General features: G+C 46.6%; 58 protein-coding genes and 2 pseudogenes (2 of these 60 cut by a window edge). 31 read left to right on the forward strand and 29 right to left on the reverse strand.

Going from position 1 to position 55,826, the window contains the following annotated elements; all coding sequences use genetic code 11:
• Positions 1-120 carry the final stretch of a DUF4823 domain-containing protein gene (locus AR383_RS13250; RefSeq protein WP_055733564.1) on the forward strand. It extends 405 nt beyond the left edge of the window, so only the last 120 of its 525 coding nucleotides appear in the window; its start codon lies off the left edge, out of view; it ends in the stop codon at positions 118-120.
• A 260-nt stretch (positions 121-380) separates the two neighbouring features.
• Here the strand turns inward: AR383_RS13250 and AR383_RS13255 are convergent, their stop codons facing one another.
• Genes AR383_RS13255 through AR383_RS13275 form a run of 5 tightly spaced genes read right to left on the reverse strand, consistent with a single transcriptional unit; the run spans position 381 to position 5,541 of the window.
• A complete protein-coding gene (locus AR383_RS13255) occupies positions 381-2,219 on the reverse strand; it encodes an ECF transporter S component family protein (protein ID WP_055733565.1) in 1,839 nt (612 codons plus the stop codon).
• 9 nt (positions 2,220-2,228) lie between these two features.
• Positions 2,229-3,152 (reverse strand): hypothetical protein, encoded by a 924-nt coding sequence (locus AR383_RS13260; RefSeq protein WP_055733566.1) that lies wholly within the window; start codon positions 3,150-3,152, stop codon positions 2,229-2,231.
• Positions 3,153-3,155: 3 nt separating this feature from the next.
• Positions 3,156-3,560, reverse strand: coding sequence for a TerB family tellurite resistance protein (locus AR383_RS13265; protein ID WP_055733567.1), 405 nt, complete (start codon positions 3,558-3,560; stop codon positions 3,156-3,158).
• A 15-nt stretch (positions 3,561-3,575) separates the two neighbouring features.
• Positions 3,576-4,550 carry a coiled-coil domain-containing protein gene (locus AR383_RS13270; protein ID WP_055733568.1) on the reverse strand — a complete coding sequence of 325 codons (975 nt, stop codon included), beginning with the start codon at positions 4,548-4,550 and terminating at the stop codon, positions 3,576-3,578.
• A 28-nt stretch (positions 4,551-4,578) separates the two neighbouring features.
• Positions 4,579-5,541, reverse strand: coding sequence for a helix-turn-helix transcriptional regulator (locus tag AR383_RS13275; protein ID WP_055733569.1), 963 nt, complete (start codon positions 5,539-5,541; stop codon positions 4,579-4,581).
• Between the two features lie 497 nt (positions 5,542-6,038).
• Between AR383_RS13275 and AR383_RS13280 the strand changes: the two genes are divergently transcribed.
• The 3 genes from AR383_RS13280 to AR383_RS13290 all read left to right on the forward strand — a co-directional run bounded on the left by AR383_RS13280 (position 6,039) and on the right by AR383_RS13290 (position 8,062).
• The gene (locus AR383_RS13280; protein ID WP_055733570.1) at positions 6,039-6,440 is read left to right on the forward strand and encodes a DUF1294 domain-containing protein; all 402 of its coding nucleotides are present in this window, start codon (positions 6,039-6,041) and stop codon (positions 6,438-6,440) included.
• The gene (locus tag AR383_RS13285) at positions 6,440-6,904 is read left to right on the forward strand and encodes a GNAT family N-acetyltransferase (RefSeq protein ID WP_055733571.1); all 465 of its coding nucleotides are present in this window, start codon (positions 6,440-6,442) and stop codon (positions 6,902-6,904) included. The genes AR383_RS13280 and AR383_RS13285 overlap by 1 nt, the downstream gene beginning before the upstream one ends.
• A 99-nt stretch (positions 6,905-7,003) precedes the next feature.
• Positions 7,004-8,062, forward strand: a complete 1,059-nt coding sequence (locus AR383_RS13290; protein WP_055733572.1) for a LacI family DNA-binding transcriptional regulator — start codon at positions 7,004-7,006, stop codon at positions 8,060-8,062.
• 10 nt (positions 8,063-8,072) lie between these two features.
• On the opposite strand, the gene AR383_RS13295 is transcribed toward AR383_RS13290, so the two are convergent.
• Positions 8,073-10,976 carry a glycoside hydrolase family 13 protein gene (locus AR383_RS13295; protein ID WP_055733573.1) on the reverse strand — a complete coding sequence of 968 codons (2,904 nt, stop codon included), beginning with the start codon at positions 10,974-10,976 and terminating at the stop codon, positions 8,073-8,075.
• 210 nt (positions 10,977-11,186) lie between these two features.
• A complete protein-coding gene (gene ohr / locus AR383_RS13300; RefSeq protein ID WP_055733574.1) occupies positions 11,187-11,609 on the reverse strand; it encodes an organic hydroperoxide reductase Ohr in 423 nt (140 codons plus the stop codon).
• A 112-nt stretch (positions 11,610-11,721) separates the two neighbouring features.
• On the opposite strand from ohr, the gene ohrR reads away from it, so the two are divergent.
• The 4 genes from ohrR (at position 11,722) to AR383_RS13320 (ending at position 15,977) form a co-directional block, all read left to right on the forward strand.
• The gene (gene ohrR / locus AR383_RS13305; protein WP_055735047.1) at positions 11,722-12,168 is read left to right on the forward strand and encodes a transcriptional regulator OhrR; all 447 of its coding nucleotides are present in this window, start codon (positions 11,722-11,724) and stop codon (positions 12,166-12,168) included.
• 129 nt (positions 12,169-12,297) lie between these two features.
• Positions 12,298-13,635 (forward strand): MATE family efflux transporter, encoded by a 1,338-nt coding sequence (locus AR383_RS13310; RefSeq protein ID WP_055733575.1) that lies wholly within the window; start codon positions 12,298-12,300, stop codon positions 13,633-13,635.
• Positions 13,636-13,806: 171 nt separating this feature from the next.
• A complete protein-coding gene (locus tag AR383_RS13315) occupies positions 13,807-15,078 on the forward strand; it encodes an O-acetylhomoserine aminocarboxypropyltransferase/cysteine synthase family protein (protein ID WP_055733576.1) in 1,272 nt (423 codons plus the stop codon).
• Positions 15,079-15,275: 197 nt separating this feature from the next.
• Positions 15,276-15,977, forward strand: a complete 702-nt coding sequence (locus AR383_RS13320) for a substrate-binding periplasmic protein (RefSeq protein WP_055733577.1) — start codon at positions 15,276-15,278, stop codon at positions 15,975-15,977.
• Here the strand turns inward: AR383_RS13320 and AR383_RS13325 are convergent.
• The 4 genes from AR383_RS13325 to AR383_RS13340 are packed head-to-tail and all read right to left on the reverse strand — an operon-like array spanning position 15,961 to position 20,702.
• A complete protein-coding gene (locus AR383_RS13325; RefSeq protein ID WP_055733578.1) occupies positions 15,961-17,130 on the reverse strand; it encodes an ABC transporter permease in 1,170 nt (389 codons plus the stop codon). The two genes, AR383_RS13320 and AR383_RS13325, sit on opposite strands and share 17 nt — an antisense overlap.
• Entirely contained in the window at positions 17,127-18,308 is a 1,182-nt protein-coding gene (locus tag AR383_RS13330) for an ABC transporter permease (protein WP_055733579.1), read from the reverse strand. The genes AR383_RS13325 and AR383_RS13330 overlap by 4 nt, the downstream gene beginning before the upstream one ends.
• Before the next feature lie 6 nt (positions 18,309-18,314).
• Positions 18,315-19,295: an HlyD family secretion protein gene (locus AR383_RS13335; RefSeq protein WP_055733580.1), complete on the reverse strand. Its 981-nt coding sequence runs from the start codon at positions 19,293-19,295 to the stop codon at positions 18,315-18,317.
• Positions 19,296-19,304: 9 nt separating this feature from the next.
• Entirely contained in the window at positions 19,305-20,702 is a 1,398-nt protein-coding gene (locus AR383_RS13340; protein WP_229711147.1) for a TolC family protein, read from the reverse strand.
• A gap of 390 nt (positions 20,703-21,092) precedes the next feature.
• Here AR383_RS13340 and AR383_RS13350 point away from each other — a divergent pair, with 390 nt between their 5' ends.
• The 6 genes from AR383_RS13350 to AR383_RS22475 all read left to right on the forward strand — a co-directional run bounded on the left by AR383_RS13350 (position 21,093) and on the right by AR383_RS22475 (position 24,102).
• Positions 21,093-21,563 (forward strand): hypothetical protein, encoded by a 471-nt coding sequence (locus tag AR383_RS13350; protein ID WP_055733582.1) that lies wholly within the window; start codon positions 21,093-21,095, stop codon positions 21,561-21,563.
• A gap of 420 nt (positions 21,564-21,983) precedes the next feature.
• Positions 21,984-22,640: a Bax inhibitor-1 family protein gene (locus AR383_RS13355; RefSeq protein ID WP_055733583.1), complete on the forward strand. Its 657-nt coding sequence runs from the start codon at positions 21,984-21,986 to the stop codon at positions 22,638-22,640.
• Positions 22,641-22,714: 74 nt separating this feature from the next.
• Complete coding sequence (locus AR383_RS13360; RefSeq protein WP_055733584.1) at positions 22,715-23,341, forward strand: Yip1 family protein; 627 nt, start codon at positions 22,715-22,717, stop codon at positions 23,339-23,341.
• A gap of 108 nt (positions 23,342-23,449) precedes the next feature.
• Positions 23,450-23,593: an RDD family protein gene (locus AR383_RS22700; protein ID WP_157051741.1), complete on the forward strand. Its 144-nt coding sequence runs from the start codon at positions 23,450-23,452 to the stop codon at positions 23,591-23,593.
• Positions 23,594-23,611: 18 nt separating this feature from the next.
• Entirely contained in the window at positions 23,612-23,899 is a 288-nt protein-coding gene (locus AR383_RS22705) for an RDD family protein (protein ID WP_083481602.1), read from the forward strand.
• 71 nt (positions 23,900-23,970) lie between these two features.
• Positions 23,971-24,102, forward strand: a complete 132-nt coding sequence (locus AR383_RS22475; RefSeq protein ID WP_257720924.1) for a hypothetical protein — start codon at positions 23,971-23,973, stop codon at positions 24,100-24,102.
• A 297-nt stretch (positions 24,103-24,399) separates the two neighbouring features.
• Here the strand turns inward: AR383_RS22475 and AR383_RS13365 are convergent, their stop codons facing one another.
• Complete coding sequence (locus tag AR383_RS13365) at positions 24,400-25,260, reverse strand: YicC/YloC family endoribonuclease (protein WP_055733585.1); 861 nt, start codon at positions 25,258-25,260, stop codon at positions 24,400-24,402.
• A 127-nt stretch (positions 25,261-25,387) separates the two neighbouring features.
• On the opposite strand from AR383_RS13365, the gene rph reads away from it, so the two are divergent.
• Both rph and pyrE read left to right on the forward strand, forming a co-directional pair.
• On the forward strand, positions 25,388-26,101 hold the full coding sequence (gene rph, locus AR383_RS13370) for a ribonuclease PH (RefSeq protein ID WP_055733586.1): 714 nt from the start codon (positions 25,388-25,390) through the stop codon (positions 26,099-26,101).
• A gap of 16 nt (positions 26,102-26,117) precedes the next feature.
• Positions 26,118-26,762, forward strand: a complete 645-nt coding sequence (pyrE, locus tag AR383_RS13375) for an orotate phosphoribosyltransferase (protein WP_055733587.1) — start codon at positions 26,118-26,120, stop codon at positions 26,760-26,762.
• A gap of 65 nt (positions 26,763-26,827) precedes the next feature.
• On the opposite strand, the gene AR383_RS13380 is transcribed toward pyrE, so the two are convergent.
• Entirely contained in the window at positions 26,828-27,496 is a 669-nt protein-coding gene (locus tag AR383_RS13380) for a potassium channel family protein (protein ID WP_055733588.1), read from the reverse strand.
• A 217-nt stretch (positions 27,497-27,713) separates the two neighbouring features.
• Between AR383_RS13380 and AR383_RS13385 the strand changes: the two genes are divergently transcribed.
• Positions 27,714-28,169 carry a hypothetical protein gene (locus AR383_RS13385; RefSeq protein WP_055733589.1) on the forward strand — a complete coding sequence of 152 codons (456 nt, stop codon included), beginning with the start codon at positions 27,714-27,716 and terminating at the stop codon, positions 28,167-28,169.
• Between the two features lie 62 nt (positions 28,170-28,231).
• Here the strand turns inward: AR383_RS13385 and mscS are convergent, their stop codons facing one another.
• The 4 genes from mscS to coaBC all read right to left on the reverse strand — a co-directional run bounded on the left by mscS (position 28,232) and on the right by coaBC (position 31,515).
• Positions 28,232-29,062 carry a small-conductance mechanosensitive channel MscS gene (mscS, locus tag AR383_RS13390; RefSeq protein ID WP_055733590.1) on the reverse strand — a complete coding sequence of 277 codons (831 nt, stop codon included), beginning with the start codon at positions 29,060-29,062 and terminating at the stop codon, positions 28,232-28,234.
• Between the two features lie 137 nt (positions 29,063-29,199).
• Positions 29,200-29,793: a nucleoid occlusion factor SlmA gene (slmA, locus tag AR383_RS13395; RefSeq protein WP_055733591.1), complete on the reverse strand. Its 594-nt coding sequence runs from the start codon at positions 29,791-29,793 to the stop codon at positions 29,200-29,202.
• 50 nt (positions 29,794-29,843) lie between these two features.
• On the reverse strand, positions 29,844-30,299 hold the full coding sequence (dut, locus tag AR383_RS13400) for a dUTP diphosphatase (RefSeq protein ID WP_055733592.1): 456 nt from the start codon (positions 30,297-30,299) through the stop codon (positions 29,844-29,846).
• Between the two features lie 10 nt (positions 30,300-30,309).
• A complete protein-coding gene (coaBC, locus tag AR383_RS13405; RefSeq protein WP_055733593.1) occupies positions 30,310-31,515 on the reverse strand; it encodes a bifunctional phosphopantothenoylcysteine decarboxylase/phosphopantothenate--cysteine ligase CoaBC in 1,206 nt (401 codons plus the stop codon).
• A 128-nt stretch (positions 31,516-31,643) separates the two neighbouring features.
• Between coaBC and radC the strand changes: the two genes are divergently transcribed.
• The 5 genes from radC to mutM all read left to right on the forward strand — a co-directional run bounded on the left by radC (position 31,644) and on the right by mutM (position 34,277).
• On the forward strand, positions 31,644-32,318 hold the full coding sequence (radC, locus tag AR383_RS13410; protein ID WP_055733594.1) for a RadC family protein: 675 nt from the start codon (positions 31,644-31,646) through the stop codon (positions 32,316-32,318).
• Positions 32,319-32,451: 133 nt separating this feature from the next.
• Positions 32,452-32,688: a 50S ribosomal protein L28 gene (gene rpmB / locus AR383_RS13415; RefSeq protein WP_055733595.1), complete on the forward strand. Its 237-nt coding sequence runs from the start codon at positions 32,452-32,454 to the stop codon at positions 32,686-32,688.
• A 23-nt stretch (positions 32,689-32,711) separates the two neighbouring features.
• Positions 32,712-32,867: a 50S ribosomal protein L33 gene (rpmG, locus tag AR383_RS13420; RefSeq protein ID WP_373869468.1), complete on the forward strand. Its 156-nt coding sequence runs from the start codon at positions 32,712-32,714 to the stop codon at positions 32,865-32,867.
• 139 nt (positions 32,868-33,006) lie between these two features.
• Entirely contained in the window at positions 33,007-33,465 is a 459-nt protein-coding gene (locus AR383_RS13425) for a hypothetical protein (protein WP_055733597.1), read from the forward strand.
• Complete coding sequence (gene mutM, locus AR383_RS13430) at positions 33,465-34,277, forward strand: bifunctional DNA-formamidopyrimidine glycosylase/DNA-(apurinic or apyrimidinic site) lyase (protein WP_055733598.1); 813 nt, start codon at positions 33,465-33,467, stop codon at positions 34,275-34,277. The genes AR383_RS13425 and mutM overlap by 1 nt, the downstream gene beginning before the upstream one ends.
• On the opposite strand, the gene coaD is transcribed toward mutM, so the two are convergent.
• The gene (gene coaD, locus AR383_RS13435; RefSeq protein ID WP_055733599.1) at positions 34,274-34,756 is read right to left on the reverse strand and encodes a pantetheine-phosphate adenylyltransferase; all 483 of its coding nucleotides are present in this window, start codon (positions 34,754-34,756) and stop codon (positions 34,274-34,276) included. The two genes, mutM and coaD, sit on opposite strands and share 4 nt — an antisense overlap.
• Positions 34,757-34,876: 120 nt before the next feature.
• On the opposite strand from coaD, the gene AR383_RS13440 reads away from it, so the two are divergent.
• Positions 34,877-35,905: a glycosyltransferase family 9 protein gene (locus AR383_RS13440; protein ID WP_055733600.1), complete on the forward strand. Its 1,029-nt coding sequence runs from the start codon at positions 34,877-34,879 to the stop codon at positions 35,903-35,905.
• Between the two features lie 52 nt (positions 35,906-35,957).
• On the opposite strand, the gene AR383_RS13445 is transcribed toward AR383_RS13440, so the two are convergent.
• The gene (locus tag AR383_RS13445; protein WP_055733601.1) at positions 35,958-36,737 is read right to left on the reverse strand and encodes a glycosyltransferase family 2 protein; all 780 of its coding nucleotides are present in this window, start codon (positions 36,735-36,737) and stop codon (positions 35,958-35,960) included.
• On the reverse strand, positions 36,734-37,783 hold the full coding sequence (locus tag AR383_RS13450) for a glycosyltransferase family 9 protein (protein ID WP_055733602.1): 1,050 nt from the start codon (positions 37,781-37,783) through the stop codon (positions 36,734-36,736). Before AR383_RS13450 ends, AR383_RS13445 begins: the two co-directional genes overlap by 4 nt.
• A gap of 89 nt (positions 37,784-37,872) precedes the next feature.
• On the opposite strand from AR383_RS13450, the gene AR383_RS13455 reads away from it, so the two are divergent.
• Positions 37,873-38,592, forward strand: coding sequence for a 3-deoxy-D-manno-octulosonic acid kinase (locus tag AR383_RS13455; RefSeq protein WP_055733603.1), 720 nt, complete (start codon positions 37,873-37,875; stop codon positions 38,590-38,592).
• On the opposite strand, the pseudogene waaA reads toward AR383_RS13455, so the two are convergent.
• From waaA to rfaD, 7 genes and pseudogenes are all read right to left on the reverse strand, one after another.
• Positions 38,589-39,838, reverse strand: a pseudogene (gene waaA, locus AR383_RS13460) (lipid IV(A) 3-deoxy-D-manno-octulosonic acid transferase). The gene AR383_RS13455 and the pseudogene waaA overlap by 4 nt on opposite strands.
• 12 nt (positions 39,839-39,850) lie before the next feature.
• Positions 39,851-40,903, reverse strand: coding sequence for a 3-deoxy-D-manno-octulosonic acid transferase (locus AR383_RS13465; RefSeq protein WP_198150151.1), 1,053 nt, complete (start codon positions 40,901-40,903; stop codon positions 39,851-39,853).
• A 295-nt stretch (positions 40,904-41,198) separates the two neighbouring features.
• A complete protein-coding gene (locus AR383_RS13470; RefSeq protein WP_055733604.1) occupies positions 41,199-41,594 on the reverse strand; it encodes a GtrA family protein in 396 nt (131 codons plus the stop codon).
• 3 nt (positions 41,595-41,597) lie between these two features.
• The gene (locus tag AR383_RS22135; RefSeq protein ID WP_232304741.1) at positions 41,598-42,170 is read right to left on the reverse strand and encodes a hypothetical protein; all 573 of its coding nucleotides are present in this window, start codon (positions 42,168-42,170) and stop codon (positions 41,598-41,600) included.
• A gap of 41 nt (positions 42,171-42,211) precedes the next feature.
• On the reverse strand, positions 42,212-42,529 hold the full coding sequence (locus AR383_RS22140; protein WP_232304742.1) for a glycosyltransferase: 318 nt from the start codon (positions 42,527-42,529) through the stop codon (positions 42,212-42,214).
• 33 nt (positions 42,530-42,562) lie between these two features.
• Positions 42,563-43,594 (reverse strand): lipopolysaccharide heptosyltransferase II, encoded by a 1,032-nt coding sequence (waaF, locus tag AR383_RS13480; protein ID WP_055733605.1) that lies wholly within the window; start codon positions 43,592-43,594, stop codon positions 42,563-42,565.
• Between the two features lie 46 nt (positions 43,595-43,640).
• Positions 43,641-44,597 carry an ADP-glyceromanno-heptose 6-epimerase gene (rfaD, locus tag AR383_RS13485; protein WP_055733606.1) on the reverse strand — a complete coding sequence of 319 codons (957 nt, stop codon included), beginning with the start codon at positions 44,595-44,597 and terminating at the stop codon, positions 43,641-43,643.
• A 156-nt stretch (positions 44,598-44,753) separates the two neighbouring features.
• Here rfaD and AR383_RS13490 point away from each other — a divergent pair, with 156 nt between their 5' ends.
• The 5 genes and pseudogenes from AR383_RS13490 (at position 44,754) to AR383_RS13510 (ending at position 49,959) form a co-directional block, all read left to right on the forward strand.
• Positions 44,754-45,398, forward strand: coding sequence for a TetR/AcrR family transcriptional regulator (locus AR383_RS13490; RefSeq protein ID WP_055733607.1), 645 nt, complete (start codon positions 44,754-44,756; stop codon positions 45,396-45,398).
• A gap of 82 nt (positions 45,399-45,480) precedes the next feature.
• Positions 45,481-46,671, forward strand: a complete 1,191-nt coding sequence (locus AR383_RS13495; protein WP_055733608.1) for a glycine C-acetyltransferase — start codon at positions 45,481-45,483, stop codon at positions 46,669-46,671.
• A gap of 5 nt (positions 46,672-46,676) precedes the next feature.
• A pseudogene (tdh, locus tag AR383_RS13500) lies at positions 46,677-47,701 on the forward strand (L-threonine 3-dehydrogenase).
• A gap of 83 nt (positions 47,702-47,784) precedes the next feature.
• A complete protein-coding gene (locus AR383_RS13505; protein WP_055733609.1) occupies positions 47,785-48,837 on the forward strand; it encodes a polysaccharide pyruvyl transferase family protein in 1,053 nt (350 codons plus the stop codon).
• A gap of 12 nt (positions 48,838-48,849) precedes the next feature.
• Positions 48,850-49,959: a glycosyltransferase family 9 protein gene (locus AR383_RS13510; protein ID WP_055733610.1), complete on the forward strand. Its 1,110-nt coding sequence runs from the start codon at positions 48,850-48,852 to the stop codon at positions 49,957-49,959.
• 45 nt (positions 49,960-50,004) lie between these two features.
• Here AR383_RS13510 and AR383_RS22145 read toward each other — a convergent pair whose 3' ends face one another.
• The gene (locus AR383_RS22145; protein WP_232304805.1) at positions 50,005-50,460 is read right to left on the reverse strand and encodes a polysaccharide deacetylase family protein; all 456 of its coding nucleotides are present in this window, start codon (positions 50,458-50,460) and stop codon (positions 50,005-50,007) included.
• Entirely contained in the window at positions 50,418-51,779 is a 1,362-nt protein-coding gene (locus tag AR383_RS13515) for a glycosyltransferase (protein ID WP_232304743.1), read from the reverse strand. Before AR383_RS13515 ends, AR383_RS22145 begins: the two co-directional genes overlap by 43 nt.
• 129 nt (positions 51,780-51,908) lie before the next feature.
• On the opposite strand from AR383_RS13515, the gene AR383_RS13520 reads away from it, so the two are divergent.
• Entirely contained in the window at positions 51,909-55,070 is a 3,162-nt protein-coding gene (locus AR383_RS13520; protein ID WP_198150152.1) for an ABC transporter substrate binding protein, read from the forward strand.
• A gap of 47 nt (positions 55,071-55,117) precedes the next feature.
• On the forward strand, positions 55,118-55,826 hold the 5' portion of the coding sequence (locus tag AR383_RS13525; RefSeq protein ID WP_373869467.1) for a class I SAM-dependent methyltransferase. 50 nt of this gene lie beyond the right edge of the window; the window shows 709 of its 759 coding nt (coding positions 1-709); the start codon lies at positions 55,118-55,120; its stop codon lies off the right edge, out of view.

The following is a 55,826-nucleotide window of genomic DNA, read 5'->3' on the forward strand; positions in this document are numbered from 1 at the left end:
GGTTCTATAGTTAAATCAGGAATTATCGAAGGTAAGAGTGGTTTAGCTACTTTTGGTGGGGATAAGCCGCAAGATTTACTACCTGAACCGACGAAAGAGTTCCTGTCTAGCATGCTTTAACAGCATGGGCATAACCAAACATTTAAGAATGATTCCTAACGCTTGGCACTTTCAGTCCAAGGTTGGTTTCGTTTTTACGGTGCAATGGTTTAGGTTAGGTGGTTGTGTTGCTCAGACTTTAATGCAGCGTTGCTAAATATTAGCGGATAAGCTCGCTCTAACATCCACAGCCAAACGAGCGATCAGTCCTCCTGACGTTGATTGTTGATCTCAGCCTTAGTCGAGCAGGGTAAGCTCAACTAAGGCTTTATTACTCGCTACTAAATAGTGACGACTTTTGATGTTTCCAGCATGGCTAGGAAGTCATCGTTGTTCTTGATGTCTAGTTCAATCTTAAAGAAGGAAGCTAAGTCGTATACGTTGCTGTTAACGTCTTGATTGCTGGCTATGCCTTTCACTAGATTTTCGTTTAGCTGCCTAAACTGCAGTTTTTGCTCAGCCAAGCTTTTGATGCTGGCGCTTTCAAAGGCGTCGGTATTACGCTTAATTTGCTCGATACGAAAATCAAACACTTCAGCGACGCGTTGGCTGCGTAACTCCGCCTTGACTGAAAACAAATCAGCTTTGTCGAGCAGGTAAACCACTATGGTAGAAGCCACACCACTGAGCAGCGCTAGGGCGATGTCCTTAATAAACCCGTCATCGGGTAGCAAGCTTAAAATGGAGGTTTCAAAGTAAAACACCACAAAGGTTACTACCGTAGAGGCAAACAGCTTCAAGATGGCATCTGCTTTTTGCGCGGCCGTCATTTGCTCGGCGGGGGTGGTGAGGATTTTAAAGGCACCAATCATTGCCGAAAAACCTTCCGAGATGATGCGCATCACCGACTTAAATAAACCCGTCACTAAGCCTAGAATGCCTTCAATTAACACCTTAAATAGGTTGCTAATAAAGTCTTTTACTACCTTGCCAAGAGTGGGAAGTACCTGTTGTTTAAGGTACTGGCTAATTCTAGCAAACCTTAGTTTAAGCCCTTCGGCAATGGAGCTGGCATCCACCCCCTCAGCAAGGCCATGTTTGATTGCATCATTTAGCTCATAAAATAGCGGCTTAATTAAGGCGATGAAGGCGTGACCTAAGGCTTGATGAGCACTTTGTTCTCCGGCTTGTTTGCCTGCTTTGCTGGCGATTTTAGCCTTGCTAGATTTTAGGTTATCCCACGCCGTCTGTTGGGCTTTGCTAAGCGCTTTATCGGCGGCGTTTTGCTCAGCTTCGATACCATTGTCTAGGGTTTGGTCGTTCACCTTTAATAGGCGCTGCTCTTTGGAACTTAAGGTTTCGCCCTTGGCTTGCTTTTGCTGGGCTTGGGCTTTTAGTTGTTTAAGCTCGGCATAACTACTATCTGATTTAAGGTTGTTTAGCTCACCACTGATTTGCGAGAGGTTGTCATCGGAGTCGACGATTCGGCTTAAATCACTGACTTTCATTGGCTTTCCGTCTTTGCCTAGACGCACCTCTCCATTCTTCTTGAGCCTATCTTGTTCCACTAAGAAGGCATTTTTGCCGTATTGGTCGGCTAGTTGCTTCACCGGCACAATGTGATCAGTTTGGGCGGCGCTGGCCCAATCGGCTCCGTCTTGCTCTTGGCTGCGATAAATCTTGACTCGCTGACCTCGCTGATTCACTTCAATGTCGGCTTTGGCTGTATCTTTATCGGCGAAAAACGTGTCTTTGGTGGCACCAAGGTCGCGTTTGGCTACCTTTTCTCGTTCAAATTTATCCGGCTTGCGCATGGCGTCGAGCTGTTGTTTGGCGCTAAGTACCTCGCCATTGGCTGCTACCGAGGAATAGCTAAAATTATTAATCTCTGTCCATACTCGCGAAGCGGTGATGCCAGTGCGGTTTAGCTTGAGTTTTTTGTGGCTAATAATGCTATCAAGCACATTTAAGCCAATGGGCGTGACCAGCTGTTCAATGATGTTGGCACCCGAGTCAAACTCAGCGTAGACCGTATTTAATACTTCAAGAGAACTGCGTTGGTCAAACAGCTCTATATCGATCAAGGTTTTGCTGGCCGCTAAGGGAGAGCAGCCAGCTAAACGTTGGGTAAGCTCTTCGCAGCTGAGTTCAGGAATACGATAATCGGTTTTTTCAGTCATAACGATTCCTTAAGCTGTATGCTGCTGGGCTCTTACTTGCTCAATCATGGCTGAGGCTTGCTGACAGTCGGCGTCGATAAACTCTCCAGATTCAGATAAGTAGCCTAAGTTAGCCATTTGTTTTAAGACAATGGATAAGTTGAATAGGGCCCTAAATTCTTCCAAGTGCGCCACTGGTAATAATTTAAAGTCGAGCTTATGGGCAAATACATCGCTGTTGTTGGCGAGCTGTTGCATGCGCTGAGTTTGAATGCCATATTCAAAGCGGTCTAACAGCTGACTGTAAGAGTTAACCAGCTCCGAGAAATAGTCACAAACATTGTCGATAGACTCGGCGACCACCTGTAATTGGCGTGGTTGAGCCTGCATTTTGCTTATCTCTTCGTTGACGCGTCGCTGCTCGTCTTTGGCTCGCTGTAAGGATTCTTTAGCTTTCTTACGTGAGAAAATCCCCAGAGTGAGTACCATGCCTAAGGTGTCTAACAAGCCCATTTGATTAAAATCGATGAGCATGATTTCTGATTTAGCGCGCACGCCGGTTTGAGTTTTTATTTCTAATATCTTGTCATCAAATAGCTCTTCGAAAGGTTGTCCGGCAACCACCACATTATGTAAGCGGCGCGACAGTTTCATAAATCGAGCAAAGTGTTGCTGATAGATATTGAGTTTAAATTGGTTAATTTGACTGACTTTTTGCTCGATATCGGCGGAAATTCGCCTGACTTCGCTCTCGTAAGTTTGCTTGGCCTTATCGTAACGCAGTTGAGTTTCGGCAATAATGGCTTCGGCTTCGTCGGCGTAGTGTTTACCTGTGAAGGCGTTCCATACTTTGGAACAGGCTGATTTTACCTTGTCTACAGCGCTGGATACGGCGTCTTTCACTCGGCTACATACGCTAGAAGCCCAGCTTTTAGCTCTACTAAACCATCCCATAGCTTAATCCTTATTAATCATGGCGTGACCTTCAGCCACCAAGTCATTCATTGCTAATACCCAGCGCTTTATCCGCTGAACTTGATAATTATCTAAAGCAAAAGCAGTCGCTAGTTGATCGAGAAAGCTTTGCTCGTTGCTACAAATTTCGTCGTCTGCTAACAAAATGCCAAACAACTCCAGTAATACAATGCGTTGATGTTTCGCCTTCGATTTAGCCAAGACTTTGATCACCGATTCAATATTGTCTTGCTTGCTTAAACGGTACTCATTTAGACCGCACTCATTAACAAAAGACATAAATACTTCTTGTTCTTCGGCTTTTTGTTCACCGTTTAAGCCCATAGCGTATTTGGCTAATTCTAAAAAATTCTTTTTCTCGCCAGCGTTGAGTTCTGATAAATACATTTGCGATCCTTACTGTTAATACGCTACGGCCACTTGTTCTACTTGTTTACCGTTTTCATCAAAACGATTTTCTATACGCTGTTCAATTTCACCGGCAGCATTATAGTGATATTCAAAAATGCAATTACCTTGCCCATCAAATTCAAGGCCTTGCTGAGCTTTGCCTGTTTCATCAAAATGCATTTGGTATTTAAGCTGCTCTCCAGCATAGGTATCACTGCGTTGTTTGAGTCCATTTTGATAGTGGATGTGGCTTATTTGTCCGCTGTGTTTGTCTTTAATTTTGGTGACCTTGCAGTCGCCTAATTGTTTTACAAAGTCATCGTTTTCAATAGTTAAGTCTTGATGCTTGGCCAGTTCGTTGGTCAGGCTAACTAAGTTGTCTGCGCGCAGGCTTTGTATTTGTGAGGTGAGCTGTTCTAACAAGCTAAGTTTGGCTTGCTGCTGATTGAAGTCCGCGCTTTGGTTTAAGTTTTGTAAGTTCTGCAAGTGCTGATTTAGCTCGGCTTGAGCCGCACTTTGTTGTTGCTGTAACTGTTTGCTGTGAGCGCTAAGTGCATCTTGTAGATTTAAGGCATGCTGTTGCGTTGAGGTGTTTAAGTTTTCGCTAGTTTGCTTAAGTTGTTCACTGTATTCAGTTTGTTGCTCATTCTGTTGCTCGCTCAATTGCTGGAGCCTTGCGTGTAATTTCTGGCTAACTTCAGCTAGGCTTTGCTCGCCCTGATGTTGTAAATCTTTAAGCACCGAAAAATAGTCTGTCACTTGTTCGCTTAGTTGTTTAAGCGCTTGGTCTTGCAGCTGTTTATTATTAGTTAATTGCTGCTCTAAGTCGGCTTTGGCCTCGGCTTGCTGTTGCGCGTTGATTTGTTGATTAAGCAGCAAGCTTTGCTGAATACGCTGTTTTTGCTTAATAGCATACAGCTGTAAAAGCACCACTAAACTGGCACTGCCGAGCAGTGACCAAAAAAGCATTTCTAGAGTTATTTCCATTATATTTCCTTATTACTACTCAAGGTGTTTAAAGTTCTACTATTTCCGTTTTTATATTCGAAATCTCATCACCAAAGCCCTTGAGCCAGCGATGTAAAAATAACGAATCCGTTACTGTCGCGCTTACCGATAACTGTTCAGCCTGTTCTTCAATCACTTGATCTTTGGACAGGGGGGTCTCGTAAAGAAAGTAACCTTGGGCTTTGTTGATGCAAAACTGTAAGCGACATTGTTTTCCTTCACCAAAGCCGAAACGACCGTCATTATCGTATTTGGCTAAGTCAAATTCGGCGGGGGGCTCAAAGGAAAAGCTCGATACATGAGCTTGCTGGATGCGATGAATAGCGATGCTTCGTTCGTTGTTATGGCCTTCAAAACGACATACCAAATAGAGACGGTTGCCTTGTTGAGCGATCCCTAAGGGCATTACGTTTGCCCGTTTTTGCTCACCCTTGCGGTTGTTAAACTGTAGGTTCAACCAACGGTTTTCAAACAGCCCTTTACTCACCGCTTGCATTACTGTTAGGTCTATCTCTGGGGCTAACAAGGGCTGAGTTTCACTCACTACCCTGACTTTTTTTAGCCAAGCCTTAGCATTTGCGGGGGATTCATCGCTATGCAGATTGTATTGGGCTTGTTGGAAAAAACCACTTAATGAGGCGCTCACATTGGCCGGTAACAAGTGGCTTAAATACTGTTGCGATAGCCCTAGCAGTAGCGATTCATGCTCGGAGAGATTGGGTAAGGCAAAGCCTAAATTGGTGTTCTTCAATTTATAACCGTAGGGTTTGCTGCGGGTATCTCGCTCAAGGTTTAGGGTTTCGCTTAGGCTTTGCAGAATGCGTTGTAGGCTACGAATGTTTCGTTCTATGCCTGCTTCAGCTAGCTGCGCTTGCAACTCTTTGGCACTAATAAAGCGTGAACGAGGGATCCGTTTTAAGATTTCAAACGCTAAGCTAAGTGACTCATTAAGTGATGATTTTTGCTTCATATACCACCTACAACTTCGATTGCTAGCCTATCACAGCCAGTTTGTTTTTATGAAGCAAATCATCACTCATTAATACTGACAAAAGGCTCATAAACTGTTAATTTTCATAGTAAATTATGCTGCGTCATTTTGTGTCGCATGGCGTGCTATAGCAGTAAGAATTAAGCCTAATTTGATAGGCCAAGCCACTGATGGCGCGGAGATTCTATTAGGCTAAGGCTTTGATAATGTGTTTAGTTGAAGGTGGGCTTACTGTTTCCAGTTCTTTCAACACAGCTGATTACCGCTTTTAGTGGAGGATTTTTGCTCAGTCCCTCAGCTGTGGTTTTGTGTTAATTATGTGAAGGATTACGCATTTCTTGCTGCGGTATTGTTTAGCTAGCCGCGTATGCGCTGCGGTGTTTTAGTTTGCTTGAATTGATTTGCAAGCATGCGCTGCTTTCATGGCAAAATGCTAAGTCTGTTGTGGAATTGCATTCATCACTTAGGGAGAAGCTTTGGCTAAAAATTTGGCGGGGCGCTCGGGTTTATTGATGGCGGCCTTTTTTGCTGTTTTGGCGGTGTTGGTTATAGCCGGTTATTTACCGCTGTGGGTATTGCTACTGTATTTGGTGATGAGTGTACTCACCTTTGGTTTTTATGCCTTGGATAAGTCTGCGGCGCGAGCGGGTCGCTGGCGGATCTCTGAATTGAAGCTACATTATTTAGCCTTGTTCGGTGGTTGGCCGGGGGCGATGTGCGCGCAAAGCCTGCTGCGCCATAAAACTCAAAAACGAAGCTTTCGCCTAGGCTACTATTTGACGCTAACCTTCAACCTTGCGCTGTTAGGTTATTTACTTAGCCCTAGCGGGAGGGCCTATGCTCAGGCTATTGAGCAAGTGTTTACAGGTTTATTTTAATGTTATCTATTCAAGCTTACTCGCCAGAGTATAGCCATGCCGTGGCCGAATTATTCACTGCTACGGTACATGCGATTGACGAACAGCTATATAGCGCTGAGCAAAAACTAGCTTGGGCACCGTTGCCAATAAACTATGAACTTTGGCGACAACGCTTACGCCCCGAACGCTGTTATTTGGCCCTGTTGAATCAGCAGCTGGCTGGATTTATCGAGTTGGAAGGCGATTATATAGATTGCTTTTATGTGGCGCCGCACTATCAAGGCCAGCAAGTGGGCTTACAGCTATATCAACATATTGAGGCAGTGGCTAGGCAGCGCCAGTTACCTAGTTTACGGGTGGATGCGTCTTTGGTAGCCAAGGCTTTTTTCCTCAAACAAGGCTATGAGTTAGTGAGCCGCAATCAAGTAGAGCGTAATGGGCAGGTATTAAGTAATTTTACGTTGCAAAAACACCTGTTTTAGCCGCTTTGCTCCACGCTTTTTACCAGCCAAAACTGATTATCTGGGTTTGTCCGTTACATTTGGTTATTATGGGCGCGGTTCAGAGGAGGTAAAAAGGAAATGGCTCGGACTACAATTAAAGATGTTGCCAAGGCGGCGGGGGTCTCCATTGCCACCGTATCTAATGTCATTAATGGCCGCAGCGGTAAGGTTAACTCGAATACCGCGCAGCGAATTTTGGCCATAGCCGAAGAGCTTTCCTACCATCGCAATCTTAATGCCGCCTCTTTAAAAACCGGCAATAGTCACATGATTTGGGTGATTATGCCCAAGCATACCATTCACCCGCATAATCAATTAGAAGACAGTCCCTTCTTTAACGACTTATTAATGGGCATTGAAAAAGGTGCCTCGCGCAGCGAATTATATTTTTGCTTTATGCGCATCGCCGATGTTGATGAGTTAAAACGTTTAAGTATTGGTGCAGCCCCTAGAGGGGTGATAGTGGTAGGTATTTTCCCTCCATCAATTGAGCAGTTTATTGCCAACTGGTCATTTAATACCCTGATTATTGATAATCGGCAGATGCTACTCGATAACCCCGAGGCTCAGCACTTGCGTCATTTTGGAGTAGACGATTACCAAATGGGCCGCATGGCGGCTGAGTATTTGTTGTCTTTGGGTCATCGTCATTTGGTATTGCTGTTTGCCCCAGTTGAGTTGTCAGTAGTGCATCGGGATCGTTATCGCGGGGTATGTGACGCCTTGGCCGAGGTGGCGCAAACCAGTCATTATTTAGTTGAATGTGAGTGTAGCTTGTCGGCGGCGGATCAGTGTTTTAGCCAAATTCAGCAGCAGTTAAACTATCGAGCAAGTGCGGTCTTGACGATGGCCGATGTGCTGGCCTTGGGTTGCCATAGGGCCGCGATAAGACGAGGCCTAAGGATACCCGAAGATTTCTCTTTAATTGGTATGGATAACTTATCTTTGCTTAGTTACTTGCCTTATCGCCTCACCACGATTAGTCAGCAGGTCAGTCAGCGCGGTTACCAAGCGGTATTAACTTTACTGAATGGGGATTCGGAGGCAAGTGCTATGGAAGGCTTGTTACCCAGGCTGATCGAGGGTGATACCTGCGCTCCGAAAAATAAAGGCAGTGCCGAAGCACTGCCTGTTTAGCCCTTTAATGCTATTGGCTAAGCATTACCGTGCCGTAAAGCGCGGGTACGTTGAGGCTTAGACTTCCATCTTCGGCTACTGTAACAGTACTGTTGTTGATTAGATCTTGCAGTTGGCTGTTAGCCAACTGCGCCACACTCAAGTTAAGTGTTTTGGCTTCGGTCGCGTTGTTAAAGGCCGTTAAGGCATACGCACCATTGTATTCACGTAGTAATACAATGCAGTTCTCATCCACATATACTGGCGCGTCAATGCTGCCGCGGCGAAGTATTGGGTTGTTGTTACGTAATGCAATTAAGGCTTTAAAGTCGGCTAATAGTTGATCATCTGGATTCCCACCTTGGTCAGCCCAAGGGTAAGGTGCGCGGTTGTATGGGTCTTCGCCACCGGTTACACCCACTTCATCACCATAGAAAATCGCCGGTGCGCCAGGGAAGCTCATTTGAAACAATACCGCTAACTTCAAGCGTTGTTTGGCTTGCTCGATTACCGCTGCGTCTTGGTCGGCAGAGTTATAACCAAATTGGTAAAGCGCCCGTGAAGCATCGTGGGTTGATAGTAAGTTCATCAATCCATAGAAGGCTTCAGGTGGGTAGTTCTCGCGCATTAGCTCAAAGTTGTGGTAAAGCTCATTGGCTGGCTCACCTGCTGCGTAATCCAAGATGGCATCACGGAAGATGTAGTTCATGGTGGAATCGAACATATCGCCTAGCAAGTGTTTAGAAGCATCAAACCAAGTTTCGGCAACGGTTAGCGCTTGTGGATCATGGGCTTTCACATGAGTACGCCAGTCACGCCAGAACTCGTTGGTTACCCAAGGAGCCACGTCCATACGCCAGCCGGAAGCACCACGGTCAAGCCACTGATTCATCACAGAGTCTTCGTTGCGGTAAGCAAAGGCTTTCCATCCTTCACTTTCTACAATTTCAGGTAAGGTGGCATAGCCTACCCAACCGGTAAATTGCTTTTCGATTTCAGTTTCTTCTGGGAAGAATTCGAACCAAGTGTAGAAAGGAGAGTCGCTGCGGACCTGTTCATTCTCAAAGGCACCTACGCCGTCAAAGCGGCCGTAGCGGTCGAAGTAAACCGAGTCATCACCACTGTGGTTAAGTGAGGTATCTAGGATTACCCGAATACCACGCGCGTCGGCTTCGGCACACAGTCTTACGAAGTCTTCATTGCTACCGAAGTTATCATCAATATTTTCGTAGTCTGAAGTATCGTATTTGTGGTTACTTGGCGCTTCAAAAATAGGGTTGATGTATAGCGTATTGGCACCCAGAGACTTGATGTAGTCGAGCTTCTCGATGATCCCTGCTAAGTCACCACCGAAGAAATCGTTAGAGTAGATTTCGTCGGAGCCATCACCCGGTACCCAAGGTGTGTCCATCCAGTTACTGTGGAACTCGATGTTATCGCCATGGTAGCTGTCTACACCCGGTGTTGGGTCATTGCTAGTATCACCATTACGGAAACGCTCTGGGAAGATGTAGTAGTAAACCGCATCTTTGGCCCAATCGGGAATGGTGAAGTCTGGCACGTAGCTACTGTGACGGTAACGGCGAATGGCTTTGCTATCTTCAGGTAGATAGGCCACTGTTGCCTCGCCGCCGGCACCGCGTTCTGCAGTTTCATAGACAGCTAAGTTGTTGTTTTGTAGAACGTAGCTTTCGCCTGCAACGTGGAACACAAAGTAGTAACCGTACACTTGAACATTCTCAAAGCTATAGCTGGCTTGCCAACGTTGTTGTTCGCCTGCTTCGCTAGCGACCATTGGAATGCGCGTTATTTCGGTGTACTCAAGGATGTCCTGATTGCCTTCTAGCTTACGGCTTTCTATCACTAGCTCGGCGCTCTCAATACCGCTGTCAGCGGTGAAGCTGAAATCAACGTTATCGCCAGCAGGGACTGCACCAAAAGGTGTTTTGTTGGCTAATTGACGTGAGTCATAGTGAGCACTTAAGGCAATAGGGTTGGTGACTTCTAGTACGCCAGTTTGCACCCAAGTTTGTGGGCCAATGTTGAGTACTGGCATGCTGCCATCGTCAGCAAACGTCAGTTTTACAGTATAGGCACCGTCGAAATCGTAGTTAAGGTTCTCGGTGCTGGCCGCAGCATTACTATCGCTGAGTAAAGAGTAATCTTGTTGCTCTGTTAACACCGCTTCACTGGCAGGGTCGCCACCAAAACTACTGGTTTCTGCCCAGCCTTCATCGGCAATTTTAAAGCCATAGCTGTCGGCTAGGTCAACGTTCAGGTAGTAACCATCGCAGTAGTAGCTGAAGGCATACTCAGATGAAGCTGCCCAGCTGTTCATGTCGCCGCGCAGATAAAGTGTTTGCTCAAACGGTGCTTCGCTACAAGTTTGTAAGCTCAGGTTTGGTGCTTCTTGTGATTCACTCACATCAAGCAACAACTTATAGGTGCCATCGAAGGCATAGCTGAGGTTAGCACCGTCTAGCACTAAGGCTAGCGCTTGCTCTTCGCTAAGCTCGCTGCCCTCTTCGCCGCCCCAGTTGCTGGTAGTGGACCAGTTTTCATCGGCGACTTTAAATTCCATTTCACCACTTAGCTCGCTTACTAGCTCAAAGCGGTCACACATGTAGGTAAATTGGTAGTCTTCGTTGGCTGCCCAGCTATTCATTCCACCACGTAGGTAGATATTGGTCCCTTCAAAGGGGTTTGCTACACATTGGCGAGCATTGGTATTTTCACCGGGTTGTTCGGTTTCCTCGCTAATACAAGCATCGCCGGCTTCATTGAGTACTAATGGGGCTTCACAAGTGAGCTCGGGTACGTCTGGGGTTTCTTCTGCTGGGTTGCTGCTGCCACTGCTTCCACAGCCACTAAGTAAGCTACTGGAAACAAACAGGCTAAGCCAGAGTGCCGAGACTTTGGGGGTTTTACCTTGCATAAACCACTCCTTTTGGTTTGAGTTTGAGATAGGTTAAACGTTTTACTTGTTTTGGGAGCGCAAGAGTAAAACGTTTTACTATATGATGATGTGATCAAGGTTTTATTTTTTGTTGATGTGGTTTTTGTTTTTAGTAAGTTTTTAGCGGAGGGCAAAAAGAGATAAAAAAATCCAGCCCAAGAGGCTGGATTTGTGGGGTTTAAGCTTAGCTTAAACGGCGCTGCCGTTAACACTCAGGGCTACATCAATATTGCCACGGGTTGCGTTAGAGTAAGGGCACACTTGGTGAGCGGTTTTCACTAGTTCTACTGCCTGCGCTTGTTCCAGTTCTAGTTCCACAGCCAAGGCCACAGTTAGTTCAAATCCACCTTGCTCATTCGGGCCAATGCCTACGGTTGCTGTGGTAGGCGCTGATTTAAGGGCGATTTTACCTTCACGGGCTACATGCAAAATGGCATTGGAGAAACAAGCTGCATAACCGGCGGCAAATAGTTGCTCTGGGTTAGTGGCTTCACCGCTGCCGCCCATTTCTTTAGGGTAGCTTAGGGCTAAATCCAATTTTTTGTCGTCGCTGCTAACTTGACCATTACGACCTGCTAATGCGGTAGCTGAAGTAGTATAAAGAGTTGCCATGATATTCATCCTATTTAAGTTGTGTGCAATTTAATTGTTTGCAACTTTAGTTGAGGCGCTAACAAATTGCAAGTATATTGTGCGCAATTTATTTTATGTGGTAACCCAAATCATGAGCCAATCCCCCGAGCAGGATTCAATGCTAAGCCTAGACAAACAGCTTTGCTTTTCACTTTACAGTGCTTCTAACGCTATGGGGCGAGCCTATCGCCCTTTGTTGGAACAGCTTGATCTTACCTACTTACAGTACATTGTGATGATGTTGCTATGGGAACACGACAGTGTGAGCGTGAAGAGTTTAGGGCAGCGCCTGCATCTGGATTCTGGCACTCTCACTCCCTTATTAAAGCGTCTTGAAAACAAAGGTTTGGTTAAACGTAGTCGAAGTCAACAAGATGAACGGGTTAGGGTGATTCAGCTGAGTGAGCAAGGTGCAGCGCTGCGGCAGCAGGCGGAAGCTATTCCCCAACAGATGTTGTGCCAAGCGGATATGCCCATCGAAGAACTAGTGGCGCTAAAGCAGGGGTGTGATCGCCTGTTAGCCAAATTGATGAAATAGTTTCATCGCGCCAGTTGCAAATGTCGCTGGCGCTACAAAATCTAAAAAGGTAAAAGTCGAAGCGAAAAAAATAACTGGCTCACGGCACCTGCCTATTACAATGGATGTTTCCTAGGTCTGGAATATCCCATGTCTCAAGTTGCTGTAAATAAACTAGATCTGTTTCATCTTGCCTGGCCCATTCTTATCGAACAGTTGACCGGTGGGGTGGTGGTTATGGCCGATATTTATTTTCTAAGCCTACTGGGGGAAGAAGCCGCCGCCACAGCGGGTTTGTTGATGCCCTATTTGCTGATTGGTTTTTTTGTTTTACCCATGTTGTCCAGTGGTGGAACCGCAGCAGCTTCTCAATATTACGGTGCTGGGAAACTGGATAAAGTACAGCCGGTATTTATAACTAACATTGTGTTGCTGGGTGTGGCTGGTTTTGCCTTCAGTGCGTTTACCTTAGCCAATTTCGACAACATTGCCTTGTGGCTTAATTTTCCCGAGGCCATGCAAGTTTATGCAGAACAGTATTTAGCCATTATTGGTTTTTGTTTTGGTTTTCATGGTTTGCGTTGTGCTTATGGTTCGATTTTAGCGGCCAAGGCCATGACTCAATGGAATATGTTGGTATCGTTGCTGACTAACGTTTTAAATATTTTTCTAAATGCGACCTTATTTTTTGGCTGGTTTGGCTTACCGCGCATGGGTTTGCCGGGAATTGCCCTTAGTACTGTTCTGTCCTTTGTGTTTGCTTGGTTGATGGTGATGGCAATTGTGCGTTTTAAGGCGGGAGTGCGTTTGGAATTTAGCCGAGCCATGCTGCCACAGATGCGTGCTGTGCTAAGGCCGTTACTAAAGATCTCAGTTCCCTCTGCTGCTGAGCCAGCTAACTACACGCTGCAACAAATTGTAGTGGCCGGTATTTTAGCGAGCTTGGGGGTGCTGGCGGTGTCGTCCTACACTTTTGTGCTACGCTTGTTGTTTGTTTCGATGGCAGTGAGTGCCTCCTTGGCTGCGGCTGGGCAAATTATCATGTCTCACCACATGGGCGCTCGCAATCTAGATACAGTAGATGCTACCTACATGCGCTGCATTCGTTTGGCGATGTCTTTTGCCTTTATCAACATGTTGCTATTTGCTTGGTTTTATCAGCCCTTAATTGGCATCTTCAGCCAAGATCCCCAAGTGCAGTTTTATGCTAAGTGGCTGCTTATTATTTGCATCGTGATGGAACCCTTTCGCGCAATTAATATTGTGGCGGGCATGGCGCTCAAAGCGGTGGGCGACGGGCGTTTTTCTGCCAGTGTTGGCATCGTGTTTATTTGGGGCGTAGTGCCGGTGATCTATCTGTGTTCCATCTCTTGGCAATTGGGCGTTATTGGCGCTTGGGCCTGTTTTGCTTTAGATGAGGTGCTGCGTGGCATTATTAACCATTGGCGCTGGAAAACTTATAAGTGGCACAGCATGGGAATTAGCTAGCGCTGGGGTGGAAGGCTTGTGGTAGATCACACTCTGCTTCAATTGTATTGTCATTTAGCGATGAATATCGCTACAACTAAATGTTTTAGTTAAGCCTATTAGCATGCTTAGCGGTGAGGCAGTTTACCGTTAATTTGGCTTGTTATTATCCTTCAAACAGCGAGAAATATCATGAAATTAGAGTCTTTAGCCCTTCACCATGGTTATGAATCGGAAGCTACCACTAAAGCGGCCGCGGTGCCGATTTATCAAACTACCTCTTACACTTTTGATGATACGCAGCACGGGGCAGACTTATTTGACTTGAAGGTGCCGGGTAATATTTATACCCGCATTATGAACCCCACCACCGACGTATTAGAGCAACGGGTTGCGGCGATGGAAGGCGGCATTGCCGGTTTAGCTTTAGCTTCGGGGATGGCGGCGATTACTTACGCGATTCAATGTATATGTGAAGTGGGCACTAACATTGTCAGCACCAGCCAGTTATATGGCGGTACTTATAATCTATTTGCTCATAGCTTTCCCAAGCAGGGCATTGAAGTGCGGATGGTGTCAGCAGACGATTACGCCGGCTTTGAAGCAGCCATTGACGAAAATACTCGGGCCATCTTTTGTGAGTCAATTGGTAACCCGGCAGGGAACGTAGTGGACTTGGTTAAATTGGCCGAGATTGCCCACAAGCACGGTATTCCATTAATGGTAGACAATACCGTGGCCACGCCGTTTTTATGTCGTCCTATCGATTTGGGTGCCGACATCGTTATCCACTCACTCACTAAGTACATTGGTGGGCATGGCACCTCGATTGGCGGGATTATTGTTGATTCAGGTAAGTTTGACTGGGTAGCAAATAAAGAGCGCTTTAAGATCTTAAATGAACCGGATCCTTCTTATCATGGTGTGGTATATACCGAAGCCTTAGGGCCTGCGGCTTATATTGGCCGTTGTCGCGTAGTGCCGCTACGCAATACCGGTGCCGCGATCTCTCCTTATAATGCCTTCCAAATTTTACAAGGCTTGGAAACCTTGGGGTTACGTATGGAGCGCCATTGTGAGAACGCCGAAAAACTGGCCGAATACTTACAACAACATCCTAAGGTGGCGTGGGTTAACTACGCTGCGCTGAGTGCTAGCCCTTATCATCAGGTATGTCAGAAGATCGCTGGCGGCAAGGCCTCGGGCATTTTGAGTTTTGGCATTCAAGGCGGCAAAGAAGCAGGCGGCCGCTTCATTGATGCCCTAGAGATGATTTTACGCTTGGTTAATATTGGTGATGCTAAGTCCTTAGCCTGTCACCCTGCGACTACTACTCATCGTCAGTTAAACGATGAAGAGCTAGCCAAAGCCGGGGTGAGTGCCGATTTAATTCGTATCTCAGTGGGTATTGAAAACATTGACGACATCATTGCCGATGTAGCGCAAGCTCTAGAGAAAGCTTAGTTTTATCCGTATAAAACGTTGCTAGCGTGATTATCCGCTTTGTATAAATAACAGTATGGGGGCCTAATAACTTTAGGCCCCTTTGTTGTTTATTTGACTATTGACTAAAGAATAATTACTCATCGATAAAATTCTTTAACATTTCAGCTACACTAAAAAAGTTTAGGCTTTACTGTTATCTGAGGAAGCATTCTGACATGCGATGGTTTTGGGTATTGCTAGGGTTGTTGGCTCAGGGCGTTTATGCCGAGCAGAGTTTGCGCATCTCTACCGTTGAAGGCATTGTGGCGGCTCCCCATATCAGCGAATTTGTGCGTGCGGCCTACCAAAAAATTGGTTATCAAATTGAGATACTGCCTATGCCGGCGAAGCGCTCTTTGTATCAGGCGCGAGAGAGTGAAAGCATCGATGGCGAACTGGCTAGAACGGTTGGTGCTGCAGGTTACTTACCTAAGCATATTCTGATTCCCGTTCCGGTTGCCTATTTGAAGGTGGCAGCTTTTGTTAACAATACAGAGCTCTCGATTCACAGTTGGTCTGATTTAAAAGACTATAAGGTAGCAGCCGTACGGGGCCACTTAGCTTCGGAAAAGCGCTTAGCTGAGCATCAAGCGGCTAATTTCTTAAACGATGCCGAACAAGCCTTAACCATGTTGGAGCGTGGTCGAGCCGATGTGGCAATTCTACCTTTAGGGGTAGGCTTATATTGGATTAAAAAAAATCGTCACCGCGAACTGACGATTCCACCCACGGTGATAGAAGAAATTCCCATGTATCACTTTTTGCACTCGCGCCATCAGGACTTAGTTGACCCCTTAAGCCAGGCCATGGCGGAGTTAAGGGAGCAAGCTCAACCCAAGCCATTGAAGCACGCTGATGATATTAGTATTGCCGAGTGAATTCGCCCTGACGGTTAGCGGCATGCTTTTGCCAATAAAGTAGACTCAAGGCCAAATTGAAATAGGCTGCCGCTTGTAGCCATAAGTGAGTAAAGTGCTGACTAACTTCATTAAACGAGGCGGCCATTTGGTTCATTTTCAACATGCCTAATACCATGGGTTTAGCCGGTACCAGGTCAGAGAGAATGTTGATTAATGGCGGTACGCTGTCTAAAGGCCAAATAAAACCGCAGGAAAACACAATCGGCAAAGAGCTTAATAAGCCCACCGCGGTGGCGTAATCACGGTGAGGCAGTAAACAAGCAATGCATTGTCCTAGGCAAACTGTGGCAATTAAAAACGGCAATAGCAGTTTAAATATATCGATGAGCTTAGCCCAGTGATGTACCCCTAGGGCATCAAAGGTAAAACCAAAATAGAAACAAGACATTACCCAATAAATGGCCACAAATAGCAGGCAGCGCACAGCCAACACTTTCACTATTGGCGCATAATTTAAGACATTGGCTTGGCTAGAGCCCCGTTTGGGTGAGGCGTGTAGGCCTAAAGCAATCAATAAAGTTTGGTGCAAAATAATCACAAACACCGCAGGTACTACGTAATCAAGGTATCCTTGGTTGGCATTAAATACTGCTTCGGCTTGTAGCTGAACCGGGGAATGCAGTTTGCTGGCTAGCTCCAATGGCACGCCTTGTAGTAGCATCTGGCTCACCTTTACTTGGGCGGCAAGCGTACCAGAGGTGCTGGCTAAGCCTTGTACGATGGTGCCGTAAACCAGAAAGTAAGAAGCATCACCGGCATAAGACAAGGTAGGAGAGCGGCCCAATAGTAGGTCACGATAAAAGTGTTTAGGCACCACCAAAAAACCACTAATTTTTCGTTCAATTAACTGTTGCTGCGCCTGTTCGATGGTGGCCACTTGGGCGACCACTTCAACTAAAGGGCTAGCATCCACCATTCTAAGTAGCTGCCGACTCAACTGGCTGCCGTCGTGATTGATCACCACAATCGACTGTTGTAAGGGCGTTTGTAGACGATAGGGCTGAGGATAGAGAAAGGCGTAAAATAGCAAACCGCCAATCACCGTGACCAATAGTGAACGGTTGTTGATGATTCTGCGCCACTCTAGCGGTAGCAAGGGCAAAGTTCTCATGCTAATGGCTCCGCATTAAGTGGAAGACTAAAGCGCCGTTTCACTAAGTAAGCCGCTAATAAAAAGCCGGAACTAAAGAGTAGCAAAATACTTAACTGCGGTAGGGCTTGGCTAACATGGGCGCCATAGTTAGCCTGACTGACTTGCAACTCGATATATTGAGTTATCGGAATTAACTGGCGCCAAAACTGGGCAAACTGGGGCATGTCGGTAACCGGAAAGGAGATTCCCATGAAGGCAAAGCTGGGAGCGGTAAGCGCACCCGCAAAACTGAGTGCCCGCGACATATCTTGAAATAGCAACATGAAAACTAAACAAATGGTCTGAGTGGCCATGATGCACAGCAGCATGCCCAGTAACAATATGCTCCACGAACCGCGCATTGGCCAGTCAAAGACATGGAACATTAAGGTGCACAACAGGATGCCTTGTAGCCATAAGAGGGCGCCAAAAAATAACAGTTTAACGCTAATTTTACTCAGCGCTTGTTGGCCGAGCCAGCTGTTGTAGCGCTGATCTTTAAGCTCTGCACCCAAGGCAAATATGGTGACAACCACAATCAATACCTGCCAGAAGGCAGGTAAAGCCGCCGACACAATAAACTGGGCATAGTTACTATTGCCATTGTACAAGGCGCTAATTTGGTTGCGAATAGGCACTGCTGCACTCATTGCTTGCAGCATTTGGGTATTGCCCGCGCTAAGCTTTTTGGCTACCTCTATTTTGGCGTTGAAGGTGCCGTGGGCCTGTTGCAGGGCCGAATTGATTTGCTTACCTAAAACCATGAACTGGCTGTTGTAGTAAGCGGCGACTTTGGGCGGGCGGGCTAACTTAACCTGTTTTTCTAAGCCTTCGGGAATAATTACCAAGGCCGAGACATCGGCCCTGCGCAGCATGCTTCGCGCTGTTATTTCATTCGTTACACTAATCACCTTAAGGCTAGGGCTGGCGTCGTAGTGTTGCTGTAGTGTTCTAGATATTTGGCTGTGGTCAAGGTCGACTACCGCAATTGGCAGCTCGCGGGTTAAGCCAGCAGAAAAAATCCACCATACCAGTAAAAACACCACCATGGGTAGCCAAGTCAGCAAGCTGAGCAACCAGCGATCTCGACATAACAGTTGCCACTGTTGCGCCAATAGCTGTTGCACGCTGAGGGCTTGCGTTGAGGCTGGTCTCATGGCTTATTACTCAAGCTCTATAATGGCGCTCATGCCCACGCGCAGCTGTTCAATTTGCTGCAGTGGCCGGGCTTCAATTTCAAAGGTGCGTAGATCAAAGCCAGTGCGGCTATCGGTGGCGCGCCATGTAGCAAAATCACCCATCACCGATACATGAGACACTTCAAACTTAAAGCTCTGGTTGTCTAATGCCGGTAAGCGAGCCATAAACTGATGGCCTTTTTGAAACTGACTGAGTTGGTCTTCACGCACATGTAATACTAACCAAGCGTCTTGCATATCGATGATCGATACCACCGGAAAGCCAGTAGGGGCCAATTCACCGCTTTGCAATAACAGCTGGCTTACCTCACCGGCATGCCAGCTGGTGACTTCGGTATCGCTGGTAAAGGCTTCAACTTCGGCCACAACGCCAGCGGCGGCTCTCACTTGTTCTTGAGCGGCTTTTTTGGTTTCATCACGCGCCCCTTCTTGCGCCAGTTGGTACATTTGCGAGGCGGCATTTTCGGTGTAACGTGCGGCTTGCCATTGGGTGTAGGCTTCGTCACGTTGCTGTTCGGCCACTACGCCATCTTGGTAGAGATTGTTAACCCGTTGATAGGTTTTTTCGGCTAGTTGGGCGGCGGCTTGGGCTTTTTGCCATTGATCTTTGGCGGCGGCGACTTCTTGAGAGCGCGCACCGTTTTCTGCCTGTTCTGCCATGGCCGAGGCGGCTTGTTGCCCAGCCTTAGCTTGTTCTAACTTGGCTTCTAACTCGGGACTAGTAATGGTAAAAATGAGTTGGCCGGGTTCAACCTGCTGGCCTTTCTTCACTAATACTTGGTCAATTCGGCCTGCCACCTTAGACGAAATATTGTATTGCTGGGCTTCAATTTGCCCTTGCAATAGCTGAGGTTTGGGTTGGTAGGCTTGCCAAAATGAATAGCCTACCCAAGCAACAATGATAGCCAGCGGCACCAGAGGAAGAATTGCAGATGATTTACGCATAAGTAAGCCCTAGTTGAAGCGATAATATTGTGAAAAGTTAGCCATTTCGCCGCTGAGTGCGGTGAGCTTTGCCAGCGCCAATACATGATGATAGGCGGCGGCTTGGCGCTGGGTTTTAACACTGGCCAGATACATTTCGGCATCCACTACATCTACAGAGGTGGCCAAGCCCTGATTAAAGGCCTTCAGGCGGATCCGCAGGTTCTCTTCGGCCAAGGCCAAGGATGATTCAAGCCCTTGGTATTCCTCTAGGGCAAGCTCTGCTTCGCGATAGGTTTTTTCTACTAACAAACCTAGATCGCGTTCTGCCTGAGCACGTACATAGCTGATTTGCCGAACTGTGCTGTGAGCGGCGTTGACCTTATCGGCACGCCCCGAGTTGTCGATAAGTGGTATAGATACGCCTACTCCCACCATCCAGTCGGGTGCATATTGAGCCGCTAAGCTGTCGCCTTCGTATAGCTGGTAGTTACCAAACATAAACACTTCCGGCATGTAGCTGCCTTTCTCAATGGTGACCAGTTTTTTGGCTTGTTCGGTTTTGCTGTCGAGGATCGCCAGTCCAGGGTAACTATTAAGAGTGCGGCTCATAAATTGTTCTAGCTCGGGAATGGCCGACTCGGTAAATAAGTTGGTACTAGGCTCAACCGTTTGCTGGCTATGTAAAAGGTCTTTTAAAGCCAGTTGGGCAATTTGATAGTTACGTAGGGCTTTTTGCGTATCCACCTTGGCTTTGTCATAAGAGGCGTCGGCTTGTAAGCGCTCAACGTAGGCAATTTGCCCTTGTTGCTCTAGTTTTAAGGCGTTGCTTTGATGTTTTCTTAAGCCGTCTTCAACCTCTTGATAGGTTTCTGCCACCTGGGCGGCCAATACCACACCAAAGTAAATGCGAGCTAAGTCTTCAAACTTAGCTTGCTGCTGCATGGCCAGTACCTTACCCGCTTCTATGTGTTGCTCGCGCGCAATGTCGATAGCTGCGCCGCGCCGTCCGCCGGTGTATAACGGCCAAATGGCGCGAATCGAGCTGGTGGTAATATCTTGGTCGGTAAAGTTAGTAACCGTGGGTAACTGCAATAGCGGCGCTAAGATTTGTCCTAGGGCTGGATCTAAGCCGCTTAAATCTAGTGAGGCGAGCGGTTCTAAGTCTTTTAAATCTAAAGAAACTGGTTTTTCTAGGCGGGTATAGTTGCCGGTTAAGTCAATCTTGGGGTAGTAAAGTGCTTTGGCGGCGTCGCGTAGCGCTTCACTGCGTTCTACACTGGCCTTGTTGGCGGCTAAGCTATCGTTGTTTGCTAATAACTCTTGCCATGCTTGTTCAAAGCTCATGGCGTAGGTTTGACCGACTAGAGCGAGCTGCAATACTCCGAAGAATAAACTTGAATATATCGCGGTAAGCAGTTTTTTCACTTAACATAGTCCTTATGATTTAGAGTAATTACTCTACATTAACTCGCCTTGTTGATACAAGTTTTACTCTGCGCTCAACAGTCTCATTTGACGTATTTTTAGTCAATTAAGTTTAGGCCTAATAAGGCCAGATTAAGGGTTTATCAAACCGAAGGTGGCACAATTAATCAGTAAGGTTAAAGCATTGTTTACTTGTTTGTGAATTATCACTCCCGCAAGAAGTTTACAGCGCTGGCTATACTTAAGGCGAGCCATTCTCGGACGCTCACCTATTTTTATTGAGAAACCCAAGTGGATATAATTAACTTTTTTGTTAATAATGTTTAGACTTAAGAGTGAGGACATGATGTTTTAGCGCCTTGCTTAATCTTTTAAAACATAAGGATATGTATGAAGCTTAATTATTTATGGTCCTTAGCTTTAACAACGGCTTTACTGTCTTGGGCGAGCAATGTTAACGCCTCGATAAATCAAGCTGATTTATATGGCAGTTGGCATTGTAAAACTTCACTTGAAGAGAATGGCGTGAAGATATTTGTAGATATGGACGCCAATTATATTCGTAATGGTAAGTCAAATGGCTTTGGTTTCTTTGTTATCCGCTTTCCTGACGGACTCGAAGTTAAGTATTCGGTTACGGGAAGCGGTGTTTGGCAGCTAAAAAATGGCTATCTCATTGAAACGAGTGAGGAGATTAAGGTGGTTAACCTTAGTCATCCTGGATTAGACAAAATACTGGATATGGAGAGCTTATTTCCGCAAAACGTCAGTGAATCATCTAAAGTTCTACAGCTAAATAAATCCTTTTTGAAAGTGAAATCCGAAACGAACGGAACAGTAATTGGCTGTAAGCGCAGTTAAGTGCTTAATAACGATAGCTCTTTCTGGTTAGGTAGTTTTACTAGAAAGCGCTGTTTCCCCAGCTAAATCACTTATTGCCCCTATTTGCGCAAACAAGCGCCGCGAAGCACTCTAATGCTGGCTTTTGGCAAAAGTAAATTTCACGAATACATCATAAATTTTAGATAAGTTGCTGGTGTAATTAGATATTTATTTGATAAATTTGTTTTTAACTTTATTTGAAGGCAGTGCTGCGTAGCTAAAGCGTAGCCTTGATGAATAAACGACTAGGCCGAATCGACGCTATTCTTCTGCCTTCCTCCTCAGTTAGCAGGTGCTTTGGTTGGAATCATCCAGCATCGCGCTAAGGGCGTAATCCTGTGGCCAAGCGACTTGGTACTTAAAGTAATAGATTATTGGTTAATTAGTAAGGAAATAAACATGGAAGTAGGTGTTTTTGATAGAACGGAAACTAGCGATAAAATCATCAGTGGCAGTATGTATAACATAGTGATTGGGGCAACGCTGCTGTGGGGCTTTGCGCTTAATTGGTTAATGGTGAAGAACATTCCCGCCGAAGCCATTCGCTCGGTAAGTCCCTTGGTGTTTTTTGCTGGCTATTTCGCCTCATGTTTCTTCGGTATTTATTTGTTTCGCAAATCAGATAATCCGCTGGTGAGCTTCATTGGTTACAACTTCATCGTAGTGCCCTTTGGCTTAATCATTAACGTGGTGGTAAGCCAATATAACCCAGAGATTGTATTAGAAGCGGTAAGAGTGACCGGCATGGTGACCTTTGTGATGATGTTGTTGGGCTCGATGTATCCCGCCTTTTTCCAACGCATTATTGGTGGCCTGTTCATTGCCTTGCTGTGTGTGATAGTGGTGGAGTTGATAGAAATCTTCATCTTTAAAACTCATCACGGGGTGCTCGATTGGGCGGTGGCACTGATTTTTTGTGGTTACATCGGTTACGACTGGGCGCGCGCCAATGCCATTCCCAAAACCTATGATAATGCGATAGACAGTGCCGCTGCTCTGTATATGGACATCATCAACCTATTCCTGCGTATTTTGCGCATTCTGGGCAGAAAGTAATTAACGTTAATGGATGAGCCGCGGCCAAGCTGAGGCAAAGCTAAGCTGTCGCGACAGATTGTTAAGGAAGACAAATGCATCAAGAACAACAACTCAACCCTTGGTTTTCTATGTGGACCAAACCTCGCGCGACTATACAACAAATTATCGACAATAACCCTCAGCATCTGGTGCTGCTATTGGCGGCTGTTTCTGGGTTTGCTGAATTATTAGAACAAGCCCGTGTAAAGAGCTTGGGAGATAGACTTGAATGGCCTTACATTGTGGTTGCTACAGCAGTGCTTGGGCCAATCACCGGAATCATTAGTTTGTATCTTGGTGGCGCTTTGATCCGTTGGGTAGGCTCTTGGCTGGGCGGTGAAGCCTCTGCTCAAGAGATCCGCGCCGCCATTGCTTGGGCTAGCGTGCTTACAATTTGGGGTTTGCTACTTTGGCTGCCAGAGTTGGCCTTATTTGGCCAAGACCTATTTACCACCGCCACACCGAAAATTGATGCCAGCTTATCTTTAGGTTTTGCGTTATTAGGCTTTTCCCTAGTAGAAATCATTCTTGGATTATGGGCCTTGGTGGTGCTTTTAAAATGTTTGGGGCAAGTACAGGGTTTTTCTGTGTGGAAGGCCTTAGCCAATCTAGTACTGGCTTTTTTGGTTATTATGGTGCCAATTATGTTGCTGGTGTTTGCCTTTATCGCTTTGGTTTAGCGAAGCTAATTGTGTTGATTAGCTTTTTCGCTTTAACACTTGGGATTTAGTTAGAGGTTTGCCACATCGAGCAGGGAACGACTTTAAAGCTTTTTTGAAGGGATATAGATGACAGAAGAAATACAACAAAAATGGATAGCTAACTTTTGGAAAAGGATAGCTGCATATTTGATTGATGGCCTTGTTCTGGGCGCGGTTGGTTTCTTAGTGGGCATAAGCTTTGAAGGTACGTTGATACAAATGGGGGGCTGAGGGCGCTTCGTTGGCTTTGTGCTTGCTCTAATTTATTTCGGCATTATGAATAGCACGCTGTGCAATGGACAAACAATAGGCAAGAAAATATTACGCTTAAGAGTGGTTGACGGTGATAACAATTCCATCTCGCTGAGTAAGTCCTTTGTTCGTTACTTGATATTGGGCTCCCCGGTGTTTTTGAATGGCGTGCGTTTCTCTAACGATACTTCTCTAGCATTTTGGCTGTATCCGCTTTCTTTGATTGTTTTTGGTGGCTTACTTTCCATTATTTATTTGTACATATTTAATCGAGCATCTCGGTAATCTCTCCATGATCTTGTTGTGGGTTCTTACGTTGTTAATAAAAATGTGGAAGAGCAAGAGCTTGATAAAATTTGGAAACCGCATTTAGCCGTAGTGGCAGTTTTTTTATTGCGGCAGCCATGCTACCCGCGATTATTAGCAACGTAGTATTGAATGAGTCTGTTAAAGAAAGTTTGGTGGCGGCTCAAGCTGAGCTATCATAAAGCTTGGCAGTAGTCGATTTTTGGTGTTACATAAGCTTAGAATCAAAACCTCGTAACATCACGGTTGTTGCTTTTAGGGTGGCGTTTGGGTGCTCCCTTAAGCAAAGATTGGATCTGCTTAGCTGTAATCGTTGACATGAAATCCCCTTTGCCCATCATTCTTGTTGTGAAGCGGTAATGTTGCCCACCACAAATATCGCAACTTATGAGAACAAATGCAAACGAATGAGAAAGAAGAAAGCATCCTAACTGGATGCTTTATAAGTTATTTTTATTAATTGAAAACAAATGTGAACATTATTCGATGTTTTGGATCTGCTCTCTCATTTGCTCAATTAATACCTTAAGCTCCACTGCGGCTTGAGTGATCTCGGCGTTAATTGATTTTGAGGCGAGGGTGTTGGCTTCGCGGTTGAACTCTTGCATCATGAAGTCGAGGCGTCGGCCACAGGCGCCGCCTTTTTTCAGAATTTTACGCGTTTCGCTAACGTGAGAGTCGAGGCGGTCTAGCTCTTCGGCTACGTCTATTTTTTGCGCTACCATAATCATTTCTTGCTCGATGCGCTGCGGGTCGAGTTCTTCGATTACATCGGCTAAACGGCTGGTTAAGCGCTCGCGTTGCCATTCCATTACCGCGGGCATTTGCTCACGCACAAAGGCCACTTGTTCGGTAATTTTATCTAAACGGCTGGTAATCATGGTGGCGGTGTTGGCGCCTTCGCTGGCGCGGCTGTCGATGAACGCGTTAAGGGCTTCTTGCCATGCTGCGAGTAGCTCTTTGCTTAGGGCATCGGCGTCTTGCTCTGGGGTTTCCATCACGCCCGGCCAACGCAAAATGTCTACAGGGTTGATTTGTCCGCCAGCTTGCTGTTGTACCCACTCGGCATTTTTAATCAGCTGTTCAGCTAGGCTTTGATTGAGTTGTAGCTCGCCACGCTTGGCTTGGTCTGCCTCAAAACGTAGGCTGCATTCTACTTTTCCGCGTTGCAGGGCTTTGCGGATCTTCTCTCGCAGTACCGGCTCTAGGGCGCGAAACTGTTCTGGCATGCGCCAGTAGGTTTCTAAATAACGTTGGTTTACGCTGCGAATTTCCCATGTGGCACTGCCCCAATCGGCTTTGATTTGGTGGCGTGCGTAGCCTGTCATACTGTGGATCATAGTTGAATGCCCTTAATAAATTTGTTCGATTATAACGACTATTGTTGGCTTAGTCAGGCAGGGGCGTGACCAAGTGCGCTAAAAGCCTATATAATAGCCGCGAATTTTAAACTACAGGGTTATTACCATGCGTCCGAACGGAAGAGCCGAGCACCAAATGCGTCCAATTACTATCACTCGCCAATACACGGCCCATGCCGAAGGCTCGGTATTGATTGAATTTGGCAATACCAAAGTGTTGTGTAATGCGTCTGTAGAAGATGGGGTACCACGTTTCTTAAAAGGCAAAGGGCAAGGTTGGATTACCGCGGAATACGGTATGTTGCCTCGTTCAACTCATAGCCGCATGGGGCGTGAAGCCGCACGCGGTAAGCAAAGTGGCCGTACTCAAGAAATCCAACGCCTAATTGGCCGCTCTTTACGTGCAGCTGTAGACTTAGAAGCCCTAGGCGAATATACCATTGTGGTGGATTGTGATGTGATTCAGGCTGACGGCGGCACCCGCACTGCGGCTATTAGCGGGGCTTGTGTTGCCTTGCAAGATGCCATCTGGTGGATGATAGAACAGAAGAAACTGAAGGTTAGTCCACTTAAGCAGCTGATTGCCGCGGTATCGGTGGGGGTGGTTGATGGCACTGTAGTATGTGATCTTGAGTACACCGAAGACAGCGTAGCTGAAACCGATATGAACGTGGTGATGTGTGAAGATGGCAACATGATTGAGGTGCAAGGTACTGCCGAAGGCGCGCCGTTTAGTCACCAAGAACTATTAGACATGTTAGCTTTTGCCAAAGATGGCATTAGCCAAATTAACGCCGCCCAGCGTGAAGCCTTAGCTTAGTAAGTGAGAGAATAAGATGAAAGCCTATCAACGAGAGTTTATTGAGTTTGCTTTAGCCAAAGGGGTATTAAAGTTTGGCGAATTTACCCTAAAGTCTGGCCGAACTAGCCCTTACTTTTTTAACGCGGGTTTATTTAATACTGGCCGTGATTTAAATCGCTTGGGTAAATTTTACGCCGCAGCTTTGGAAGATGCGGGTATCGCTTACGACTTAGTGTTTGGCCCTGCTTATAAAGGGATCCCGATTGCTACTACCACTGTAGTGGCTTTGGATGAGCATTATGGCAAAGATGTACCCTACTGCTTTAACCGTAAAGAAGCGAAAGATCACGGCGAAGGCGGTAACTTGGTAGGCTCTGAGCTAGCTGGCCGAGTAATGTTGGTGGATGATGTGATTACCGCCGGTACCGCTATTCGTGAGTCGATGGACATTATCGAAGCGCATCAGGCGCAATTGGCTGGGGTATTAATTGCCTTAGATCGCCAAGAAAAAGGCAAAGGCGAGTTGTCGGCAATTCAGGAAGTGGAGCGAGATTATAAAGCTACGGTGATTTCCATCATTAAGTTAGCTGATTTAATTACTTACTTAGAAGAGCAAGGCAATAATCAACAGGCCTTGGCCGCAGTGAGCGCTTACCGTGAGCAATATGGCATTGCTTAAACTCTGTTAACGTTTCTTTAGGCGACCTTAGGGTCGCCTTTTTTATGGGCTCATGCTTGGCTTAACTAGCTATCGCGCTCCGACATCCGTGCGCCCACTAAGCTGGCGACTAAGATGGCCATGTAAAATACACCAAATACCGCCTCGGCAAAGCTGAAGAAGCGAGTGAGTGGATTGTTGGGGCTGATCTCGCCATAACCCAGCGTGGTTAAAGTGACAAAACTAAAATAGATGAAGTCGGTCATTTGCGAGCTCCAGTGTTCTTTGGGCACGCCGTTAAAAGCATCGTCAAACCAAACGTTTAGCATGGTATAGAGATGGGCCCAAGCGAGACCAAATAATAGGAAGATACAGATGGCACCAACAATCTTATTGCCGTCGATTTCTCCAGTAAATAAAACCTGTTTGAGTGCGGTCCAGGTGGTTAACAGCAAATAACACAGCACAATGCCGAGGTATAAACTGACTAGCCCCTTAGCTTCAAACCAAAAACTAAATAAAGCGAGTACGGTAGTGGTGAGTAAAAAGCCTATTCCGGCGGCAAACCAGAGTCGCTTGCCTTTAGCTTGCCAAACCCCAGCGGCGAGCACGATAACCATGGCTACTTGCAAATACTTAAAGCCGTCGCCTTGCCAAAACTGCTCTAAGCAAGCGGCTAAAAATATGTAGCCGATTAAGGCGATGGTCAAAAAATAGAAGTTATTTTTATCGCTCCAGCTTAATAACTTGCCCATATAGTAAACCTAATATCAATGATTTAGTGATTAATTTAGCAAATTAACTGAGGTATTGCAGAGTAAATCCTTATACTGAAAAGCTTGCTTGGGCTCGCAACTTGAAGGCTTAGCCTGTGTAGCGCTTGATGTAAATCAAGCCCCTGAGTTAAAAAACTAAAACAGATGAAAATCAGCTTCTAAACTATAAGTACCTTGGGCTAACCGGAGAGCGGCCATGCGCTTCAATCAGTTAAAATTGTTGCTTGAACACTTCGTGTCTTGTCGTAAAGCCATGCAAGCCATGTATCGTCGTTTAGAGTTAAATGCAGATTCTGAGCGAGTGCGAATGTTGTTGGCTTACCTGCAACATCAGGAAAAAGAAAATGCCGAGCATCTTGAAGATTTCATCAGCCAAGCCAAGCAGGAAGTATTAGACACTTGGACCGATATTCGCCTTGAGCAAGATTTACCGGCCAAAATAGCTAAAATAAGCCAACCCGCTAATATGAGCAGTGATGATGTAGCCAGCTTAGCATTGGAAACGAGTGAGCAGTCTTTGGCCTTACTGAGGGTGGCTAAAGATGAGTTGAGCATGTTGGGGGCGCGGCAATTTATTGGTAATTTGATTGAGCATCAAGAGAAGCGGCAACAGCAAATGGTGCATGCGACTCATCGCTTAGATGATATTTAAGCCTTGCATAGAACCGAAAAAGCACAGCCCGAGCTGTGCTTTTTACTATCAGGCGACTTAGCTTAGTCGGCTAACTTTTCTAAATGTACGTCCATTTGTGGGAATGGAATTTCAATGCCTGCTTCATCTAAGGCGTTTTTAATGTTTTCCATTAGGTCGAAACGCGCAGGCCAATAGTCGCCACTGTTAACCCAAGGGCGAACCACAAAGTTGACCGAGCTGTCGGCCAGTTCTAGTACCGCAACTGTGATGTCTGGGTCTTTTAGAACTCGGCTATCGGCTTCACATACAGCGCGCAATACTTGTTTGGTTTGGGCTAGGTCTGCTTTGTAGCTTACGCCTACTACCAAATCAATACGACGCGTAGCGTGAGTCGAGTAGTTAACGATGTTGCCACCTAATACCGCAGCATTGGGCACTACAATTTGTTTGTTATCTGGGGTTTTTAATACCGTAGTGAAAATTTGTACTGATGCGACCGAACCTGCGGTGCCAGCAATTTCAACGTAGTCGCCAGCTTTGAAGGGGCGAAAACCAATGATTAGTACACCGGCTGCAAAGTTAGACAGAGAGCCTTGTAAGGCCAAGCCAACGGCTAAACCGGCGGCACCGATAATGGCAACGAAGGACGCCGTTTGAATGCCAATGCGGGACATGGCGGCAATAATCACAAAGGCGATGATGGCGTACTTCACCATTGAGCCAACAAAGTGGCTGATGGTGCTATCCAGTTTGCGCGCATTCATCAGCTTTTCGATGCTGGCGGCCATAACGCGTGCCACAATCATCCCGACAAACAGGATAAGAATTGCGGCGGCAATGTTAATTGCGTATTGAATTAATAGATCTTGGTTGTTTTCAAACCAACTGGTGCCTTCAGAAAATACATCCATATGGGTAGCCCTGTGCTTAGATAAAGAAGCTACAAATTTAGCAGCTTTTTCGGATCTCACAAGTGTCTATTTATTTTACAGATAGTTACGTTGGCTTGGTGCGAAAATCGCCAGTAAGCACTGGCGTTTCGACTCATCTAACCTTGAATTAACTGTTGCTTTAAAAAGCCCCAATGAGTATCAAATTGAGCGGTGGGTTTGAGCTTAAATTCACTGCGCACATATTGGCTAATTCGCCCTTCTGAATAGGCCAATAATAAGGTAGCGAGGCTGCTTTCTTCGATTAAGAAACCTTGGCCTTCGCGCAGCCGACGTTCGCGTAGGATTTGCTTCAGTTGTACTTCTATTTTTTCAAATAGCACACTAACACGAGCACGTAAGCGTTCGTGCTCTCCCTGTAGCGCATCGCCAGTTAGAATGCGGCTTAAACCGGGGTTGCGCTCGGCGAAACCTAACAACAACATCAGAATGTGCTGAGTGCGATTCAAGGTGTCTTTTTGTTCTTCTTGAATCAGGTTAATGCGTGATAACAAGGTTTCTTCGATAAATTCAATTAAGCCTTCAAACATTCGGGCTTTGCTTGGAAAGTGTCGATACAGTGCGGCTTCCGATACGCCGACTTCTTTCGCTAGGCTGGCCGTGGTAATGCGTTGACCGTGGCTGGTTTCTAACATGCGTGCGAGTGCTTGCAGAATTTGTTCGCGGCGATTGCTTTTTGGTTTTCCCGCCATTGTTGTTCTTATCCTTTATTGGTCTATTAGCGTACTACTTGAATAACCGTTTATTGAGTACCGGAGTGGCCAAAGCCACCTTCGCCTCGCTGGCTAGCAGCAAAGTCTTCCACCACTTCAAAGCTGGCCTGTACCACCGGTACAAATACCAATTGGGCAATCCGTTCGCCCGGTTCAATGGTGAAATGACTGTGGCCCCTATTCCAGCAGGAAACCATTAACTGCCCTTGATAATCGGAGTCAATTAGACCCACTAAATTACCCAGTACAATGCCATGTTTATGGCCAAGGCCAGAACGAGGCAAAATGGTTGCAGCTAGAGAAGGGTCGGCAATATGAATCGCCAAGCCAGTTGGTATTAGTTCGGTTTGGCCGGGAGCTAATTCCAAGGGCTGATCGAGACAGGCGCGCAGGTCTAAGCCTGCTGAACCTGGCGTGGCGTATTCTGGCAACGGAAATGTAGTGCCAATTCTTTGGTCTAGTATTTTAAGTGCGATTTGTTTCATGTTTTTTTAATTATTGTGCAGCGTACTGCTTGGCAATTAATGCCAGTAATTGTTTTGCCAGTGCAGATTTATCAGCGAGGTCTAATTGCTGCTCTCCATCTGGCCAAAATACCTTTAAGGCATTTTGTTCACTATTAAAGCCTTGTTCTGGCTTTGATACATCATTGGCTGCAATCATGTCTAGATTTTTGCGAGCCATTTTCTGTTTGGCGTAGTGGTTAAGGTCTTGGGTTTCGGCAGCAAAACCTACAGTAAAAGGTTTATTGGGTAGCGCTGCCACACTCGCCACTACATCAGGGTTTTTTACCAATCGCAGCTGCATTTCGTCGCAGTCGTCGGTTTTTTTAATTTTGTGTTCGGCAATTTCGGCTACCCGGTAGTCGGCCACTGCGGCGCAGGCTATGAAGATGTCGCAGTCTTCCGCTTTAGCTAAGGCGGCTTGGTGCATGGCTTGGGCGGTAATCGTATCGATTTTTTTCACCCCTACGGGCGTGCTTAAGTTAACTGGGCCAGACAGTAGACAAACTTCTGCACCAAGTTGCTGGGCGGCAGCGGCCAGAGCATAACCCATTTTGCCAGAGCTATGATTGCTAATGTAGCGCACTGGATCAATCGCTTCACGGGTCGGCCCTGCGGTAATCACCACTTTAAGCCCCGCCAATATTGGCGCCTCTACTTGGAAGAAGGCTTGAATATTGGCTAGCAGTTCGGCGGGTTCTAACATTCGGCCTGGGCCCACATCACCACAGGCTTGTTCGCCCTGAGCTGGTCCCCAAATGGGCACTTGTCGCTGAGCCAGTAGCGCCAGATTGGCTTGGTTGGCCGCACTCAGGTACATTTGCATATTCATGGCTGGGGCAATCGCCACAGCTGCGCTGGTGGCTTGCAGTAGGGTGCTGACTAAGTCATCGGCAATGCCGTGGCTATATTTGGCAATCACATTGGCGGTAGCGGGTGCGACTACCACTAAATCTGGCCACTTGGCATAAGCGATGTGGCCCATAGCGCCTTCTTGCTCTGGGTCAACGACGTGTAGGCCCACTGCTTCGCCAGACACCGCCTGTAAGGTTAACGGAGTAATGAAGTGAGTAGCGTGTTGGGTCATCACCACGCGCACTTCTGCGCCTTGTTCCTTTAGTCGACGCACTAATTCAGGAGTTTTATAAGCTGCAATACCGCCGGAAATGGCCAGCAGGATTTTCTTTCCCGTTAACATATTGATACCGCTTTGATAATCACCATTTGATATCGGCTAGCCTATCACAAAACTTAAGATCTCCGCATACACAAGCACACAGTTTCGGCTACGCTTATCTTTATTGATTTCTATGTTATTAAAAGTTTATGGCAATTTGTGATTGGCCTGCTGAACAAAGACCTCGGGAAAAACTATTAAGCCAAGGGGCGAACAGCTTAAGTGATGCGGAATTATTGGCAATTTTTTTAAGAGTGGGTTGTGCCGGTTTAGACGCCGTTAGCTTGGCGCAGCATTTATTAAGTCAATTTGGCTCGTTACGCGCGGTATTGGCGGCCGACCAACAGCGTTTTTGTGCCGAACGCGGTTTGGGTAGTGCAAAATATGCACAATTACACGCCAGTATCGAAATGAGTCGCCGTTATTTATTGGCCGACATCAGTGAGAAAAGTGTTTTAGATAGTGCTGAATCGGCGAAAAACTACCTTTCTATGGAATTATCTCACCAACAACGCGAAGTATTTGCAATATTACTATTGGATAATCAGCATCGAGTGTTACAATTCGCGCCGCTATTTTTCGGAACGATTGATGCCGCCAGTGTTTATCCACGGGTGGTGGTACAGCGAGTATTAGAAAAAAATGCCGCTGCAGTAATATTTGCCCATAACCACCCCTCGGGAGTGGCTGAGCCAAGTTTGGCAGATAAGCAAATTACTACTAAGTTAATCAAGGCCTTAGCGCTGATTGATGTGCGAGTTTTAGATCATGTTGTGGTCGGCTGTGGGGAAACAGTTTCCTTTGCCGAGCGAGGTTGGATCTGATCTTTGTTCAATTTTTAGTTGATCTAGGGTTCTATTTCCTGTATAAAATGCGGCCTTTCTGTCGTCCCGGGCGACGGCCTAACGGGGCATGAACAGATGCTCGAGCAGAAGTATTTATTTGGAGAAGACTGACATGTCTAGAGTATGCCAAGTTACTGGTAAGAAACCAGCTGTTGGTAACAACGTATCGCACGCAAAAAACCGCACTCGTCGTCGTTTTTTGCCTAACCTTCAATCTCACCGTTTTTGGGTTGAGAGTGAAAAACGTTTTGTTAAATTACGTGTATCTACTAAAGGTATGCGCATCATCGACAAAAAAGGTATCGACGCTGTATTAGCTGAGATGCGTGGTCGTGGTGAGAAGGTATAAGGAACTAAAAAATGGCTAAAGGTATTCGCGAAAAGATTCGTTTGAACTCATCAGCTGGCACTGGTCACTTCTACACCACTGATAAGAACAAACGTAACATGCCTGAAAAAATGGAGATCAAAAAGTTTGATCCCGTTGTTCGTAAGCACGTTATCTACAAAGAAGGTAAAATCAAATAGATTTTGGCTTTAAGTAACATAATAAGCTCAGCCTAGGCTGGGCTTTTTTTTGTTCTTTTTTCGGGCTTTGGCGATTTTGCTGGGCTTTACTCGGCAAAGAGTTCCCGCTTATGATGAGCGTTGATAAAGGAGGATCTCGATGAAAATGAGCCGCAGAGGCTGGAACAACATCATTATATTTGCTGTTGCCTCGATGATTTTAATCTTTAAATACGTAGAGCTACATAAGCAGGAAGCGGGACCCGAGCCAACGCTCTCGGGTCAGCTATTGCCGCAGGGGGCAACGGTGCTGCGTTTGGAGCTACCCGAACTAGTGATTGAGCGAGTGGGAACCGAGTGGCGCAGTGAGCCGCCAATAGAGCGTCCTGTGGCGGTGATTGATGCGTGGTTGCATATCAGTTTAAAACCTTGGCAGAATGCCATTGGTGGGGCCGCCACTAGCGATACGGTGATGGTTTATTTAGCCAACTCCGCGGCGCCCATAGAATTAAGCCTATTTAGTTTGGGTGAGCAACACTGGATTAATAGTTGGCAAGGTCAGTTATTGCAAGTGGATGCAGACAGTTATCAGGCTCTATTTCCCGAGGTGTCACAATAATGCCAGAGTTACCCGAGGTAGAAACCAGTCGCCGCGGCATTGAGCCTTACCTGCAACAGCAGCAAATTGTTGAGATAGTGGTGCGTCAGCCTAAATTACGCTGGCCGGTGCCGGAGTTGATTCAAAGCTGCGTCGGTTTACCGGTATTGTCGGTGAGTCGCCGTGCTAAGTATTTGTTGCTGGAAACTGAAGCCGGGCACATCATTATTCACTTAGGTATGTCGGGCAGTTTGCGAATTGTCCAACAAGGCGAGCCAGCCGCTAAGCATGACCATGTAGATATTGTATTGGCTAACACTAAAGTATTGCGACTGAATGACCCACGCCGTTTTGGTTGTGTATTATTTAGCCAATTGCCCGTTGAGCAGCACCCGCTGCTGGCCAGTTTAGGCCCAGAGCCGCTGAGTGAAGCCTTCACTAGTGACTATTTACAAGCGCAAGCCGCTAAACGCAGTATTGCCATTAAACAATTCATTATGGATAACAAGGTAGTAGTGGGGGTGGGAAATATCTACGCCAATGAGGCCCTGTTTAGGACTGGGATTCACCCTAAGCGAGCGGCTAATAAGGTGAGCAAGGTACGCTTAGTGGAATTAACTGCTCATATTAAGCAAGTTTTGGCAGAAGCGATTAAGCAAGGCGGTACCAGTTTAAAAGATTTTACCAATGCCGAAGGGAAGCCGGGGTATTTTAAACAAACTCTGGCGGTGTATGGACGTGAGGGTGAGAGCTGTGACAACTGCGGAGAGTTAATTAAGGCATTACGCATTGGCCAGCGTAATACCTTTTACTGCCCGCACTGTCAGCGTTAAGCCTGATTCAGTTTAGCTGCTACTGCTTGGGCGACATGGGGTGCGACAAAGCGCTCAATGTCGCCGCCATGGCGGGCCACTTCTTTAATCAAACTCGAAGAGATAAATGACACACCCTCACCAGGAGTGAGAAAGACACTCTCCAAGTTAGGATCGAGCTGACGGTTCATATCGGCTAACTGCATTTCATACTCAAAATCAGAGCCGGTGCGCAGCCCCCGTAGCAATACGCTAGCGTTTTGTTGCTTGGCAAGGTCAACTAATAAGCCAGTAAAACCTATTACTTCGATATTAGTTTGTTGGATGCCTTGCTCTAATAAGGCGACCCGTTCGTTAAGACTAAACAGCGGTTGTTTGCTAGGACTGGCCGCAACGGCCACGATCACTGTGTCGAACATTTTGGCGGCACGTTGAATCAAATCGCTGTGGCCGTTGGTCACGGGGTCAAAGGTGCCAGGGTAAATAACCCGAGTTGTCATAAGTGTTTACCTAGTATGAGTTTAGGGTGAGTATAACCCGCACAAAGCTTAGGGGGAAAATTCTTGAGCCTGTGGTAAAGATTGGTCACAATGCGCAGGATTAATGATTAGGGTGGGAAAATGCGTAAACTATTGGTGGTAAGAAATGACAAAATTGGCGATTTCATGCTGGCTTGGCCCAGTTTCGCTTTGTTGAAACAATCGTTAGCCGATTGTGAAATTACAGCTTTAGTTCCCAGTTATACCGCTCCCTTAGCCGAGTTATGCCCGTGGATCGATAAGGTAATTGTGGATTGCGGCTCCAAAGCCGATGCTCATGCTCAGGCAAAGTTACTGGCCCAGGTTAAGCAGCAACAGTTTGACGCTTATTTGTGTTTATTTTCTAACATGCGTAATGCTTGGTTGGGTTTTCGCGCCGGTATTAAACAGCGTTGCGCACCGGCTACCAAACTGGCACAGTTGCTATTTAACCAGCGAGTTAAACAGCGACGTTCTCAATCACGTAAACCCGAGTCTGAATATAATTTAGACTTAACGCGGGCTTTTCTGGCTCAACATGGAGTGGCTAGAGTTGAGCCCAAGCCGCCGTATTTTCAATTTGCCGATGCGGTGCTCTCTACCCGCAAGGTAGAGGAGTTTGGTCAGTTTGCTGAGCATTTGCTGGTGATGGTGCATATCGGCAGTGGTGGTTCTGCCAATAACCTTAGCAGCGAGCAGTATTTTAGTTTGATCGACTGTTTAGCTAAGCTCAATCCTGCCTTACATTTTGTGATTACCGCAGGTCCTGGAGAACAGCTCGCCGCACAGGAGCTGGTTAATCTCTTAGACAAAGAAGAGATCCCAAATCAATTATATTTTTCCGAGAAAGGCTTGAAGACCTTTTGTGAAGTATTGGCTTGCGCCGATCTATTTATTGCTGGCTCGACTGGGCCCTTACACATTGCTGGTGCGCTGGATGTGCCTACCGTGGGCTTTTTCCCCAGTCGTCGTAGTGCCACCCCTTTGCGCTGGCGGCCGTTAAATAGCGAAGGCCGGCATATTGCTTTTTCACCTCCGGCTGGCGAATTAACTCAAGAAGATATGAGTTTAATTAATGTGAGTGATTGTGCTGTTAAAGTTAATAATTGGTGGAAAAAACTAGCGCGCTAGGCAATAGCTCAAGCAGCGCTTGTTAGTTAACTTAATAAGCATCGATAGCGTTTTACTTCTGGTAGTGTTTGTCTTGCTGCCTAGCCCACAGGTCAGCGTATTTTACGAAAGTAGAGTGCGCCGATAACAGGGCGATTAACAAGCCCTGTTTGCCATCAAGAAAGCCGCGTTTTAGTAAATACATTTTACAAAAACAGCCCAGTGCGTGTAGTACCCCTTGGCCTAGTGTAGCGCGTTTGCCTTTGGCCTCACGCTGATCGGCCCACGCCTTGGCGTAACCGGCAGACTTGACGAGATAGTGTTCAATATTGCGGTAGGAGTAGTGGAGTATATCTCCATCTAGCTCAGCCACTTGGCAAGTCTCGGGAATCACGACTGATTCGTGCACTAAATTATCGTTATAAGTGGTGAGCTCACGTGGATAGAGCCGAATATGACGATAATACCAACCTGAATGCTTTAAAAAGCGACCAAATACCCAAGTCAGTTCGTTCAGATTAAAAACGGTATTGCTGGGAGGGTTGAGTAACATGTTTTGAATATTCTGTTTAAGTTGCTCATCGATCCTTTCATCGGCATCTATCGCTAAAATCCAGTCGCCGGTGGCATAACTTTGCGCTAGTTGCTTTTGTTTGCCAAAGCCTGGCCAATCCTGATTGACGTATACATCTTGGGTATATTGTTTGGCTAGCTCTAGCGTGCCGTCGGTGCTGCCTGAATCTACAACGACAATTTGGTCAACCCAAGTAAGGCTTTCTAAGCAATCCTTCAGGCTGTCTTGTTCATTTTTGGTAATAATAATGGCGCTAATGGTGGCTCTATTTGCACTCATAGTTGCTGCTCTTTTTTAATGGTTTCAAACATCGCAATTACCGCATCCAATGTTATTTTTTGCATTGCCTGAGGATCTTTAACCCGGCTGCGCCAACTCAATTGCTCGGCTGGTTTGCCTTGCTCTTGTTCGATTAAGGATTGCCAAACACTCACCACATAATCACGGTAGTGATAGGGACCGGTGCGCTGTGGATTGTGATGGGCATATAAACCTAATACTGGAGTATTGACCGCTACTGCCATGTGTGCCGGGCCAGTATCGGGAGAAATTAATAAATCAGCTTGGCTAATTAACGCCCACAATTGGGCTAAGCTGGTTTTGCCACAGAGGTTATTGAGCTTACCATCACAAGCTGCATTTAGCTGCTCAGACAAGGCCATTTCTTGAGCTGCTGGGCTACCGATCAGACTGACTTGATAACCTTGGCTTAAGGCATATTGAGCAATCCCAGCATAGCCCTCTAGGGTCCAGTTTTTATAAGCTTTACTGGCGGCAGGGCAGATTAAAACTTGTTTACCTGGGGCTGCAAAGTATTGGCTGGCAGCCGCTTGATCGCCTTGGCTTAGATTTATTTTCCAGCTAGGGGCTTGAGTTTTAATGCCCATTTGCGCCACAAATTGTAAAAATCCATCCAATACGTGGGCTGAATTAGCCTTGGTTATTTTCTCGTTGCTAAACAGCCATTGGCCGTCTTTAGCGCGCTCACGGTCAAAGCCGATACGGCGCTTGGCTTTGATGCAGCAACTGACCATACTGGCTCGCAGCGCAGCCTGCATGTGCCAAAGCACATCGAAGTGTTGCCCAGCTAGTTGGCGTTTCAATGCCAGTAAACCTTTTAAACCGCTGCGTTTGTCATAGGTGATCAGCTTTAGCCTAGGAGCTAAAGCCAAGAGTTGGGCCTCTGCTTTGCCGCAGATCCATGTAATTTCAGCTTCTGGGTAGGCGCTTTGTAGTTGCTGCACCGCAGCTAAGGCATTACAAACATCTCCAATCGCAGATAAGCGTAAGATGCAAATTTTTAGGGCTGGTTGTGTGCTGGTCATGTTGGCAAAAGTGGCGAATTCTCTTAAGTATTATGCTTTTTGCTGCTTGCGTTGTAAAATTGTGCCGATTAATTTCACAAGCGAACACGATGCAGATAGAAAAACAGCAAACACCAGACGGTTGGCTATTTTATAACCCCACTGTGTGGCAAGAGGTAAACGATGCTTATTTTGAGCCTCGGCACTGGCAACAAAATCGCGCAGTGGTTGGGCAAGCAATGGGACGGGGCAAGACCCTGTTTTTTCGTTTTGAGCACCGAGAATGTGTATTACGCCATTATCACCGTGGTGGCTTAGTGTCCAAAATGAGTAATGACCGCTATTTCTATTCTGGCTTACAGCGAAGTCGTGTGTGGCGAGAGTTCTCCTTGTTAATTAAGCTGCGAGAATTAGCCTTGCCTGCGCCTTTGGCGATTGCCGGTAGGTTGAAGCGCAAAGGTTTCAGTTTTCAAGCTGACTTAATCACCGAGCGGATCCATGGTGCACGAGATCTAGCCAATTTATTGAGTGAGCGACGCTTGCCTTTAACGGTGTGGCAAAACATAGGTGAGACCATCGCAGCCTTTCATAAAGCTGGGGTATATCACGCCGATTTAAATCTGCGTAATGTGATGCTCGATGAGCAACGCAAAGTATGGCTGATTGATTTTGATAGTGGCCGTTTATGCCGACCGCGCAAAAAGTGGCAGCAGGCCAATCTTGCGCGTTTATACCGTTCTTTAGAAAAAGAGCAGGCTAAGCCCGGTTATTGTCATTGGTTGGAATCTGATTGGCAGCACTTAGTGGCAGCCTATAAGCAAGCACTTTAATCCAGTAGTGCTTTTAAGCTAGCGTCAATTGCGCCTTGGTTTTGTTTCACTATCGCTAAGCCTGCTTGTCCCGCTTGAGTGCGCTGTAGAGGGTCGCTTAGCCAAACTTTCAGCCAATTAGCCAGTTGTTCGGTGTCGGCACTCAGTTTTAAGGCACCGCGAGCCTGCAGTTGCTGGCTAATATCGCTAAAGTTAAAGTCATATTCACCGGCTACGCAGGGTAAGCCCATGGCCGCAGCTTCTAAGTAATTATGTCCACCTACCTTAACTAACGAGCCGCCAATAAAGGCCACGTCGGCACAGCCATACATCAGCATCATTTCACCCATTGTATCTGCTAGATAGACAGACTGCTGGGAATCGGGCGTTTGCTGTTGGCTTCTTCGCGAAAAGGCAATGTTCTGCTGTTTGAGCAGTTCGGCGACTTGATCGAAGCGCTCGGGGTGGCGAGGAACCAAAATTAATAAGCTATCGGGCAGCTGTTTACGTACCAGCTGCATGACTTCAAGTACAAGTTCATCCTCCCCTTTATGGGTGCTGGCGGCTATCCAGACCGGGCGCTCGGAAAATAATTGTGGACGTAATATTGCGGCCTGTTGTTGGGTTTGTGAAGGGTCGGCTAAATCGTACTTGATGGAACCTGTGACCACCAGTTTGGCCGCATCTACGCCTAAGTGATGAAAGCGTTGGGCGTCGTCTTGATGTTGCGCTAGCACCAAATCGAGCTTGCTGTACAAGCGCTTGCTAAAGTTAGCAAAACGTTGATAACGATGGCAGGAACGTTCTGACATACGCGCGTTGATTAGGCTTACTGGAATGTTATGGCGTTGACACAGCGTCAGCCAATTCGGCCATAACTCGGTTTCCATAATCCATAGGCGCTGCGGTTGCTGCCAGCGTAAAAACCAAGCGATACAGGGCCAAAGATCGAAGGGCGCATAACGGTGTTCTACCCAATCCCCTAGCTTTTGCTGAGCTTGCTCGGCACCGGTAGCGGTGGTGGTAGTGAGTAAGATTCGCAGCTGGGGTTGCTGCTGTTTAAGCCTTTTTATTAAGGGGCGGCGGCTAATACCTCGCCTACCGATACAGTATGAAACCAGATATCAGCTTTAGCCCATTTAGGGCTAATACCAAAATGCTCAAGCCAGCGACGCCCCACAGCGGGTTTGCCTGGCTTGGGCCAATACAGCTTATACATGGCTAGCGGTAACAGGAATATCAGTAAAATATTGTAAATAACTAACATCTGTTGCTTTACCTAATCGGCTTTATGCTGTGATGGTCGCAGCTGCTGTTGATCTAGGTATTCGGCGACCTGTTGCTGATAACTTTGTTGATAGGAATATTTATTACTATCGTGACTGGCCACGAGGTTTACCATTAAAAAGTAGCCACCGACCCACAGCATGATGTTGGCTAAGCGGGCTGGTTTTTGCTTTTGCCAGCGCTCAGCCTGATATAGAACCGGGAACAAGGCGAAACCAAAGGTAATAATTAAATGCCAGTAAGAAAAAATAATTGGCGAGAGAATGGCCGATACTACAATGCCTAATAATGCTGCAAAGGCATAATGTAATAGCCAATCCGCAGGTTTTAGGTGTAATGCTTGGTTACTGCGCCAATGCGGTTTAATTTTGCGCCAAACTCGGCGGTTGATTCCCCAAGTAACAATTAAGCTTAGGCCGCCCAACAGGTATAACAACGCTTGCCATAAATAGCTCACTGCGGTGTTTAACCAGTCAGTGTTACTGAGCCATAAAAACTCGGCGTCGGTGATAATGCGATTGGAAAACAACATCGAGCTATAGCGCAGCCAATACAAGGTAGATTTTAATACCGGGTAAACATGGATACCGCCCCAACCAATGTAGCGGTCTGACTGTTGTCCTTGAATGGCAGGATTGGCCTGTAATTCGATAATGTAAGGCACAAGGGAGGCCGCGATTACTATTACGCCTAAGGTCACGCCCCACCAGTTTACTTGAACTTGTTTGCGGTAGAACAGGTATAGAGAGATTACCGCCAAAATTGGCCATGAATAATGTAATTGCATGGCCAAGCCAATCGCTAATACATTGATGAAGCTATAAAACCAAGAGCGCTGCTGGCTCAGCTTAAATGCCGACCAACAATGCATAGCCGCAAATAGACACAGGTAGGCGGGATTATAAATAAGGCTATCGTACAAAAACCAAGGGTTAAGCAAATAGAGAATCGCAAAGCAGAGTCGTACCGTGGGGCTAAAACACTGTTTTAACACGCTATCGAACAGCAAGAAACTGACTAATCTGAGCGCGATTAATAACAGCATGGGAGCCCATGGCGAATCCCAAAGTAGCAAGGGAGTCCTACGATGTAGGTGGATAGTGAGCCCGGTACATTGCCAACTACGCTTGCGGCGTTACCGTAGCTAAGCCAGTTGCCTTGATAAACACCTAGGTAGCCTTTGAGTAACATTTGGGTTTGGTCACCAGTTAAAATCTGGTTAGCCGCGTAGTTTAGCGATAGTAAGCCAGAGCAGACTAGAATAAGCCAAAATAGCTTAGTGAAGTGTTTTTCTATGTTGTGATGCAAGGACACAGGTTACTCATGTTAATAGTTTAGGCTTAAGACGACTCTGTTCGAGAGAAGGTCCAAAAGCGATGGATAACAAAGGTAAGTGCGGGTAACAGCACAATCACCACTCCCACCTTGATAATATTATGAAATTGATTCAGTTGCGAAGATAACCAAACTGATAAACACAGTGCTGTGAGTTGTACCAGCAAAAAGCGCAGTGCATTAGCCAAGCTAAGTTGGTTTTCAAATACCCAGCAAGTTTGCACCCAGTAAGAAAACAAAAACGCCAAGCTGAAACCCAGTAAATTGGCTAAGGCAAAGGCTTGCGGCCATTGGGCTAATACTAATAAAGCCAAACTAAAGTGAATTAGGGTGGCAATACCGCCGGTAAGCCCATAACGCACTATGCGTAAGCCGAGTAAGCGCTGAATAAATGCCGACATCTATTAGTTGTCTTCTTCGATGATGTAAATAGGCCGACGTTTCGACTCCATGAACAAGCGGCCAATGTATTCGCCCATCACGCCTAAACCAATTAGTTGCACGCCACCTAAAAATAACATGATGGTGATGAGTGAAGCGTAACCTGGTGCGTCGATGCCAAAAATCAGGGTTTTAATTACGATGGCGCTGCCATAGACAAAGGCCAGTAGCGAAATGAGTAAACCCACATATAACCAAATTCTTAGCGGCGCTGTACTAAAGCTGGTGATTCCTTCTAATGCGAAGTTCCATAACTTCCAACCATTAAAGCTGGTTTCACCGGCCACTCTTGGGTCACGTTTATATTCAATAATTTTTGTTTTAAACCCCACCCACGAGAAGATGCCCTTCATAAAACGTTGGTTCTCAGGTAGTTGTTGAATTGCCTCAACCACTCGTCGGGTCATTAGTCGGTAATCACCCACGTTTTCGGGGATTTTTACGTGGGAGATCTTGTTGTGAAACTTGTAAAACCATTCTGCACTGAGTTTTTTCGCAAAACTGTCACTGGTGCGATCGCTGCGTTTAGCGACCACTACATCGTAGCCCTGTTGCCATTCGCGAATGAAATCGTGGATTAACTCGGGGGATCTTGCAGGTCTACATCGATGGGAACGACCACTTGCCCTTTAGAGCGATCGATGCCAGCGGTCAGCGCGGCTTCTTTACCAAAATTTCGGGCTAGGTTGATCACTCGAATGTTAGCATGCTGAGTTTGTAAGTCTTTTAGCTTGCTCAGGGTTTGGTCGCGACTGCCATCGTTAATGAAAATTAATTCGTAGCTAAGTTCAGTTTTGGCTAGCTCAGGCAGCATGGTCTCGGTGAACACCGCTACGGTATCTTGCTCGTTATAACAGGGGCAAATGATTGAAATAACCGGAGGATTTGCGTTCATGAGTTTCCTAATAGTAAATAAGACTAAGTGTAGTCAAGCCAACAACTTGTTGATGGCGGCAATGGCACGGCTGGCGGGCAACTCGGTTAAACATTTTAAATGACCATATTGGCAGGTTTTCTTAAAGCAGGGGCGACAATCAATATCGGTGTGTAAAATCTCTGCACGCTCTGTGAGCGGAGGGGTATATTGTGGCGACGACGAGCCGTAAATGGCTACCAAAGGTAACTTAAGTGCTGCGGCAATATGCATTAATCCGGAGTCGTTGCTAATGGCCATGTCGGCTAGCGCCATTAAGTCGATGGCCTCGGCCAGTTTGGTTTTGCCCGCGAGATTATGGCACTGGGCTTGCAGCTGCTCAGGAAGGTGAGCAATGATCTGCTCCCCAACGTCTTTGTCTTTGTCGGAGCCAAAAATCCACACCTGACCTTGTCGTTGACTGATCCAATGGGCGGCGGCCTCTGCATAATGCTGTTCTGGCCAGCGCTTGGCTGGACCAAACTCGGCGCCGGGACACAGTGCTAAAATACTCGGCTGAACTTGCAAGCCAAGCTGTTGTAGGGCTTCGGCTTGATTGTTGCTGTTGGCGTGTAAGGCAGGATGAGCATATTCGGGCAAATCGGCGGCGCTATTTACTTGGCTCTTAGGATGAGCCAAAGCCACGTAGCGCTCTACCATCAAAGGAAAATCCTGCTTATTGCTGCGCATTTGGTTCACAATGCCGTAGCGACTTTCGCCCTTCCAGCCGCTGCGTTGTTTAATTCCTGCAAACCAAGGGATTAATGCCGACTTCAGCGAGTTGGGTTGGGTAATGGCCCAATCGTAGCCCTGCTTTTTGAGCTCTCGCGCTAGCTTCCAACGCACTGTCAGTTGCAATTCACCATGGCCTAGCGGCATGCGCAGTGCATTATCTACTTCTGGCATACGTTCTAGTAGCGGGCGGCACCAATCTGGCGCCAATACATCTAACTGCGCCTGAGGATGCAACTGTTTAAGGGTTTTATACAAGCTTTGTGACATCACCATGTCACCTACCCATGAGGGCCCTACCACCAAAATTTTCATCGTTTACCCACAATCAAAAGGGCTAAGCGCCCCTTGTTTATCACGTCTATTTGTTTAGCCAGGCCATGTATTCAGCCACCCCTTGGGCAACATTTTTAAATGGCTCGTCATAACCGGCTGCTCTAAGCTTGTCGATATTGGCTTGGGTAAAGCTTTGGTAACGGCCTTTGAGGTGGTCGGGGAAGGGAATGTACTCAATCTGCCCTTTTTGATGGTAGCTGATCACCGCTTCTGCCACTGCGCGGAAGGGCTCTGCTTGACCGGTTCCAAGATTGAAGATGCCGCTTTGCTGCGGATTCTTCAAAAACCACAAGTTGACCTTGGCAACATCGCCCACGTAAACGAAGTCGCGGCTTTGGCCGCCATCATCATAGCCGTCATAACCTTCAAACAGTTTCGGGTTTTGGCCGTCATTGACTTGGGTATTTAGATGGAAGGCGACACTGGCCATGCTGCCCTTATGCTGTTCACGCGGTCCATAAACATTAAAGTAACGAAAGCCAACCACTTGCGAGTCAATCTCCGGTAGCAAACGGCGTACATAGTTATCAAACTGTAGTTTAGAGTAGCCATACACATTGAGTGGACCTTCGTATTGCTTCTCTTCCTTGAAGGTGTCGGTATCGCCATAGGTAGCGGCCGAAGAAGCGTATAGGAAGGGAATACGACGTTCCAAACAATAATGCAGTAGCTCTTTTGAGTACTCATAATTGTTTTCCATCATATATTTGCCATCCCACTCGGTAGTGGCTGAGCAAGCCCCTTCATGGAAAATGGCTTCGATGTCTTGGCCGTAGGCTGCACCAATATCTTCGCCAGAGACGATGCGAGCAATAAAATCATCTTTATCGAGGTAGTCGGCGATATCAAGATCAACTAAATTTACGAATTTAGTACCGTCTTTTAGATCGTCAACCACAATGATGTCATTATGACCTTGTTCATTTAAACTCTTTACAATGTTGGCGCCAATGAAGCCCGCCCCACCAGTTACGATAATCATGCTACTGCCATTCCAGAAATTGCCGTTAATCTAAGGATTTTATGCTGTGAGGCGGGGAATAGCAATTAGCTGGCAGGGTGAATGTCGTGAAGAAAAACTGGATTTTGACAGCGTTTGCAGCTATCAGGGTAGTAATGAAGGAGAGTGTTAAGCCAGATGAAAACCAAAGATAAAATTATACACTGTGCGTTGAAGCTGTTTAATGAGCAGGGCGAACGGCAAATTACTACTAATCATATTGCGGCGGACTTAGGCATTAGTCCGGGAAATTTGTATTATCACTTCAGCAATAAACAAGAAATTATTCGCAGCATTTTTCAACTTTATGTTGAGCAATTAGAGGCTAGCTTTCGCCCCCATGCGGATCAGCGTCTTACCTTGGAACACCTTACCTCCTATCTGGATGCCAGCTTTGAGTTGATGTGGCGTTTTCGTTTTATGTACGCCAATTTATTGGAGCTGCTAGCACGTGACCCGCAGCTTGAAGAGCAATATCAGGCCCTGCAGCAAGAGTTAGCCAACTGGAGCCGAGACATCCTATTGCAACTACGTGATAGCCGTTTTATCACTGGTGATGACGCCACCATGATGGAGCTTGCGGATAGCGTGAAGTTCATTATTGGTGCTTGGATCGCTTATCAAAGTGCTCAGTTAAAAGGCGGGGAGATCACTAAGGCAAGGCTGTATCAAGGGGTGTTAAAAATACTGTTTACTCTGCGCCCGTATTTTACCGAAGAGTCGCAACATACCTACCAAGGTTTGTATCAACATTATGTGAAATTTGCTGAGCGCAATAAATAGTTAATAATTTAGCTTAGTAGCTGCATTCGCCAAAGAAAACACTATAATTCAGCCAATATCTTGGCTTTAAATAGGGTTTGCTATGAACACGGCTTTTTCAACATTTATCTCACAACAATTGCAGCAAGTGAAAGACGATGGTTTATATAAAAATGAACGGGTCATTCATTCACAGCAGCAGGCCGCTATTGCTGTAGAGCAAGGGCAGGTGGTGAACTTTTGTGCCAATAACTATTTAGGTTTGGCTAATTCACCCGCATTGATAAAGGCGGCTAAGGCGGGTTTAGATAGCCATGGCTTTGGTGCGGCTTCGGTACGTTTTATTTGTGGCACTCAAGACATCCACAAACAATTAGAGCAGGGCTTAAGTGAGTTCTTGGGCATGGAAGATACCATTTTGTATTCTTCTTGTTTTGACGCTAATGCTGGTTTGTTTGAAACCCTGTTAGGCCCAGAAGACGCGATTATCTCCGATGCCTTAAACCATGCCTCTATTATTGATGGGGTGCGTTTATGCAAGGCTAAACGTTTCCGTTATGCCAATAACAACCTCGCTGAATTAGAACAATGTTTACAAGATGCCGATGCCGCAGGTGCGCGTTTTAAATTGATCGCCACCGATGGCGTATTTTCTATGGATGGGGTGATTGCCAACCTGCCCGGCATTTGTGATTTAGCCGATAAGTACGACGCCTTAGTGATGGTGGATGACTCGCATGCGGTGGGCTTTGTTGGTGCCCACGGCCGAGGGACTCACGAATATCATCAGGTGATGGACCGTGTGGATATTATTACCGGTACCTTGGGTAAAGCCATGGGCGGTGCTTCTGGTGGTTTCACCTCGGCTAAAAAAGAAGTGATTGATTGGCTGCGTCAACGCTCGCGTCCTTATTTGTTCTCTAACTCCTTAGCGCCGGCGATTGTGAGCGCTTCACTGAAAGTATTAGAACTGTTAGCCGAAGGTGACGCCTTGCGTAAGCAGCTATGGGACAACGTGGCTTATTTCAGACGCGAAATGAGCGCCGCAGGTTTTACCTTAGCCGGAGCCGATCATGCGATTATTCCGGTGATGTTGGGTGACGCTAAGTTGGCCAGTACGTTCGCTGACAAGCTGTTAGAGCGAGGCATCTACGTAATTGGTTTCTCTTTCCCTGTGGTGCCCAAAGGGCAGGCGCGGATCCGCACTCAAATTTCTGCAGCGCATACGCCTGAGCAATTAGAGCAAGCGGTGAAAGCCTTCACCGAAGTGGGTAAAGAGTTAGGAGTAATTTAATGAGCATTAAAGCCTTAGCCAAGCTTAAAGCCGAACCCGGCATTTGGATGACCCAAGTCGAAAAGCCTGAATTGGGGCACAATGACCTGCTGATTAAAATCAATAAAACCGCCATTTGTGGTACCGATGTGCATATTTACAATTGGGATGAATGGTCACAAAAGACCATCCCGGTGCCGATGGTGATTGGCCATGAATATGCTGGTGAAGTGGTGGCGATTGGTCAGGAAGTGCGTGGTTTTGCTATTGGTGATCGCGTTTCCGGTGAGGGGCATATCACCTGTGGTCATTGCCGCAACTGTCGCGGTGGGCGTACTCACCTGTGTCGTAATACCGTTGGGGTAGGGGTTAACCGTACCGGCTGTTTCGCCGAGTATTTGGTGATTCCAGCGGTAAACGCCTTTAAGCTTCCTGATGAGATTAGCGACGACTTAGCGGCGATTTTTGACCCTTTCGGTAATGCTGTGCACAGCGCTTTGTCTTTTGACCTAGTGGGTGAAGATGTGTTGATTACCGGCGCAGGCCCAATAGGCATAATGGCTGCCGCGATTTGTAAGCACGTGGGGGCGCACCACGTGGTGGTGACCGACGTGAATGACTACCGCTTGGATTTGGCGAAACAAATGGGCGCGACCCGAGTGGTTAACGTGGCCAAGGAATCGCTAAAAGACACCATGGCTGAACTGAATATGACCGAAGGTTTTGACGTAGGCTTAGAGATGTCGGGCGTACCCAGTGCCTTTAGTTCGATGCTGGAGTTGATGAATCACGGCGGAAAAATTGCCATGTTGGGCATTCCCCTAGCGATATGGGCATCGATTGGAGTCAGGTGATTTTCAAGGGTTTGGTGATCAAAGGTATTTATGGCCGTGAGATGTTTGAGACGTGGTATAAAATGGCATCTTTGATACAATCTGGCCTCGATTTAAGTCCGGTGATTACTCATCACTACTCGGTGGATGAGTTCCAACAAGGCTTTGATGCGATGCGCTCGGGGCAAAGTGGCAAAGTGATCCTCGATTGGTCGTGATTGTTATACACTAGCCCCTCGTCATCGGCTTGGCTCAGATGCTTGCTTGGTGCTGACTTACAGATAAATGAATTTGGTAATAAATGATGAATATAGTTTTTTCGACCACTCGCCAATGGAACCCCGGTGATGAGTTCATTTTAATGGGTACTGAGTACCTGTTGAGCAAGGTTGTAGGTAAATACAACCCGATAATTTTTAACCGTAATCCTCAGATTCGACGAGCTCGGAAATACGATTTCATCAAAGCCGTAGACAACGCTTTGGGTAAAGACTTTGCTGAGAAATTCTTGGATAACTCGGTAAAAGAGCGCCTACCTATGGACTACGCCGATATGGCGGTATTCGCCGGCTCGCCAGAGTGGCGCGGTATTCGCACCCGTAAGCTTTATGAGTCGATTCGCGAATATAATATTCCCACTGTTTTTCTAGGTTTAGGCACCAGCGGACCATTTGAGTACAACGCCGAGCAGTTCTCAGAAGATGAGCGTTATGCTTTTGATAATGCCAAATTGATTACTTGTCGTGATGAGGTGTGCCATGCGGCATTGGCCCCGATTGGTGCGCATTACTTGCCTTGTCCGGCTCTGTTTTCAAGCCCGACTTTCCGTCAAGTTAAGCAGGTGAAAAAAATCGGTATTCTTTACGGTACCAATAGCGCGGTGGCTTGTAATAATGTTTCAGATGATACCTATCAATTTATGATGCGTAATTACAAGGCGATGATCGAGCAATTATCGGCTGACTATGAAATTGAGTTTGTCGCTCATTACATCGACGAATTGTCTGACTTTAAGAAAGACTTCCCAGGCCATACCTTGCGTTATTCCTTCGACGCTAAGGATTATCGAGACATCTTCAGTGAGTACGATTTAATGGTGGGTTATCGCGTTCATGGTATCGGGATGTGTGCCTCACAAGGGACGCCAGGCGTAATGATTGCCCACGATCCGCGCGCTAGTACGGTGAGAGGTTTCTTAGCCGATATGGTGACCTTGGATGCCAGTACCGACGAGTTCATGGCGGTAGTGCGTTCGGCCATCGCAAACGTGGAGCAACGTAGCCAAGCCCTGATTGAGCATCGCCAAGCAACAGAAGCGAAATACCTTGAGCTACTAAAAACCGCTTTGGCTTAATTAGGATACGCCATGGCTATTAGTGACTACTTACACGGCGTTCGTCGCTCAAGAGATAAGTTTAACTTTGCACTTGGGCGCAGCCTGTTCGACCGCAACTTGCCGCCACTAGCAAGGCTAGAGTCTTGCGACAGTGTCTTGATCGTACGTAGTGACGGAAAGATAGGCGACAGCTTAGTGGCGTCGTTTATCTATCCAGAACTAAAAAAAGCCAATCCGAATATAAGCATTGGGGTGCTTTGTACCGCCAACACCGCGGCGATGTATGAAAGTAACCCCGCTATTGACCATGTCCATCATTATCCTAAACGCGCCAAGCTGTGGCAGGTGAAAAAACTCATCTCCCCGCTACCTTATTACCAAGCGGTAATATTTCTGCCCGAAACGGTAAAAGCACGAGACTTCTTGATGCTACGCTGCTTAAAGGCGCAACTTAACATCGGTATTGCCCAAGGCGTTGGTTTAATTAACTGCAACATTCGTGAGCAGGTGTTGGGTAAACCTAGTCAGCAATATTTTATCGAAGCCGCTAAGCGTTTAGGTGTTACGGTGGAAGATGCCAATTATCGCTATACTTTGCCAGCGGAAACCGAGCAAGCTGTATTGGGTTTTTTAGCTGAAATGCGTGGCCAATATATTGCGCTAAACCCTTTTGGCAATGCTGGTAAGCGCTCATTTACCGAGGACCGACTCATACAAGTGGCGGCGGGCTTAAGAGAAGCCTTTCCCGAACTGCCCTTGGTGATACTCGCCTCGCCTAATAGCCAAGCTTTGGTAAGCCGAGTCGCTGAGCGCTTGGCCGGAGTGCATTGCTTAGCACAAACCCAAAGTATTGACCAAAATGCGGCGCTGATTAAACACAGTAAGTTGTTTATTAGTGTGGATACCGCCACCGTGCACTTAGCCCGTTGTTTTGCGAGTCCTATGGTCGCTATATATCGACCCGACCCCGCCAATTTCGCCATGTGGCAGCCTAACTATCAACCCACCGAAGTGGTGTTTTCTCGTGAACCGAGCAATTCCCAGGAAGAGGTTAACATCGGTGAGTTTGACTTGACCGAATTGCTGCAGAAGTGTCGTCAGCTTTTAGCTAGGTTGACTACCGAGTCGGCGCAAGCTTAATCACATATTGCCTAACTCAGTTTGCTAAGAGGCTAAAGCTGGTTGTTATTTGGCTTTTCTCAGGGTGTAGTTGCCCTTTATTTTTCGCCATAGACCAAATCTACTGGTGCTGGGGAACATCACTATGCGGCGGATCTGCTGTAAGTCTTCATGCATCGCTACAGGGCCTGAATCGGTGGCGACGGTAAATTGATAACCCACCTGTTTTACAATCTCTTTACTCTGTTGATTGTGGTTGCCGTAGGGGTAAGCAAAGGTGCTTAGTTCCCGCCCTAGCAAGTTTTCTAGATCCAGTTTGTTTTGCTGTATTTCATGACGTTGTTCGGCGTCGCTCAGTTCAGCCAATTTAGGGTGGTTAAGGGTATGTCCACCAATTTCAACGTAACCGCTTTGGTCGATATCGCGCAGGGTTTCTGGGCTCATTAGCTCAAAGCGTTGTTCGGGTTTGCTGGGGTGCTCTACATCCCAACGGTTGTGATCAGTACCACTGACCGCATAGATGACTGCTTTGAACTGATATTTTTAAGTAAGGGCAACAGCAAGTCGTAATTGTCCTGATAGCCATCATCAAAGGTCAGAATAATATAACGTTTGCCATGATCGAAGCGATGCTCTAGGCCGATATCGGCCAATTCACTGAAGGTGATGGGCGTTAAACCCATGAGCTTAATGGTTTGAAAGTGTTGCTCCAAACGTTCAGTGGTGACATAGGTGCCATAGGTTCCAGCCAAGCTGTCATCTTTAGTCACGCGGTGGTACATGATGATGGGAATTTCTTTTTGCTTGGTATAAACATAGGCCCGTTGGTAGAGCTTGAGCACTTGTTCACATACACCATCCAGGTCGTACTCGGCTTTAACCGCAGCTACCAGCTGTTCGCTCACTGGGGCCTGCTGCTGGAGTCCGGCTAATTGTTTGGCCAAGCTCGAGTAATCTATATCGAGTTCGGTTCTGCCGTCATCGGCTACATCGCCAAAGTTACTGGCCAACGCTGCGGGCAGATTAGCTTGTGTAATATAGCCTAGTGCTTTGGCTTCACCCACGGCAAAGACCTGTTTTTGGCATAGCAGCGCTTCCATGGCTACGCGGCCGGCTCCAATCACTAAGTCGGCTTGCTGAATGGTTTCTCGAATATTGCTGCTGTAACCACAAAACTCCACCTTGGACTCAAATTCCGCAAAGCGAGCGTCGGGTCGACTGCCGCTAATCACTTGAACACGATAAGCATTTAAGTCGATGCATTGTTTCAATAGCTGATATACCAACTCACCTTTGGGACCGGTGAGGCGACCGATAATCTGAATCACTGGCTGTGAGTTGTTAGCTGCAGGCAAGGGATAAAATTCTTGGCTATTAATGCCGTTACGCAGCACGCTTACCTGTTCGCTGGGCACGCCTAAGTCACGAATAATTTGTTGGGCAATGTTTTCACATACCGCTAGAGCGTGGTAACCCAAGGCATGAAATTTTTTGCGTGAGCGATGTACCGGTTGTCGGCCGTGTACGGTGGTGACCATCGGGGTATTGGTGAGCTTGCAGGCGATGTAGGCAGACCAACCTGAGGCTCGGCTATGGGCGTGAACTAATTGAATTTTGTATCTAATAATTAAGTAGATAAGATAGAATACATGCCAAAATCGGCGTGGCAGACTACGTTTATTGAAACGCAACTTGAAATGTGGCCCTTGATGAGGGCAACTTAAGGTGTCGGACACATAAAATACTTGATGGCCTCGTTGCTTGAGTCGATCGCCAAGTTGAGTCGCGTAGACTTCGGCTCCAGTTACTTCTAACTGCGATAGAGCCATCAAAATATTCATAAATATGATAAACCTTGCTGTAGTTTGGTAGCATATTCTACAGAACAGGAATGACTAAGCCTAGTGCTGGTAATCGCGTTGGGCTGGATGATAAAAATGGATAAAAAATGACAAAGGTGGATGAATATTTTGCTGAATAATTTATTCATTCGGGGCTATTCACTCAGCGCTTTATTTAAACTGCTATTGGTTTTGCTGTGTCTGAGTGGCAGTTTTAACGCCCAAGCCCGAACCGCGCGTGTATTAGTATTAAATTCTTATCCGGCGGGGCCACAGTGGAATGCCGAGTTTGATCGCGGCTTACGTCAGGCTACCGTCGAACAATCAATATGGTTGTTTACGCGGCAAATATCACCTTCGGCCAATCCAGATGCCAGCTACCGAATGGCTCAAGATGAACTGTTGAAGCAAACTTTGCTCTACTACCAGTTTGATTTGGTGGTTAGTGTTGGCGAGCAGGCTTTAACTCAGCTGCTTGATTTGCAAGATCAAGAATTGCTACAGGTACCGGTGATCGCCGCCGGAGCAGACCTCTCAGCTTATATGGGCGCCAGTGGGCGTTTGTTGAGTGGTATTCACGAACAGCTTCCTTTACGTGAAAACTTGTTACTCATTCGCCAGTTAGTTCCTGACCTAGAAGCCATCCATCTATTGACTGATGACAGCCCCACCGGGCAGCAGATTCGTAATAATTTTGTGCAACTGGCTAAGCAATTTGCGATTTCCTACACCCTTTGGCAGGGCCACAATTACGAAGAAGTTAAAGCCAAAACCTCACAACTTTCGCGAAATCAAGCGGTGTTATTGGGCAATATGCAGTTGTCTAAGATTGGTCAAAAGCCGCTGTCAGAGCAGGCCATTGCCTCTTTGTCTGAGGCCTCTAGAGCGCCCCTATTTAGTTTATGGGGTGGGGCTATTGGCCAAGGAGCGGTGGGCGGCTTTGTCAGCCTACCCAATACTTTAGGCGAAGCAGTGGGCCAAATGCTTAACCAAGTATTGCAAGGCACCGATATTCGCGATATTCCAATCGAGGCTCGACCTCCCCAGCATTACCTTTTCGATAGTGAACAGCTCGCTCGCTGGAAAATATCACCAACTAATTTGGCCCCTAATAGCATATTGCTTAATCAGCGTGCTTATCAAACTTGGTTTGAACGTTATCGCTCACTATTGATTGCAACGGTAATCTGCTTTGTACTGGCCGCCGTTGCTTATGCCATTTGGTTACTTAACCGCCGTTTGAAGCGCCAAGCTTTGGCTGAGCGCAGGCTATTAGATAGGGTCTTTACTTTTACTGAGCAGGCCTGTGCTTTGCTCGATGGTGACGGTCATGTGCTGTTAATGAATCAGGCGATGAAACAACTGTTGGGTGAGCGAGCCGATTTTCTAGTTGGTAACTCTATGCTAGATAGCCATATTTGGCAGAGTCAGCTCGATTTAAAACAGCAGCTGAGGGAGGCCATCGCTCATGGTTTAAATGGTGAAACGCAGCGCTTTCAGGCTGACTTTGTGCAGCAAGGTAGCACTTCCTTATATGACTTTTCGGTGAAGCCACAGGTGCGCCAAAGGGGTCAAGTGGATGGTTTGGTGCTGGAGATGCGTGACTTAAGCCCAATCCAGCAGCAACAGTGGCAACTTAAACAGAGTGAACAATATTATCGCAGCTTGTTTGAATACAGCCCGGCGATGTTGTTTCTGGTGAACCGCTTAGGGGTTATTGTCTGTTGCAACCAAGTGGCGGCAGAGCATCTTGGTTTTAGTCAGCAACAGTTAAATTTAACTCAGTTACGTACCTTATATACCGACGAGCAACAACAACTGAGTTTGTTATCGTATCTTCATGGTATAGGGCAGGCCAGACAAACTCGACAAGTGGCTTATCGTAGTAATCAAGGTAAAACCCTTTGGTTTAAAGAGTCTTTTGTGAAAATGGCTGACGATGATCTGTATATGTTGGTCTGTGAAGATATCACCACCACTCGAAGCTTGGCTAAAGAGCTGGATTTTCACGCCAATTACGATTCGCTCACTGGGATCTATAACCGTGGCTTTTTTGAGCGTCGCTTAGAGTATTTACTAGGCGATAAGCAACCCAATGACCTACAGCATGCTTTGTTATTTATCGATTTGGCTCAATTTAAGGTGATTAACGACACCTTTGGTCATGCCTCGGGTGACCAAGCCTTGAAACAGGTGGCGGGAGTATTAGACCAGATGCTACCTGAACAGGCGATAGTAGCGCGTTTAGGTAGCGATGAATTTGCCATTTTACTTGAGCAAACCTCCCAGCAAGATAGCCTAGCCTTTGCCGATAAAGTGATAGATAAACTTAGCGATACGCATTATGTTCACGACGAGCGCATGTTTAGCTTTGGCTGTAGCATCGGGGTCACCTTATTTCAGCAGCAGCAAGGTTCTTCTCAGCAAGTATTGGCGCAGGCCGATAATGCCTGTTTCACTGCTAAGTCTTTGGGGCGCAGTCGTGTCTACCTGTATCAAATGGATGACAGAATGCTGTTGGAGCGGCAAGGGCAAATAGAATGGGTGACCCGGATCCAAAAAGCGCTGCGTGAGGAGCGCTTCTTATTGTATGCCCAACCCATCGTGCCGGTTTCTGCCTCCGATAGTGATTACTTACACTATGAAGTGCTGATTCGAATGATTGACGAAGAAGGTCGAGTGGTTCCTCCGGGGGCATTTCTACCAGCGGCGGAAAACTACAATTTAGCCGACCGTATTGACCGAGTGGTGATTGCCAAAAGCCTGCAATGGCTGAGCGAAAACCCGGGGCATTTAACCCGTTTAAATATGTGTTCAATGAATCTATCCGGCCAGTCTTTAGGCAATACCGAGTTTGTTGAATGGTTGTTGGCTACCCTTGAAAGTAGCGCTTTGCCGATGAATAAACTGTGTTTTGAAACCACCGAGACGGTAGCAATTGCTAACTTGGATGTCGCCACCCAGTTTTTCCAAAAAGTTCGCCAGCTAGGCTGTAAAATCGCGCTTGATGATTTTGGCTCAGGGCTATCCTCTTTCGGCTATTTAAAGCAGCTGCCCATTGATTACCTAAAAATTGATGGCATTTTCATTCGTGATTTGGAAAACGATAAAATGGATGCAGCCATTGTAAAGAGTATTAACCAAATGGCTCAGGTGATGGGTAAGAAAACCATTGCCGAGTTTGTGGAAAATGAGGCGATTAATCAGATATTGGCCGAAATCGGTGTGGATTACGCTCAGGGCTACCATTTTGGTAAACCTGTTCCGATGGAAATGTTGGTATTGAAATAATACCGTTGTTGCTGTGTTATTAAGTCTTTTTTCAGGAGCGTTACTAATTGAGTGCTGAAGCGCCACGTTTATATTGTCTGCCAGATGCCGACTTGAGTTATGCCGAGCTGTTGCAACAGCGTTTTGCGATGCAAGGCGTAGTCGACTTACCTACAAGCGGCTTTTGTCTATTGCTGGATAGTGAAGGCTTAAGCTTACGTTGGTGTGATGAAGCCAAGCTGGGGGCGGTTAAAGTCGACTTTTTATCAGGTAAAGCGGCTCATCGTCGTCATTATGGTGGCGCAGAGGCTGTCAGTAAGGCAGTAGGTGTGAAAAAAGGTCAGCGTCCTAGTGTGATAGATGCCACTGCTGGCTTAGGTAGAGATGCTTTTGTACTGGCGAATTTAGGTTGCCAAGTCACCATGTTTGAGCGCTCCCCTTGGGTGGCCGCCTTATTGGAAGACGGTTTAAATCGAGCTAAAGCCGACCCAGAGATTGGTGAGTGGGTGGCGCAACGAATGAAGCTAGTTCATGCCAATAGCATTAGTGATATTCAGCAACATCAGCTTCAAGCCGAGGTGGTATATTTAGACCCCATGTACCCTCATCGCAAGAAATCTGCGCAAGTGAAAAAGGAAATGCGCATCTTTCAACAGTTGGTGGGAGCGGATGCGGATGCCGATAAGTTATTACAACAGGCTTTGCAGATTGCCACTCGGCGAGTGGTGGTAAAACGCCCCAGTAGCGCAGCCCCGCTTGCTGGAAAAGCGGCGGCCA

Source organism: Agarivorans gilvus (assembly GCF_001420915.1).
GTDB lineage: Bacteria > Pseudomonadota > Gammaproteobacteria > Enterobacterales > Celerinatantimonadaceae > Agarivorans > Agarivorans gilvus.

What these genes read in the sequence shown, in the direction of transcription:
- rpmB (WP_055733595.1), top strand. Translation starts at nt 32,452, where the DNA reads ATGTCTAGAGTATGCCAAGTTACTGGTAAGAAACCAGCTGTTGGTAAC.
- AR383_RS13505 (WP_055733609.1), top strand. Translation starts at nt 47,785, where the DNA reads ATGATGAATATAGTTTTTTCGACCACTCGCCAATGGAACCCCGGTGAT.
- AR383_RS13365 (WP_055733585.1), bottom strand. Translation starts at nt 25,260, where the DNA reads ATGATCCACAGTATGACAGGCTACGCACGCCACCAAATCAAAGCCGAT.
- AR383_RS13425 (WP_055733597.1), top strand. Translation starts at nt 33,007, where the DNA reads ATGAAAATGAGCCGCAGAGGCTGGAACAACATCATTATATTTGCTGTT.
- AR383_RS13470 (WP_055733604.1), bottom strand. Translation starts at nt 41,594, where the DNA reads ATGTCGGCATTTATTCAGCGCTTACTCGGCTTACGCATAGTGCGTTAT.
- coaD (WP_055733599.1), bottom strand. Translation starts at nt 34,756, where the DNA reads ATGACAACTCGGGTTATTTACCCTGGCACCTTTGACCCCGTGACCAAC.
- ohrR (WP_055735047.1), top strand. Translation starts at nt 11,722, where the DNA reads ATGAGCCAATCCCCCGAGCAGGATTCAATGCTAAGCCTAGACAAACAG.
- AR383_RS13270 (WP_055733568.1), bottom strand. Translation starts at nt 4,550, where the DNA reads ATGGAAATAACTCTAGAAATGCTTTTTTGGTCACTGCTCGGCAGTGCC.
- ohr (WP_055733574.1), bottom strand. Translation starts at nt 11,609, where the DNA reads ATGGCAACTCTTTATACTACTTCAGCTACCGCATTAGCAGGTCGTAAT.
- AR383_RS22140 (WP_232304742.1), bottom strand. Translation starts at nt 42,529, where the DNA reads ATGAACGCAAATCCTCCGGTTATTTCAATCATTTGCCCCTGTTATAAC.
- dut (WP_055733592.1), bottom strand. Translation starts at nt 30,299, where the DNA reads ATGAAACAAATCGCACTTAAAATACTAGACCAAAGAATTGGCACTACA.
- AR383_RS13265 (WP_055733567.1), bottom strand. Translation starts at nt 3,560, where the DNA reads ATGTATTTATCAGAACTCAACGCTGGCGAGAAAAAGAATTTTTTAGAA.
- AR383_RS13325 (WP_055733578.1), bottom strand. Translation starts at nt 17,130, where the DNA reads ATGAGAACTTTGCCCTTGCTACCGCTAGAGTGGCGCAGAATCATCAAC.
- AR383_RS13490 (WP_055733607.1), top strand. Translation starts at nt 44,754, where the DNA reads ATGAAAACCAAAGATAAAATTATACACTGTGCGTTGAAGCTGTTTAAT.
- AR383_RS13455 (WP_055733603.1), top strand. Translation starts at nt 37,873, where the DNA reads ATGCAGATAGAAAAACAGCAAACACCAGACGGTTGGCTATTTTATAAC.
- AR383_RS13310 (WP_055733575.1), top strand. Translation starts at nt 12,298, where the DNA reads ATGTCTCAAGTTGCTGTAAATAAACTAGATCTGTTTCATCTTGCCTGG.
- AR383_RS13260 (WP_055733566.1), bottom strand. Translation starts at nt 3,152, where the DNA reads ATGGGATGGTTTAGTAGAGCTAAAAGCTGGGCTTCTAGCGTATGTAGC.
- AR383_RS13355 (WP_055733583.1), top strand. Translation starts at nt 21,984, where the DNA reads ATGGAAGTAGGTGTTTTTGATAGAACGGAAACTAGCGATAAAATCATC.
- AR383_RS13440 (WP_055733600.1), top strand. Translation starts at nt 34,877, where the DNA reads ATGCGTAAACTATTGGTGGTAAGAAATGACAAAATTGGCGATTTCATG.
- rfaD (WP_055733606.1), bottom strand. Translation starts at nt 44,597, where the DNA reads ATGATTATCGTAACTGGTGGGGCGGGCTTCATTGGCGCCAACATTGTA.
- AR383_RS13275 (WP_055733569.1), bottom strand. Translation starts at nt 5,541, where the DNA reads ATGAAGCAAAAATCATCACTTAATGAGTCACTTAGCTTAGCGTTTGAA.
- AR383_RS13450 (WP_055733602.1), bottom strand. Translation starts at nt 37,783, where the DNA reads ATGACCAGCACACAACCAGCCCTAAAAATTTGCATCTTACGCTTATCT.
- AR383_RS13285 (WP_055733571.1), top strand. Translation starts at nt 6,440, where the DNA reads ATGTTATCTATTCAAGCTTACTCGCCAGAGTATAGCCATGCCGTGGCC.
- AR383_RS13320 (WP_055733577.1), top strand. Translation starts at nt 15,276, where the DNA reads ATGCGATGGTTTTGGGTATTGCTAGGGTTGTTGGCTCAGGGCGTTTAT.
- pyrE (WP_055733587.1), top strand. Translation starts at nt 26,118, where the DNA reads ATGAAAGCCTATCAACGAGAGTTTATTGAGTTTGCTTTAGCCAAAGGG.
- AR383_RS13445 (WP_055733601.1), bottom strand. Translation starts at nt 36,737, where the DNA reads ATGAGTGCAAATAGAGCCACCATTAGCGCCATTATTATTACCAAAAAT.
- AR383_RS13495 (WP_055733608.1), top strand. Translation starts at nt 45,481, where the DNA reads ATGAACACGGCTTTTTCAACATTTATCTCACAACAATTGCAGCAAGTG.
- mutM (WP_055733598.1), top strand. Translation starts at nt 33,465, where the DNA reads ATGCCAGAGTTACCCGAGGTAGAAACCAGTCGCCGCGGCATTGAGCCT.
- AR383_RS13380 (WP_055733588.1), bottom strand. Translation starts at nt 27,496, where the DNA reads ATGGGCAAGTTATTAAGCTGGAGCGATAAAAATAACTTCTATTTTTTG.
- AR383_RS13360 (WP_055733584.1), top strand. Translation starts at nt 22,715, where the DNA reads ATGCATCAAGAACAACAACTCAACCCTTGGTTTTCTATGTGGACCAAA.
- AR383_RS13315 (WP_055733576.1), top strand. Translation starts at nt 13,807, where the DNA reads ATGAAATTAGAGTCTTTAGCCCTTCACCATGGTTATGAATCGGAAGCT.
- radC (WP_055733594.1), top strand. Translation starts at nt 31,644, where the DNA reads ATGGCAATTTGTGATTGGCCTGCTGAACAAAGACCTCGGGAAAAACTA.
- coaBC (WP_055733593.1), bottom strand. Translation starts at nt 31,515, where the DNA reads ATGTTAACGGGAAAGAAAATCCTGCTGGCCATTTCCGGCGGTATTGCA.
- waaF (WP_055733605.1), bottom strand. Translation starts at nt 43,594, where the DNA reads ATGAAAATTTTGGTGGTAGGGCCCTCATGGGTAGGTGACATGGTGATG.
- AR383_RS13290 (WP_055733572.1), top strand. Translation starts at nt 7,004, where the DNA reads ATGGCTCGGACTACAATTAAAGATGTTGCCAAGGCGGCGGGGGTCTCC.
- AR383_RS13465 (WP_198150151.1), bottom strand. Translation starts at nt 40,903, where the DNA reads ATGCTGTTATTAATCGCGCTCAGATTAGTCAGTTTCTTGCTGTTCGAT.
- AR383_RS13335 (WP_055733580.1), bottom strand. Translation starts at nt 19,295, where the DNA reads ATGCGTAAATCATCTGCAATTCTTCCTCTGGTGCCGCTGGCTATCATT.
- slmA (WP_055733591.1), bottom strand. Translation starts at nt 29,793, where the DNA reads ATGGCGGGAAAACCAAAAAGCAATCGCCGCGAACAAATTCTGCAAGCA.
- AR383_RS13350 (WP_055733582.1), top strand. Translation starts at nt 21,093, where the DNA reads ATGAAGCTTAATTATTTATGGTCCTTAGCTTTAACAACGGCTTTACTG.
- AR383_RS13510 (WP_055733610.1), top strand. Translation starts at nt 48,850, where the DNA reads ATGGCTATTAGTGACTACTTACACGGCGTTCGTCGCTCAAGAGATAAG.
- AR383_RS13255 (WP_055733565.1), bottom strand. Translation starts at nt 2,219, where the DNA reads ATGACTGAAAAAACCGATTATCGTATTCCTGAACTCAGCTGCGAAGAG.
- rph (WP_055733586.1), top strand. Translation starts at nt 25,388, where the DNA reads ATGCGTCCGAACGGAAGAGCCGAGCACCAAATGCGTCCAATTACTATC.
- AR383_RS13330 (WP_055733579.1), bottom strand. Translation starts at nt 18,308, where the DNA reads ATGAGACCAGCCTCAACGCAAGCCCTCAGCGTGCAACAGCTATTGGCG.
- AR383_RS22700 (WP_157051741.1), top strand. Translation starts at nt 23,450, where the DNA reads ATGACAGAAGAAATACAACAAAAATGGATAGCTAACTTTTGGAAAAGG.
- AR383_RS13385 (WP_055733589.1), top strand. Translation starts at nt 27,714, where the DNA reads ATGCGCTTCAATCAGTTAAAATTGTTGCTTGAACACTTCGTGTCTTGT.
- AR383_RS13515 (WP_232304743.1), bottom strand. Translation starts at nt 51,779, where the DNA reads ATGAATATTTTGATGGCTCTATCGCAGTTAGAAGTAACTGGAGCCGAA.
- AR383_RS13295 (WP_055733573.1), bottom strand. Translation starts at nt 10,976, where the DNA reads ATGCAAGGTAAAACCCCCAAAGTCTCGGCACTCTGGCTTAGCCTGTTT.
- mscS (WP_055733590.1), bottom strand. Translation starts at nt 29,062, where the DNA reads ATGGATGTATTTTCTGAAGGCACCAGTTGGTTTGAAAACAACCAAGAT.